The 54,002-nt window shown below is 65.1% G+C and carries 58 protein-coding genes and 1 tRNA gene (1 of these 59 running past the window's edge); 36 read left to right on the top strand and 23 right to left on the bottom strand.

Annotated features, from left to right (window positions below; genetic code table 11):
• From trpB to radC, 6 genes are all read right to left on the bottom strand, one after another.
• Window positions 1–1,024: the 5' portion of a tryptophan synthase subunit beta gene (trpB, locus tag D2V17_RS06945; protein WP_119592359.1), read on the bottom strand. Its footprint begins 194 nt before the window's first position; only the first 1,024 of its 1,218 coding nucleotides appear in the window; it begins with the start codon at window positions 1,022–1,024; its stop codon lies off the left edge, out of view.
• A gap of 55 nt (window positions 1,025–1,079) precedes the next feature.
• The gene (locus tag D2V17_RS06940) at window positions 1,080–1,733 is read right to left on the bottom strand and encodes a phosphoribosylanthranilate isomerase (RefSeq protein WP_119592358.1); all 654 of its coding nucleotides are present in this window, start codon (window positions 1,731–1,733) and stop codon (window positions 1,080–1,082) included.
• Between the two features lie 21 nt (window positions 1,734–1,754).
• Window positions 1,755–2,432 carry an orotidine-5'-phosphate decarboxylase gene (gene pyrF / locus D2V17_RS06935; RefSeq protein ID WP_119592357.1) on the bottom strand — a complete coding sequence of 226 codons (678 nt, stop codon included), beginning with the start codon at window positions 2,430–2,432 and terminating at the stop codon, window positions 1,755–1,757.
• Entirely contained in the window at window positions 2,429–2,830 is a 402-nt protein-coding gene (locus D2V17_RS06930) for a lipopolysaccharide assembly protein LapA domain-containing protein (RefSeq protein ID WP_119592356.1), read from the bottom strand. Before D2V17_RS06930 ends, pyrF begins: the two co-directional genes overlap by 4 nt.
• Before the next feature lie 61 nt (window positions 2,831–2,891).
• Complete coding sequence (gene purB / locus D2V17_RS06925) at window positions 2,892–4,205, bottom strand: adenylosuccinate lyase (RefSeq protein ID WP_119592355.1); 1,314 nt, start codon at window positions 4,203–4,205, stop codon at window positions 2,892–2,894.
• A gap of 86 nt (window positions 4,206–4,291) precedes the next feature.
• Window positions 4,292–4,999, bottom strand: coding sequence for a RadC family protein (gene radC, locus D2V17_RS06920; RefSeq protein WP_245978583.1), 708 nt, complete (start codon window positions 4,997–4,999; stop codon window positions 4,292–4,294).
• Between the two features lie 69 nt (window positions 5,000–5,068).
• Here radC and D2V17_RS06915 point away from each other — a divergent pair, with 69 nt between their 5' ends.
• From D2V17_RS06915 to D2V17_RS06875, 9 genes are all read left to right on the top strand, one after another.
• A complete protein-coding gene (locus tag D2V17_RS06915; RefSeq protein WP_119592353.1) occupies window positions 5,069–8,314 on the top strand; it encodes an intermembrane phospholipid transport protein YdbH family protein in 3,246 nt (1,081 codons plus the stop codon).
• A 92-nt stretch (window positions 8,315–8,406) separates the two neighbouring features.
• Window positions 8,407–8,574 (top strand): YnbE family lipoprotein, encoded by a 168-nt coding sequence (locus tag D2V17_RS06910; RefSeq protein WP_119592352.1) that lies wholly within the window; start codon window positions 8,407–8,409, stop codon window positions 8,572–8,574.
• Window positions 8,575–8,596: 22 nt separating this feature from the next.
• On the top strand, window positions 8,597–8,998 hold the full coding sequence (locus tag D2V17_RS06905) for a YdbL family probable chaperone protein (RefSeq protein ID WP_119592351.1): 402 nt from the start codon (window positions 8,597–8,599) through the stop codon (window positions 8,996–8,998).
• Window positions 8,999–9,157: 159 nt separating this feature from the next.
• Window positions 9,158–9,472 (top strand): AtpZ/AtpI family protein, encoded by a 315-nt coding sequence (locus D2V17_RS06900; RefSeq protein ID WP_119592350.1) that lies wholly within the window; start codon window positions 9,158–9,160, stop codon window positions 9,470–9,472.
• Window positions 9,473–9,524: 52 nt separating this feature from the next.
• On the top strand, window positions 9,525–10,316 hold the full coding sequence (locus D2V17_RS06895) for a F0F1 ATP synthase subunit A (protein WP_281270550.1): 792 nt from the start codon (window positions 9,525–9,527) through the stop codon (window positions 10,314–10,316).
• A 46-nt stretch (window positions 10,317–10,362) separates the two neighbouring features.
• Complete coding sequence (locus D2V17_RS06890; protein WP_119592349.1) at window positions 10,363–10,590, top strand: F0F1 ATP synthase subunit C; 228 nt, start codon at window positions 10,363–10,365, stop codon at window positions 10,588–10,590.
• 83 nt (window positions 10,591–10,673) lie between these two features.
• Window positions 10,674–11,168, top strand: a complete 495-nt coding sequence (locus D2V17_RS06885; RefSeq protein WP_119592348.1) for a F0F1 ATP synthase subunit B family protein — start codon at window positions 10,674–10,676, stop codon at window positions 11,166–11,168.
• Window positions 11,161–11,733 (top strand): F0F1 ATP synthase subunit B family protein, encoded by a 573-nt coding sequence (locus tag D2V17_RS06880; RefSeq protein ID WP_119592347.1) that lies wholly within the window; start codon window positions 11,161–11,163, stop codon window positions 11,731–11,733. Before D2V17_RS06885 ends, D2V17_RS06880 begins: the two co-directional genes overlap by 8 nt.
• 124 nt (window positions 11,734–11,857) lie before the next feature.
• Window positions 11,858–12,472 (top strand): NAD(P)-dependent oxidoreductase, encoded by a 615-nt coding sequence (locus D2V17_RS06875; RefSeq protein WP_119592346.1) that lies wholly within the window; start codon window positions 11,858–11,860, stop codon window positions 12,470–12,472.
• An 18-nt stretch (window positions 12,473–12,490) separates the two neighbouring features.
• Here D2V17_RS06875 and gloB read toward each other — a convergent pair whose 3' ends face one another.
• The 3 genes from gloB to rpsA form a co-directional block, all read right to left on the bottom strand.
• Window positions 12,491–13,249 (bottom strand): hydroxyacylglutathione hydrolase, encoded by a 759-nt coding sequence (gene gloB, locus D2V17_RS06870; RefSeq protein WP_119592345.1) that lies wholly within the window; start codon window positions 13,247–13,249, stop codon window positions 12,491–12,493.
• Window positions 13,246–13,653, bottom strand: a complete 408-nt coding sequence (locus tag D2V17_RS06865; protein ID WP_119592344.1) for a GFA family protein — start codon at window positions 13,651–13,653, stop codon at window positions 13,246–13,248. The genes gloB and D2V17_RS06865 overlap by 4 nt, the downstream gene beginning before the upstream one ends.
• Before the next feature lie 113 nt (window positions 13,654–13,766).
• Entirely contained in the window at window positions 13,767–15,470 is a 1,704-nt protein-coding gene (rpsA, locus tag D2V17_RS06860) for a 30S ribosomal protein S1 (protein WP_119592343.1), read from the bottom strand.
• 419 nt (window positions 15,471–15,889) lie between these two features.
• Between rpsA and D2V17_RS06855 the strand changes: the two genes are divergently transcribed.
• Window positions 15,890–16,408 carry an Mpo1 family 2-hydroxy fatty acid dioxygenase gene (locus tag D2V17_RS06855; protein WP_119592342.1) on the top strand — a complete coding sequence of 173 codons (519 nt, stop codon included), beginning with the start codon at window positions 15,890–15,892 and terminating at the stop codon, window positions 16,406–16,408.
• A gap of 152 nt (window positions 16,409–16,560) precedes the next feature.
• Here D2V17_RS06855 and D2V17_RS06850 read toward each other — a convergent pair whose 3' ends face one another.
• The 5 genes from D2V17_RS06850 to aroA all read right to left on the bottom strand — a co-directional run bounded on the left by D2V17_RS06850 (window position 16,561) and on the right by aroA (window position 20,182).
• A complete protein-coding gene (locus tag D2V17_RS06850) occupies window positions 16,561–17,391 on the bottom strand; it encodes a 23S rRNA (adenine(2030)-N(6))-methyltransferase RlmJ (RefSeq protein ID WP_119592341.1) in 831 nt (276 codons plus the stop codon).
• 90 nt (window positions 17,392–17,481) lie between these two features.
• Window positions 17,482–17,910, bottom strand: coding sequence for a nuclear transport factor 2 family protein (locus D2V17_RS06845; protein ID WP_191229111.1), 429 nt, complete (start codon window positions 17,908–17,910; stop codon window positions 17,482–17,484).
• A gap of 90 nt (window positions 17,911–18,000) precedes the next feature.
• Window positions 18,001–18,636, bottom strand: a complete 636-nt coding sequence (locus tag D2V17_RS06840) for a (d)CMP kinase (protein ID WP_119592340.1) — start codon at window positions 18,634–18,636, stop codon at window positions 18,001–18,003.
• Window positions 18,633–18,887, bottom strand: coding sequence for a CBU_0592 family membrane protein (locus tag D2V17_RS06835; RefSeq protein WP_119592339.1), 255 nt, complete (start codon window positions 18,885–18,887; stop codon window positions 18,633–18,635). The genes D2V17_RS06840 and D2V17_RS06835 overlap by 4 nt, the downstream gene beginning before the upstream one ends.
• On the bottom strand, window positions 18,884–20,182 hold the full coding sequence (aroA, locus tag D2V17_RS06830; protein WP_245978579.1) for a 3-phosphoshikimate 1-carboxyvinyltransferase: 1,299 nt from the start codon (window positions 20,180–20,182) through the stop codon (window positions 18,884–18,886). The genes D2V17_RS06835 and aroA overlap by 4 nt, the downstream gene beginning before the upstream one ends.
• Window positions 20,183–20,395: 213 nt before the next feature.
• On the opposite strand from aroA, the gene D2V17_RS06825 reads away from it, so the two are divergent.
• From D2V17_RS06825 to D2V17_RS06775, 11 genes are all read left to right on the top strand, one after another.
• Window positions 20,396–20,722, top strand: coding sequence for an FYDLN acid domain-containing protein (locus D2V17_RS06825; protein WP_119592337.1), 327 nt, complete (start codon window positions 20,396–20,398; stop codon window positions 20,720–20,722).
• Window positions 20,723–21,032: 310 nt separating this feature from the next.
• Window positions 21,033–21,108, top strand: a tRNA-Ala gene (locus D2V17_RS06820).
• A 188-nt stretch (window positions 21,109–21,296) separates the two neighbouring features.
• Window positions 21,297–22,757, top strand: a complete 1,461-nt coding sequence (gene ffh / locus D2V17_RS06815) for a signal recognition particle protein (protein WP_119592336.1) — start codon at window positions 21,297–21,299, stop codon at window positions 22,755–22,757.
• A 33-nt stretch (window positions 22,758–22,790) separates the two neighbouring features.
• A complete protein-coding gene (gene rpsP, locus D2V17_RS06810; RefSeq protein ID WP_119592335.1) occupies window positions 22,791–23,258 on the top strand; it encodes a 30S ribosomal protein S16 in 468 nt (155 codons plus the stop codon).
• Between the two features lie 121 nt (window positions 23,259–23,379).
• Window positions 23,380–23,892, top strand: coding sequence for a ribosome maturation factor RimM (gene rimM / locus D2V17_RS06805; protein ID WP_245978577.1), 513 nt, complete (start codon window positions 23,380–23,382; stop codon window positions 23,890–23,892).
• 1 nt (window position 23,893) lies between these two features.
• Window positions 23,894–24,199 carry a hypothetical protein gene (locus D2V17_RS06800; protein ID WP_119592333.1) on the top strand — a complete coding sequence of 102 codons (306 nt, stop codon included), beginning with the start codon at window positions 23,894–23,896 and terminating at the stop codon, window positions 24,197–24,199.
• A 5-nt stretch (window positions 24,200–24,204) separates the two neighbouring features.
• On the top strand, window positions 24,205–25,038 hold the full coding sequence (gene trmD / locus D2V17_RS06795) for a tRNA (guanosine(37)-N1)-methyltransferase TrmD (protein WP_119592332.1): 834 nt from the start codon (window positions 24,205–24,207) through the stop codon (window positions 25,036–25,038).
• Between the two features lie 4 nt (window positions 25,039–25,042).
• Window positions 25,043–25,414: a 50S ribosomal protein L19 gene (rplS, locus tag D2V17_RS06790; RefSeq protein ID WP_119592331.1), complete on the top strand. Its 372-nt coding sequence runs from the start codon at window positions 25,043–25,045 to the stop codon at window positions 25,412–25,414.
• Window positions 25,415–25,511: 97 nt separating this feature from the next.
• Window positions 25,512–26,732 carry an APC family permease gene (locus tag D2V17_RS06785; RefSeq protein ID WP_191229110.1) on the top strand — a complete coding sequence of 407 codons (1,221 nt, stop codon included), beginning with the start codon at window positions 25,512–25,514 and terminating at the stop codon, window positions 26,730–26,732.
• A 219-nt stretch (window positions 26,733–26,951) separates the two neighbouring features.
• Window positions 26,952–27,977, top strand: coding sequence for an aspartate-semialdehyde dehydrogenase (locus tag D2V17_RS06780; RefSeq protein ID WP_119592329.1), 1,026 nt, complete (start codon window positions 26,952–26,954; stop codon window positions 27,975–27,977).
• A 117-nt stretch (window positions 27,978–28,094) separates the two neighbouring features.
• A complete protein-coding gene (locus D2V17_RS06775) occupies window positions 28,095–28,838 on the top strand; it encodes a DUF4336 domain-containing protein (RefSeq protein ID WP_119592328.1) in 744 nt (247 codons plus the stop codon).
• Window positions 28,839–28,965: 127 nt separating this feature from the next.
• Here D2V17_RS06775 and D2V17_RS06770 read toward each other — a convergent pair whose 3' ends face one another.
• On the bottom strand, window positions 28,966–30,531 hold the full coding sequence (locus tag D2V17_RS06770) for an MDR family MFS transporter (RefSeq protein ID WP_119592327.1): 1,566 nt from the start codon (window positions 30,529–30,531) through the stop codon (window positions 28,966–28,968).
• A 1-nt stretch (window position 30,532) separates the two neighbouring features.
• Window positions 30,533–31,612: an HlyD family secretion protein gene (locus tag D2V17_RS06765; protein WP_245978575.1), complete on the bottom strand. Its 1,080-nt coding sequence runs from the start codon at window positions 31,610–31,612 to the stop codon at window positions 30,533–30,535.
• Between the two features lie 111 nt (window positions 31,613–31,723).
• On the opposite strand from D2V17_RS06765, the gene D2V17_RS06760 reads away from it, so the two are divergent.
• Window positions 31,724–32,482 carry an alpha/beta fold hydrolase gene (locus D2V17_RS06760; RefSeq protein WP_119592326.1) on the top strand — a complete coding sequence of 253 codons (759 nt, stop codon included), beginning with the start codon at window positions 31,724–31,726 and terminating at the stop codon, window positions 32,480–32,482.
• Between the two features lie 104 nt (window positions 32,483–32,586).
• On the top strand, window positions 32,587–32,724 hold the full coding sequence (locus D2V17_RS21265) for a hypothetical protein (protein WP_191229109.1): 138 nt from the start codon (window positions 32,587–32,589) through the stop codon (window positions 32,722–32,724).
• Window positions 32,725–32,813: 89 nt separating this feature from the next.
• Here the strand turns inward: D2V17_RS21265 and rplI are convergent, their stop codons facing one another.
• Genes rplI through rpsF form a run of 3 tightly spaced genes read right to left on the bottom strand, consistent with a single transcriptional unit; the run spans window position 32,814 to window position 34,028 of the window.
• Window positions 32,814–33,425, bottom strand: a complete 612-nt coding sequence (gene rplI, locus D2V17_RS06755; protein ID WP_119592325.1) for a 50S ribosomal protein L9 — start codon at window positions 33,423–33,425, stop codon at window positions 32,814–32,816.
• A 13-nt stretch (window positions 33,426–33,438) separates the two neighbouring features.
• Window positions 33,439–33,663, bottom strand: a complete 225-nt coding sequence (rpsR, locus tag D2V17_RS06750) for a 30S ribosomal protein S18 (protein ID WP_119592324.1) — start codon at window positions 33,661–33,663, stop codon at window positions 33,439–33,441.
• Window positions 33,663–34,028, bottom strand: coding sequence for a 30S ribosomal protein S6 (rpsF, locus tag D2V17_RS06745; RefSeq protein WP_119592323.1), 366 nt, complete (start codon window positions 34,026–34,028; stop codon window positions 33,663–33,665). Before rpsF ends, rpsR begins: the two co-directional genes overlap by 1 nt.
• A 235-nt stretch (window positions 34,029–34,263) precedes the next feature.
• Between rpsF and D2V17_RS06740 the strand changes: the two genes are divergently transcribed.
• Both D2V17_RS06740 and D2V17_RS06735 read left to right on the top strand, forming a co-directional pair.
• Complete coding sequence (locus D2V17_RS06740) at window positions 34,264–34,779, top strand: DUF3237 domain-containing protein (protein ID WP_119592322.1); 516 nt, start codon at window positions 34,264–34,266, stop codon at window positions 34,777–34,779.
• Window positions 34,780–34,858: 79 nt separating this feature from the next.
• A complete protein-coding gene (locus D2V17_RS06735; protein ID WP_119592321.1) occupies window positions 34,859–35,788 on the top strand; it encodes a DUF808 domain-containing protein in 930 nt (309 codons plus the stop codon).
• A 134-nt stretch (window positions 35,789–35,922) separates the two neighbouring features.
• On the opposite strand, the gene D2V17_RS06730 is transcribed toward D2V17_RS06735, so the two are convergent.
• The gene (locus D2V17_RS06730; protein WP_119592320.1) at window positions 35,923–37,338 is read right to left on the bottom strand and encodes a glutamate ligase domain-containing protein; all 1,416 of its coding nucleotides are present in this window, start codon (window positions 37,336–37,338) and stop codon (window positions 35,923–35,925) included.
• 88 nt (window positions 37,339–37,426) lie between these two features.
• On the opposite strand from D2V17_RS06730, the gene D2V17_RS06725 reads away from it, so the two are divergent.
• From D2V17_RS06725 to dnaN, 5 genes are all read left to right on the top strand, one after another.
• Window positions 37,427–38,254 (top strand): LD-carboxypeptidase, encoded by an 828-nt coding sequence (locus tag D2V17_RS06725; RefSeq protein WP_119592319.1) that lies wholly within the window; start codon window positions 37,427–37,429, stop codon window positions 38,252–38,254.
• A 29-nt stretch (window positions 38,255–38,283) separates the two neighbouring features.
• Window positions 38,284–39,216 (top strand): ACP S-malonyltransferase, encoded by a 933-nt coding sequence (gene fabD / locus D2V17_RS06720; RefSeq protein ID WP_119592318.1) that lies wholly within the window; start codon window positions 38,284–38,286, stop codon window positions 39,214–39,216.
• A 34-nt stretch (window positions 39,217–39,250) separates the two neighbouring features.
• Window positions 39,251–39,643, top strand: coding sequence for a GxxExxY protein (locus D2V17_RS06715; protein ID WP_119592317.1), 393 nt, complete (start codon window positions 39,251–39,253; stop codon window positions 39,641–39,643).
• 43 nt (window positions 39,644–39,686) lie between these two features.
• Entirely contained in the window at window positions 39,687–40,439 is a 753-nt protein-coding gene (fabG, locus tag D2V17_RS06710; protein WP_119592316.1) for a 3-oxoacyl-[acyl-carrier-protein] reductase, read from the top strand.
• Between the two features lie 143 nt (window positions 40,440–40,582).
• On the top strand, window positions 40,583–41,710 hold the full coding sequence (gene dnaN, locus D2V17_RS06705) for a DNA polymerase III subunit beta (protein WP_119592315.1): 1,128 nt from the start codon (window positions 40,583–40,585) through the stop codon (window positions 41,708–41,710).
• Between the two features lie 15 nt (window positions 41,711–41,725).
• Here dnaN and D2V17_RS06700 read toward each other — a convergent pair whose 3' ends face one another.
• Entirely contained in the window at window positions 41,726–43,057 is a 1,332-nt protein-coding gene (locus D2V17_RS06700) for an FAD-dependent oxidoreductase (RefSeq protein ID WP_119592314.1), read from the bottom strand.
• 250 nt (window positions 43,058–43,307) lie between these two features.
• On the opposite strand from D2V17_RS06700, the gene D2V17_RS06695 reads away from it, so the two are divergent.
• The 3 genes from D2V17_RS06695 to D2V17_RS06685 all read left to right on the top strand — a co-directional run bounded on the left by D2V17_RS06695 (window position 43,308) and on the right by D2V17_RS06685 (window position 49,274).
• On the top strand, window positions 43,308–46,013 hold the full coding sequence (locus tag D2V17_RS06695) for an EAL domain-containing protein (protein WP_245978573.1): 2,706 nt from the start codon (window positions 43,308–43,310) through the stop codon (window positions 46,011–46,013).
• Between the two features lie 66 nt (window positions 46,014–46,079).
• Complete coding sequence (gene lepA / locus D2V17_RS06690; protein WP_119592312.1) at window positions 46,080–47,897, top strand: translation elongation factor 4; 1,818 nt, start codon at window positions 46,080–46,082, stop codon at window positions 47,895–47,897.
• 426 nt (window positions 47,898–48,323) lie between these two features.
• Window positions 48,324–49,274 carry a family 16 glycosylhydrolase gene (locus tag D2V17_RS06685; RefSeq protein WP_119592311.1) on the top strand — a complete coding sequence of 317 codons (951 nt, stop codon included), beginning with the start codon at window positions 48,324–48,326 and terminating at the stop codon, window positions 49,272–49,274.
• Between the two features lie 22 nt (window positions 49,275–49,296).
• On the opposite strand, the gene D2V17_RS06680 is transcribed toward D2V17_RS06685, so the two are convergent.
• Complete coding sequence (locus D2V17_RS06680) at window positions 49,297–50,340, bottom strand: acyltransferase family protein (protein WP_119592310.1); 1,044 nt, start codon at window positions 50,338–50,340, stop codon at window positions 49,297–49,299.
• Between the two features lie 487 nt (window positions 50,341–50,827).
• On the opposite strand from D2V17_RS06680, the gene D2V17_RS06670 reads away from it, so the two are divergent.
• The 3 genes from D2V17_RS06670 to D2V17_RS06660 all read left to right on the top strand — a co-directional run bounded on the left by D2V17_RS06670 (window position 50,828) and on the right by D2V17_RS06660 (window position 52,792).
• On the top strand, window positions 50,828–51,187 hold the full coding sequence (locus tag D2V17_RS06670; RefSeq protein WP_119592308.1) for a hypothetical protein: 360 nt from the start codon (window positions 50,828–50,830) through the stop codon (window positions 51,185–51,187).
• A gap of 51 nt (window positions 51,188–51,238) precedes the next feature.
• Complete coding sequence (locus D2V17_RS06665; protein ID WP_119592307.1) at window positions 51,239–51,523, top strand: hypothetical protein; 285 nt, start codon at window positions 51,239–51,241, stop codon at window positions 51,521–51,523.
• A 162-nt stretch (window positions 51,524–51,685) separates the two neighbouring features.
• Complete coding sequence (locus D2V17_RS06660; protein WP_220474081.1) at window positions 51,686–52,792, top strand: glycosyltransferase; 1,107 nt, start codon at window positions 51,686–51,688, stop codon at window positions 52,790–52,792.
• Between the two features lie 8 nt (window positions 52,793–52,800).
• Here D2V17_RS06660 and D2V17_RS06655 read toward each other — a convergent pair.
• Window positions 52,801–54,002 (bottom strand): serine hydrolase (locus D2V17_RS06655; protein WP_147367271.1); only part of this gene is annotated, 1,202 nt, incomplete at its 5' end.

The raw sequence follows: 54,002 nt of genomic DNA, 5'->3' as shown, positions 1-54,002 counted from the left end.
CCTTGTCGGTGGCATAGGTGTAGTCGACGCGGCCCGATTCCTTGAGCCAGGCGTGCTCCGGCCCGATGCCCGGATAGTCGAGACCCGCCGAAATCGAGTGGCCCTCGGTGATCTGGCCGTCCTCGTCCTGCAGCAGATAGGTCTTGTTGCCGTGGAGAATGCCGGGGAAGCCGCCCGCCAGCGAGGCCGCATGTTCGTCGCCGTCGAGCCCGTGGCCCGCCGCTTCCACGCCGAGCATCTTCACATCGGGATCGTCGAGGAACGGATGGAACAGGCCAATCGCGTTCGAGCCGCCGCCGATCGCCGCCACCAGCAGATCGGGCAGGCGGCCGGTGCGGGCGAGCATCTGCGTGCGCGCCTCGCGGCCGATTACGGACTGAAAATCGCGCACTAGCTCGGGATAGGGGTGTGGGCCTGCCGCCGTGCCGATGATGTAGAAGGTGTCGTGCACGTTCGCGACCCAGTCGCGTAGGGCCTCGTTCATCGCATCCTTGAGCGTGCCGCGCCCCGAGGTAACCGGCACGACCTGCGCGCCGAGCAGCTTCATGCGGAACACATTGGGCTGCTGGCGGGCAACGTCGGTCGCGCCCATGAACACGGTGCAGGGCAGGCCGAACCGCGCGCAGACCGTGGCCGTGGCAACCCCGTGCTGGCCCGCGCCGGTCTCGGCGATGATGCGCGTCTTGCCCATGCGCATGGCGAGCAGGATCTGGCCGATGCAGTTGTTGATCTTGTGCGCGCCGGTGTGGTTCAGCTCGTCGCGCTTGAACCAGACCTGCGCGCCGCCCAGTTCCTCGGTCAGGCGCGGCGCGAAGTAGAGCGGGCTCGGGCGGCCGACATAGTGCTCCAGCAAGTCGTCGAACTGCGCCTTGAACTCGGGGTCCGCCTTGGCCTTGCGATATTCCTGCTCGAGGTCGAGAATCAGCGGCATCAGCGTTTCGGCCACGTAGCGTCCGCCGAACTGGCCGAAGTGCCCGCGCTCGTCGGGCTGGTTCATGTAGCTGTTGGGGGTATGTTCGCTCATGCCAGCGCGTTGGCAGAGCCTCCGCCCCTTGGCAAGATGGTGCTCGGCGCGAGGGTCAGCCGGGCAAGGCTGCCATGGCCGCGCGGGCGGCCTCGCAGAAGGCGGCGATTTTGTCGGTGTCTTTCACACCGCGCGCGCTTTCCACGCCCGAGGAGGCGTCGACGAGCGGCGCGCGGGTCTGGCGGATTGCCTCGGCGACATTGCCCGCATCGAGCCCGCCCGCAAGGCCCCATTCGGCCTCGTGGCGGAACTGCGCCAGCAGCCGCCAGTCGAGCGCGAGCCCGTTGCCGCCGGGCAGCGCGCCAGCGGGCGCATCGTAGAGCAGGCGGTGGGCAAAAGGCCTGTAGCGCTGCGCCTGTTCGAGGCTGGCCTGATCCTTCACGCCGATAGCTTTCCAGATTTCGAGGTCGGAATGCTCGCGCATAAGCTGGACCCACTCGGGCGTTTCCTGCCCGTGCAGTTGCAGCACATCGGGGCGGACCACCTGAACGATATCCGAGGTCTGCGCGGGCTCCATGTTCACGGTCAGCAGCACCGTCTTGACGTGCGCGGGCACCCGTTCGCGCAGATCGGCGGCGCGGCCGATGGAGACATGGCGCGGGCTCGGCTTGAAATGCACCAAGCCCACGTGCGTAGCCCCCGCCGCCACGGCGGCGTCGATGGCCTCGGGCGTGGAGAGTCCGCAGATCTTGATCAGAGGAGGTGCCATATCCGGCCCTGCTTAGGCGCGTTACAGCGTCGCTTCAATCTCGCGCGCGGCGGCCAGCGGGTCGGCGGCCTTGCTGATCGGACGTCCGATCACCAGCACGCTTGCTCCGTCGTCGCGGGCCTTGCGCGGGGTGACCGTACGCTTCTGGTCGCCCGTGGCGCTGCCTGCGGGGCGCAGGCCGGGGACCACGAAGAAGCCGTGCTTCCACTGCTTGTGGACCGCGCCCACTTCCTGCCCCGAGCAAACAATCCCATCCAGTCCGGCCGATTCGGCCAGTTCGGCCAAGCGCATCACATGATCGTGCGGGGTGCCCGCAACGCCGGTGCGCGCAAGGTCGCGCTCATCAAGGCTGGTGAGCATCGTTACCGCCACCACCTTGCAGTTCTCGCCGGCAGCGGCCTTGGCGTCCTCCATCATCGCCCGCCCGCCCGAAGCGTGGACGGTGACAATGGCGGGCTCGAGCACGTGGATCGACTGCATCGCTCCGGCGACGGTGTTGGGAATGTCGTGCAGCTTGAGGTCGAGGAAGATCGGCAGTCCGCTGGCCTGCACCATCTCCATCACTCCGTGGTGGCCATGGGCGTAGAAGAACTCCATGCCCAGCTTCACCCCACCGATATGGCCGCGGACTTTGCCGAGGAGGTCTTTCGCCGCATCGAGCTGCGGCACGTCGAGTGCAAGGTAGATCGGATTGCTCACGGGTTTTCCGGTTTGGTGGAGGGAGTGGTGGGCAGCGGCGACAGCGGGTCGGCCCCGATCGGGGGCGCTGCGGGTGCGATCTCTTCGGCCGGGGCGATCGGTGTCGCGTCAACGGCGCTGGCGGCAGCGGGTTCGGCCTGCATCGGGGTGGCCTGCGCCACGCGTGCGGCGTTCTCGAGGCTCTGGATGCGGCGGCGGGCCTGCCATTTCGACGCGCGCAGATAGAGCCACATCGGCACGAAGCCTATGAGGAACGAGATAATGACGATGGCCGGCACCTTGGTATCGACCAGAATGCCGGGCCAGATGCGGACGGTCACATCGGTCCAGTTGGCGACCGAGAAGGCCACCAGGGCGACGAGCAGCAAGGCCCAGGCGAATGTGCGCAATATCTGCATCGTACCTCCTCAATCGGCCCGCAAGGCTAGCCAAACCGCCGCCCCTTGGGAAGAGCGCCGATCAGCCGCCGAAAACACGGTCGAAAATCGTGTCGACATGCTTGAAGTGGTAGGCAAGGTCGAACTTCTCTTCGAGCTGTTCCTCGCTCAGCGCCGCGCTGACCTCGGGATCGGCCTTCAGCAGTTCGAGCAGCGAGAGCTGACCGTCCGATTCCCACACCTTCATCGCGTTGCGCTGCACGAGGCGATAGCTTTCGTCGCGGCTGAGGCCAGCCTGCGTCAGCGCCAGCAGCACCCGCTGCGAGTGGACGAGGCCGCCCATCCGGTCGAGGTTCTTCTGCATCCGTTCGGGGTAGACCAGCAGCTTGTCGATCACCCCGGTGAGGCGCGCGAGCGCGAAGTCCAGCGTGATGGTGGCGTCGGGGCCGATGAAGCGCTCGACCGACGAGTGCGAGATATCGCGCTCGTGCCACAGCGCGACGTTCTCCATCGCGGGCAGGGCATAGCTGCGGATCATGCGTGCCTGTCCGGTAAGGTTCTCGGTCAGCACCGGATTTCGCTTGTGCGGCATGGCCGACGAGCCCTTCTGGCCGGGTGAGAAATACTCCTCGGCCTCAAGCACCTCGGTGCGCTGGAGGTGCCGCACTTCGACCGCGATGCGCTCGATCGAGCTGGCGATCACGGCAAGCGTGGAGAAGTACATTGCGTGGCGATCGCGCGGGATGACCTGGGTCGAGACCGGCTCGATCTCCAGCCCCATCTGCTCGGCGACATAGACCTCGACGCTCGGATCGACATTGGCGAAGGTGCCGACCGCGCCCGAAATGGCGCAGGTGGCGATCTCGGCGCGAGCCGCGATCAGGCGAGCCTTGGCGCGCGAAAACTCGGCATAGGCTTCGGCGAGCTTGAGGCCGAAGGTCACCGGCTCGGCGTGGATGCCGTGGCTGCGGCCGATGGTGGGGGTATACTTGTGCTCCTGCGCCCGGCGCTCGATGGCGGCGAGCAGTTCGTCGAGGTCGGCCAGCAGGATGTCGCTGGCCCGCGCGAGCTGGACGTTGAGCGTGGAGTCGAGAACGTCGGAGCTGGTCATGCCCTGATGCATGAAGCGCGCCTCGGGGCCGACCTGTTCGGCCACCCAGTCGAGGAAGGCGATCACATCGTGCTTGAGGACGGCTTCCTTGGCGTCGATGGCGGCAACGTCGATCTTGGGGTTCGTGGCCCACCAGTCCCACAGCGCCTTGCCGGCACTTTCCGGCACCACGCCCAGCTCCCCCATCTTGACCGCGGCGTGGGCCTCGATCTCGAACCAGATGCGATAGCGCATCTCGGGCTCCCAGATCGCGGTCATGGCGGGGCGGGCGTAACGGGGGACCATGGGTGTGCTCCAGTATGGCGGGAAATTCTGTCGGCGCGGCTAGGGCGTAGGGCGCGCAATGACAAGAGGCCAGCGATACTGATTGTCTAAAGCAGTCCCTTCGCGCGCAGCGAAACATAGCCTTCGCGGCCCACGATCACGTGGTCGTGGACCAGCACGTTCACCAGCCGCCCGGCCTCGGCGATGCGGCGGGTGATGTCGATATCGGCCTTGCTCGGCTCGGGATTGCCCGAGGGGTGGTTGTGCACGAGAATCACCGCCGCCGCCCCGCGCGTGATCGCGGTGCCGACCACCTCGCGCGGGTGAATAGAGGCCTCGTTGATCGTGCCGTCGTGGACGTGCTGGTCGAGGATCAGCCGGTTGCGGGTATCGAGATAGAGCACGCGCACGCGCTCCACATTGAGGTGCGCCATATCGATGGCGAGGTAGTCGATCAGCGCCTGCCAGCTTCCCAGCACCGGCTTCTGCGAGACTTCGGAGCGCGCCATCCGCCGCGCTGCGACGCTGGCGATGCGGATCATGGCTGCGCTCGCCTCGCTCACGCCTTTGACTTCGCACAGGGCGGCGGGATCGGCATTCATCACGCCCGCGAGCGAGCCGAACTTGTCGAGCAGGGCCTTGGCCTGCGGCTTGGTATCGCCGCGCGCGAGGGCGCCGAACAGCAGGTATTCGAGCACCTCATAGTCGGCCAGCGCCTCCGGCCCGCCATTCAGCAGCCGCGCGCGCAGGCGGGCACGGTGGCCCGATCCGGCGTGGGCGGCGCGTTGGCTCTGGCTGTCGGGCCGGTCGGGCAAAGGCTTCCCCCTGATTTGCCTGCACCCTTCCATTGCCTTTGCGCGCATCCTCGCGCAAGTGTGCCCGCGATGGCGCAGGATGCCGATATCACCAATGCTCCGGCGCGACCGGGCCGCAAGTGGCTCACCCTTGGTAACGCGATCCGCGCGGTCGTGCTGCTGGGTGTGGGCGGCGCGGCCTGGGCATGGATAACGCGCGAGGACATCGCCTACGATATTATCGCCGACGAGCTGGAAAGCCGCGGGATCGAGGCCCAGTACAAGGTCGAGAAAATATCGGCTTACCGGCAGGTGCTGACCGATATCGTGATCGGCGACCCCGCGCGGCCCGACGTTACGATAGAGCGGGTGGAGATCATCACCCAGCCGCGCCTCGGTCTGCCCGGCTTGCAGGAGGTGCGACTGGTGCGTCCCCGCGTGTTCGGGCGAATCGCTGATGGGCGACTCAGCCTCGGATCGCTCGACAAACTCATCTACACCGGCAGTGACGAGCCCTTCGCGCTGCCCGATCTGGCCTTGAGCGTGGACGATGGCCGGGCGCTGATCGAGAGCGACTTTGGCCGGATCGGCGCGAAGTTGCAGGGCGCGGGGAACCTGGCTGGCGGCTTCACCGGCGAACTGGCGCTGGTCGCGCCGAACCTTGTGATGGCCGATTGTTCGGCGCAGGGCGCGAGCCTGTTCGGAACAGTGAACGTCGACAGCGGCAAGCCGCACTTCGCCGGGCCGCTGCGATTCGATAGGCTTGCTTGCGGCGAAACCGTGAACCTCGCCAAGGGCGGTGTGGAACTCGATGTGCTCGCCGCCAGCGATCTTGCCGTCGTCTCGGGGCGCGCTGCCATCGCCACCGGGGCGGGGCAGGCACCTGCCGCCACCGTCGCCGCGCTGAACGGCACCAGTTCATTTTCCTGGCGCGAAAGCCTGTTTACCGCCGACTATCGCCTTGCCGCGCGCGACCTCGTTACCAGCGAAGGCCGCTTCGCCCGGTTCGAAGCCGATGGCTTCGTGCGCGCCCGCGACAACTTTGCGCGGCTGGAGGGCGAGGGCACCGTCGAGGGCACCGGCCTGCAACCCGGCGCGCGGCCCGGCAAATTGCTCGCCGAGGCAGCGCGCAGCGCCGAGGGCACGCTGTTCGCCCCGCTGATCGAGCGGATCAATGGCGCGCTGGCGTCGGAACTGCGCGGCGCGCGTCTGCTGGCCGACTTTACCTTCCGCCAGAATGCCGAACGGCTGGCGCTGGTAGTCCCGCAGGCCGAACTGCGCGGGCGCTCGGACGATATCGTGCTTGGCCTGTCGCGCGCGCAGTTCGCGCTGGAGGGCGAGGGCCTGCCGCGCTTCGACGGCAACTTCCTCACCGGCGGGGCGGGGCTGCCGCGAATCAGCGGGCGGATGGAACAGGAGCCGGGCGAGCCGCTCTCGCTGCGGCTGTCGATGGCGGACTATGCGGCGGGCGATGCCAGCCTCGCGATCCCCGCACTGCGGATGACGCAGGCGCGCGATGGTACGATCAGCTTTGCCGGGCGCGCCTTTGCGTCTGGCGCGGTGCCCGGCGGATCGGTGCGCGGAGCCGAGGTGCCGCTTGACGGAACCTACAGCGCGGGCGGGAATCTTGCCCTGTGGCGCGGCTGTCAGACCTTCTCGGTCGAGGCGCTGGCGCTGGGCGACCTCGCCTTCGGGCGCGAGCGGATCGAGCTGTGTCCGCAAGGCCAGCAGCCGCTCCTGCGCTATGGCGCGCAAGGGGTGAGCTTCGCTGCCCGCACCGCGCCGCTCGATTTCCGCGCCCGGATGGGCGGTGCGCCGCTGCATCTCGCGACCGGAGCGCTCAGCGTGAGCTGGCCCGGCACGCTCAGCACCAGCGCCGCGCTGGTCGAACTGGGCGAGGGCGAGGACGTGGTGCGGCTCGCGCTCGGCCAGCTCGATGCGCGGCTGGAGCAGGACTATATCGGCGGCACCTTTGCCGAGGCTTCGCCGCATCTGCCCGCCGTTCCGCTCGACATCTCGCAGGGCGCGGGCACATGGCGCTACACCGATGGCGTGCTGGATCTCTCCGATGTTGCCTTCCGCATCGAGGACCGCGCCGCGCCCGACCGGTTCGAGCCGCTGACAGCCCAGAGCGCCGAGCTGTCGCTCAGAGACGGGGTGATTCGCGCCCGCGCGCTGCTGCGCGAACCCGACAGCAAGGTGGCCGTGACGCGCGTCGCCATCGCGCACGATCTGTCGAGCGGGGCCGGTCATGCCGATCTGGCGGTCGACGGCATCACCTTCGACAGCAAGTTCCAGCCGCAGGATCTTTCGCGCCTCGCGCTCGGCGTGGTGGCCAATGTTGCGGGCACGGTCACCGGCACCGGGCGGATCGACTGGAACGCCAGGGGCGTCACCAGCTCGGGCCGGTTCGCTTCCGAAAGTCTCGATCTCGCCGCCGCCTTCGGGCCGGTCAAACATGCGCGCGGCGAGATCGTCTTCACCGACCTGCTCGCGCTGACCACCGCGCCGAATCAGACCATCAGGGTCGGCGCGATCAACCCTGGCATCGAAATCTACGACGGCGAAGTAACCTATCAGCTGGTGAACGGCGAACGGCTCGAAATCGGCGGCGGGCAATGGCCGCTGCTGGGCGGAACGCTCACGCTGCGCCCGCTGACAATGAACATCGGCGAAAGCGAAAGTCGCACGTACACTGTTGTCATTGAGGGGCTGGAGGCGAGCCGCTTTATCGAGCGGATGGAGCTGAACAACCTTGCCGCCACGGGCAAGTTCGATGGCGTGATCCCGATCGTGTTCGACGAAGACGGCAACGGCTTTCTCGTGGGCGGCGTGCTCACGTCGCGCGAGCCGGGGGGCAATCTCGCCTATGTCGGCCAGTTGACTTACGAAGACCTGTCCTTCGTCGGCAATCTGGCCTTTCAAACGCTGCGTGATCTCAGGTTCAACGGCGCCGAGATCCTGCTCGACGGGCCGCTCGCGGGCGAACTGGTCACGCGGGTGCGGTTCGAGGGCATCCGGCAGGGCGAGGGTGCGCAGAACAACATCATCTCGCGCACCATTGCGCGCCTGCCGCTCGAACTGCGGCTCAATATCCGTGCGCCGTTTTACAAGCTGATCGCCAGCACCCGCTCGCTTTACGACCCGTCTTCGCTGCGCGATCCGCGCCGGCTGGGCCTGATCGGCGAGCGCGGCGAGGTGCTGCGCGACCAGATCGATCAGGACGCGGTCGACGAACTCGATGCCGAGGCCGAACGCGCGGCCGAAGAAGAACTCAGCCGCCAGCGCGGCGATGAACCCGCTATTCAGCCATCCGAAAGCGAGGATGCCCTATGAGGAATGTCAATTTGACCACGCCTGCACTTCGCGCGCATAAGCCCTCTGGAACGGGGAGCAACATGGGTACGAAGTCGGGCCGGGCGATAGTGATGGGGGCAGTGCTGCTTGGGCCGATCCTGCTGTCAGGATGCATCAAGCTCGAAGCCCCGACCGAGCCGATCGTGATCGAGCTCAACATCAATATCACCCAGGAAGTAATTTACCGGCTGGCGGAAGACGCTGGCAACACGCTGGATGAAAATGCCGACATCTTCTGATGCCGGCACGAGGGAAACGATGATGACAAAGAGCGCAAAGAACCGGATTTGGCTTGCCAGCGGCGCTGCCGCCCTGCTTGGCCTCGGCCTTGTGGCAGGCCCGGCGCTGGCTCAGCGCGACCCGGCCTATGCTGCGGCGCGTTCCTCCGGGCAGGTGGGCGAGAAGATGGATGGCTATCTCGGCGTGGTCGGCACGGGCAATGCCCAGCTGCGCGCGATGGTGGACGACATCAATATCCGCCGCCGCGCGGTCTATGCCGAACAGGCGCAGGCCAAGGGCGCCACGCTGGAGGAATATGCCTTCACCGCGGGCTGTCTCGCCATCTCGCGCACCGAGCCGGGCGAAATGTATGTCGCCTATTCGACCGGTCAGTGGACGGCCCGCACGGGCTCCTCGCCGGATCGCGATCCGCGCTGCCCGTAAGCTTGGCCGTAAGCCTGGCCGCAATTGGGGGACAAGGCCGCGAACATCCACGCTGCACTGCCGCAGCTGCGGTTGACTCGTTCGTAACCCCCGCCTAAGGGGCACACGCCTTCGGCGGACAGTATTGCAAGCAAGTGTCTTTCCCATGTAGGGAAAATCATGAGCGACAAGAAATCCGCCCGGGAATCAATCGGTGAAGATGCGCGGATCGACGCGCTCGAGAAGCGGCTTGCAGCCGCGCGCGAGCGGGAAGAACAGCGCAACAAGCCGGTCGTGCAGGGAGCAGGCGAGGGCGAGAAGCTCGGCAATCGCGTGCTGTCCTATTTGCTCGGCGGGATTCTCGGTGGTGCACTGGTGGGCTGGGCGATTGACCAGCTGGCCGGAACTGCGCCCTGGGGCCTGTTGGTGATGCTGTTCCTCGGAATAGTCGTCGGCTTCAGAAACATTATCCGGATAACCAGCAAGCGCCCCTGAAGCTTACGATTAGGGGCGTTTGTTGCAGCTAGTTAGAGGCGAGAAGAGAGACGTGGCCGCAGACACCGCCAAAGTCGATCCGATGCACCAGTTCGCTATCGAGCCGATCTTCGGCTCCGACTGGGCCATTGCAGGTCACAATATCGCCTTCACCAATTCCGCCTTGTGGATGCTGATCGCCGGCATCTGCCTGTGGATCTTCATGATCGGCGGGATGAAGCGCGAAGTTGTGCCCGGTCGCTGGCAGATGGCGGTCGAAACGATGACCGGTTTCATCGACGACCTGCTTGAGGCGAACATGGGCAAGGAAGGGCGCAAGTATGTGCCCTATGTCTTCACGCTGTTCATGTTCATCCTGTTCGCGAACCTGCTGGGCCTGATCCCGCTGCCGCTCGCGATGGCAGGCGTCCATGCCTTCACCTTCACCAGCCACTTCACCGTTACCGGTGTGCTCGCGATCATGACCTTCGCGATCGTGCTGACGGTCGGCTTCTGGAAGCACGGGCTGCACTTCTTCAGCCTGTTCGTTCCGCACGGCACGCCCACGCTGATGATTCCGCTGATCTTCGTGATCGAGCTGATCAGCTTCCTGTTCCGCCCCTTCAGCCTTGGCCTGCGCCTGTTCGTGGCCATGATGAGCGGGCACGTGCTGCTCGAAGTGCTCTCCAGCTTCGTGATCGACGCCGCCAATGCCGGCCCCGCCTATGGCGTGCTGATCGGCGGCCCCAGCTTCATCCTGATGATTGCCATCTGCGCGCTCGAACTGCTCGTCGCCGGCATCCAGGCTTACGTTTTCGCACTGCTCACGTCGCTCTACATCAACGACGCCGAGCACCTGCACTAAGTTCGCACGTTTTTCGTTTATCAAGTTCTAAAGGAAGGGTTTTATCATGGATGCAGAAGCTGCAAAGCTGTTGGGTGCCGGTCTCGCGGCGATTGGTGCCGGTATGGCTGCACTGGGCGTGGGCAACGTCTTTGCCTCGTTCCTCGAAAGCGCGCTGCGCAACCCCGGCGCGGCTGACGGCCAGCAGGGCCGCCTGTTCATCGGCTTCGCGGCTGCCGAACTTCTCGGCCTGCTGTCGTTCGTCGTTGCGATGATCCTGATCTTCGTCGCCTGATTTGGCTGGGCCGGGCGCGCCGCAAGGTGCTTCCGGCCTGACCGACCCAGCGCATCTCACCAGACCATACCCGGAATCCGTCCATGCCTCAGATAGCCCAGATGTCCGAGACCTTCGCCAGTCAGTTGTTCTGGCTGCTGCTGGTGTTTGGCATCCTGTTCTTCGTGATCGGCAAGGGCATGGTGCCCAAGGTGATGGACACGGTGGGCCTGCGCGACAAGCAGATCGCCGACGACCTCGCTGCAGCACAGGCTGCGCGCGATGCCGCCGATGCCGAGGAAGAAGCCTGGCGGACCCGCGAAAATGCCAACCGTGCCTCGGCACAGGCATTGGTGGGTGAGGCCAAGGCCAAGGCTCAGGCCAGCACCGAAGCCCGTTTGGCCGAAGTGCAGGTCGGGATCGATGCCCGCATGGCGCAAGCCGAAGCCCGCATTGCCGCCTCGCGCGATGCGGCGGCCGGTGAAATCGAAGCTGTGGCTGCCGATGCGGCCAAGGACATCGTTTCGCGTCTGGCGGGTGTAAATGTGGATCAGACTGCTGCCCTCGGGGCAGTGAAGAAAGCAATGGCCCATGGCTAATCCCGAAGCTCCCCAGGTCTTCGAGACCGAAAGTCCCGCCGTGTTCGAGGCCGAAGGTCACGGCGCTCATGTCGAGCATGCCGAACCGATGGCGCTGGGCCTTGCGCCGGGTGGCTGGGTCGGCCTTGCGATGCTGGTGTTCCTGATCGTGCTGATCTGGAAGGGCGTGCTCAAGACGATCGGTGGCGGGCTCGATGCCAAGATCGCCGCGATCAAGGCGAACCTCGACGAGGCCAAGCAATTGCGCGCCGAGGCGGAAGCTCTGCGTGCGGAGTATAGCGCGAAGATCGCCGGTGCCGAGAAGGACGCTGAGGCTATGCTCGAGGGCGCCCGGCAGGAAGCCGAAGCGATTGTCGCCAAGGCTGAGACCGACACGGCAGCTGCCATCGCCCGCCGCGAGCAGATGGCGACCGACAAGATCGCCGCTGCCGAACGTCAGGCGATTGCCGAACTGAAGGCACGCGCCGCCGATGCCTCGACCAGGGCTGCGGCAAGCCTCATCGCCGAGGGGCACGATGCGGCTGCCGACAAGGCGCTGGCTGACCAGGCGATCGCCGCGATCTGACCCGCGCAAGCTCTGTCGGACCAAGAAGACCCTCGCTTCGGCGGGGGTTTTTCTTTTGCGCTTTCCTTCATGGGGGCCGCACGGCTAGCAATGCTGCAAATTCGCTTATTCGGGAGAGAACACGATGAAGATTGCGGTACTGGGAGCCAGCGGCAAGGGCGGCTCGGAGATTGCCAAGGAAGCGGCCGCGCGTGGGCATGAGGTAATTGGCCTCTCGCGCCACCCTGAGGCCATTCCGGCAGCGGACGGGATCACCGCCAAGGAATGCGACGTTGAGAATACCGATGCCCTCGTGGAGGCCATCAAGGGCGTCGACGCGGTCATCAGCGCGCTCCATTTCAACGTTACCGCCGAGCATCTGCTGGCGGCAGTCAAGGCGGCGGGCGTTCCGCGCCTGCTGGTGATGGGCGGCGCGGCCAGCCTCAAGAACGCGGACGGCGTGCGGCTTTACGATTCGCCCGAGTTCCCCGAGAATATCAAGCCGTTCGTGATCGGCGGCATCCACTTCCTCGACGCGCTGCGCGAGGAGCAGGAGGTTGACTGGACGTTCTTCTCGCCCGCCATGCTGATCTTCGTCGGCGAGCGTCAGGGTCCCGGCAGCTTCCGGCTCGGCACCGAGGAACTGGTGGTCGACGCCAATGGCGAGAGCAAGATCAGCTATGCCGACTATGCCATCGCCATGGTCGACGAACTGGAAGCGCATAATCACAGCCGCTCGCGCTTCACCGTGGGATACTGAGCGGGCGGTTGTTCAATCTCAGAACGAGTCCTTCGCGGCCCTGATGGCGGCGAAGGTCTCGTCGGGGCTGTCGCCGCCCCAGTGGGCCTGCATGTCGGGATCGTCGGCGCGCAGGAAGGGGTTGGTCTCCAGCTCGCGACCAAGCGGGAAGGGCACGGTCGGCTCGCCTGCTGCGCGCTTCGCTTCGATCTCGCGGGCATAGTCCATCAGCGCATCGTTGCCGGGGTCGGCGTGGAGCGCGAAGGCCGCGTTCGCCTGCGTGTACTCGTGCGCGCAGCAGATGGTGGTCTCGGCGGGCAGGGCGCGCAGGCGTTCGAGGCTGGCCCAGAACTGCTCCGGAGTACCCTCGAACATCCGCCCGCAGCCGAGCGCAAACAGCGAATCGCCGACGAAGGCGAGCCCCGCTTCGGGCAGGTGGTAGGCGATGTGGCCCTTGGTATGGCCGCCCACGTCGATGACCTGCGCAGTGTTGCCGCCCAGCGTCGCGCTGTCACCGCCAGCCAGCACCACGTCGAGCGGGAACTTCGCCGACACCTCCTGCGGGCCGTAGATCGTGCAGCCAGTCGCGGCCTTGATCGCGGCGTTGCCGCCCGCGTGGTCGGGGTGCCAGTGGGTGTTCCAGATCTGCGTGATGCGCCAGCCTTTCGCCTCGGCCTCGCGCAGGTAGGTCTCGGCATCAGGCGTATCGATGCAGGTGGTCTCGCCGCTGGCGCTGTCATGCAGCAGATAGCCGTAGTTGTCGGACAGGCAGGGGAACTGGTGGAGTTCGAGTGTCATTTGCCGTCGGTTCCTCGTGCGAAGGTTGGAATGCCATCGGGCAGGCTGACCCAGGGATGGCGATGCTGTTCCCACACCGCGCGCACCGGAGCGGGGAAGGCGGGATCGGCAAAGGCGCCCACGGGCACACCGATCAACGCCGGGGCCTTTTCGAGCAACACATAGACGGTGCTGCCGCAATGCGGGCAGAAGCCGTTGGTGAGGGCAGTGCCGCTGTAAGAGCCGCGCCGGTATTCGCGCGCCTCGCCGCTCACGGTGACGGCCTCTTTGGCGAAGTAGGCGATAACGCCAAAGGGAGAGCCGCTGCGCCTTTGGCAGTCGTCACAATGGCACAGCACCGTGGTGGGCTGTGCGTCGTCAGTGACCGAGGCCTGAAGAACGCCGCATTGGCAGTGGGCTAGCATGGCCCCAGTCTAGGAGCCTTGCCCGATGTAGGAAAGGCCCGCCTGCCATACGGCAAGCGGGCCTTCCTGAATGTGCGATGAGAGGCCCGACCGCAAGGCCGGGCGCAACCCAATTAGTCCTGCTTCTTCAGCGCGGCGCCGAGGATGTCGCCCAGCGAGGCGCCCGAGTCGGCCGAACCGAACTGTGCCACAGCTTCCTTCTCTTCGGCGATCTGCAGCGCCTTGATCGAGAAGTTGGGCTTCTTCGAACGGTCGAAACCGGTGACCATGGCATCGACCTTCTGGCCGGCCTGGAAACGGTCGGGACGCTGCTCGTCGCGGTCGCGGCCGAGGTCCGAACGCTTGATGAAGCCGGTCGCGCCGTCTTCGCCAACCTGCACTTCGAGGCCGCCATCGCGCACTTCGAGCACGGTCACGGTCACGGTCTCGCCGCGACGCAGGTTCGAGCTGTCGCCCACACCTTCCGCCGAGGGAGCGCCCTTCTCGAGCTGCTTCATGCCGAGGCTGATGCGCTCCTTGTCGACGTCGACATCGAGCACCACGGCCTGGACCTCTTCACCCTTGCGGTGCAGCGCCAGCGCGTCTTCGCCCGAGATGCCCCAGGCGATGTCCGACATGTGAACCATGCCGTCCACGTCGCCGGGCAGGCCGATGAACAGGCCGAACTCGGTGGCGTTCTTGACTTCGCCGGTGACGGTCGAGCCAACCGGGTGCGATTCGGCGAACTCTTCCCACGGGTTGCGCTGGGCCTGCTTGAGGCCGAGCGAGATGCGACGCTTCTCGCTGTCGACTTCCAGCACCATGACGTCGACTTCCTGCGAGGTCGAGACGATCTTGCCGGGGTGGACGTTCTTCTTGGTCCAGCTCATTTCCGAAACGTGGACCAGGCCTTCGATGCCCGGCTCCAGCTCCACGAAGGCGCCGTATTCGGTGATGTTGGTGACCTGACCAGTGATCTTGGCACCGATCGGGTACTTGGCGCCAACGCCTTCCCACGGATCGCTTTCAAGCTGCTTCATGCCGAGGCTGATGCGCTGCGTGTCGGCGTTGATGCGGATGATCTGGACGGTCACGGTCTGGCCGATCTCGATCACCTCGCTCGGGTGGTTGACGCGCTTGTAGCTCATGTCGGTGACGTGGAGCAGGCCGTCGATGCCGCCCAGGTCCACGAAGGCGCCGTAGTCGGTGATGTTCTTGACCACACCGTCGACGACCTGGCCCTCGGCCAGCTTGTCGATCAGCTCGCTGCGCTGTTCGGCGCGGGTCTCTTCCAGCACGGCGCGACGCGAGACGACGATGTTGCCGCGGCGACGGTCCATCTTGAGGATCTGGAAGGGCTGGGTCATCTCCATCAGCGGGGTGACATCGCGCACCGGGCGGATGTCGACCTGCGAACCGGGCAGGAAGGCCACGGCGCCGTCGAGATCGACGGTGAAGCCGCCCTTCACACGGCCGAAGATGCGGCCATCGACGCGCTTGCCTTCGCCGAACTCGCTTTCCAGCTTGTCCCAGGCGGCTTCGCGGCGGGCGCGGTCGCGGCTGAGCATGGCTTCGCCGTCGGCGTTCTCGACGCGGTCAACGAAGACCTCGACTTCCGAGCCGACCGTCAGGCCGTGGTCGCCTTCGCCACGTTCGAATTCCTTGAGGGCGACGCGGCCTTCGCTCTTGAGGCCGACGTCGATGATGGCCATGCCATTTTCGATGTTGGTAACGGTGCCCTTGACGACGCGGCCTTCGAAGCCGCCCTCGGCGCCGCCGAGCTGTTCATCGAGCATTGCGGCGAAATCGTCGCGGGTAGGATTGGCGCTTGATGCCATAGTGGTCTCTATCCTGTTCACATTTGCTACCGGCCACCGGTTTTACCGGGGTCTTTACCCGTCTCCCGCACGATTACGGGGCCAAACGGGGCAAGAGGGCCGTTTCCGCACAGGCCGGTTGCCATGCACGGGTTCGTTCGAGCCAAAGCCTTTCGGAACGGACGCGCCCCTAGGCGAAACGGGTGCAAAAGGCAAGTGAATTGGGCCGGGTGAACTGGGGGCTGCGAACTCAAGCTGTTGGATTGAGGGCGGTGAATTGGGATAGGTGGGGCCACGGTGTTACAGGTGTGACAGTGTCCTGAGCGGAAAAACCTTGTCCGTTTGCGCCGGGGCTTCGGCTGATGGCAGGGAAGGGGGAGCAGGCGTATTGGCATGACGGGCGCTTCCTGCCACCGGCCCGGCCATGTAGGAAAGCGCCGATGACGAACCATGCTCCTTTGATCGAAGCCCTCGCGCGCTACCGCCGATACCACCGCGCCCGGCGCAATGTGGCAACCCATGCGCTGGGCATTCCCATGATCGTGCTGGCAGTCGAGATCCTGCTGTCGCGCCCGGTGTGGGAGCTGCCCGGTTTCACGCTGACCCCCTCGGTGATCGCCACGGCAGCGGCGGCACTCTATTATCTGAAGCTCGATAAGCTGCTGGGCGGAGCGCTGGCGCTGGTGCTGATCGGCATGGCGCGACTGGGGCTGGAGATCGCGCAAATGGATACCGCCGTGTGGCTAGGCAGCGGGATCGGGCTGTTTGTGCTGGGATGGGCGTTGCAGTTCCTCGGCCATCATTTCGAGGGCCGCAAACCGGCCTTCCTCGATGACCTGCGCTCGCTATTGATCGGGCCGCTGTTCGTGACTGCCGAGGCGGCCTTTGCGCTGGGCCTGTGCGGGGAGCTTAAGGCCGAGATCGAGCGCGAGAGCCAGAGCCTGATGTCATTACCCTGATCCAGCTTGCTCCCCTCCCCTTGGGGAGGGGCTGGGGGTGGGGGCTCGACGCTGGCTGGCGTGGAACCCCCACCCCAACCCTTCCCCACAGGGGAAGGGCCTTGCGCCTCGATGCCAGGTCACCCGGCTTCAGGCGGCCGTGCCAGCCCATTCTATTCGTTCAGCCAGTCAGCCGTAAGCGTGCCCCGGTGCCCCTCGGGCGCCAGCGCGGCGCGCAGGGCCTCCAGCATCGGCGGCAACGCCTGCGTGAAGGCATAGGGCGGGTTGACGATGAACAGGCCCGCGCCGTTGTAAATGCCGGGCTGATCCTCGTCGTACAGCCAGTGCTCGACCGACAGAAATTTCGAAGTGCCGAGCTTGCCGAGCTGCTCCTTCCACCGCGCGTGGACGGCGCGCTCCTTCAGCGGATACCAGATCACCGTCACGCCGTGCGCCCACTTGCGGTGCGCCGCGGCGAGGGTGGCGGTGATCCGCGCGCGCTCGTCGGTCTGCTCATAGGGCGGGTCGACCACCACCACGCCGCGCGGGGTGCGCGGCGGCACCAGCGCCAGCCACAGCTCATAGGCGTCGCGCTGATGCACGGCGGCGGGGGTGCCGCGCATGGCGGCGCGCAGGGCCTGCGCGTCCTCGGGGTGTTTTTCGTTGAGGACCAGCACGTCCTGCGGGCGCAGCAGCTGCGCCAGAACCTGCGGAGAGCCGGGGTAAAGGCGCGGCTCGTCCCCGCCGTTCACCGCGCTTACGGCGGCGCGATAGGCGTCCAGCAAAGGGTTTGTATCGGCACAGGCCCGCAGCACGCCTTGTGCCGCCTCGCCGGTGCGCTGGGCCTGATCGCCGAGCAGGTCATAAAGCCCGCAGCCGGCATGGGTGTCGATCAGGGTCAGCGCGCTCTGCTTGAGCTGCAAGGCCTGCACCAGCGCGATCAGCAGGCTGTGCTTCACGACATCGGCGCTGTTGCCGGCATGGAACGAGTGGCGGTAGTTCATGGCAATTCCCTATGCCGACGCTCTGCTTTCGTGTGGCCAGCTGCGACGCCGCTCGCGCGACCATTGCAGATTGCGGGCGACAGGCAAGGATCAGCGCAAGGCGCGGATCGTCGATTGGTCCGCGCTGGTGAAATCCGGGTCCACATAGACCCGCACCGCCTTGATCAGCTCGCCCTCGAACTCGAAGACGTTGCAAAACAGGCCCTGGGAAATGTCGCCGTCGGGAAAGGGCGTGCCGTCGGCCATTTCGCCCCACTCGCGGCCCTCGACGACGATCGTATCGCCGGCTTCGACAAAGGCCAGTGCGTCGATGTCATGCTCCAGCTTCCCGAGCATGGCCCCCATTCGCGCGCCGAACCTGCGCATCGCCTCTTTCCCGCGTGTCCGGCCGAACTTGGGGAACAGCAGCTCTACATCGTCGGTGTAGAGGTCCATGATGCGGCCGTCGCCTGCATCGACATAGCGGAAATACTGGCGGACGATCTCGCGCCGACGCGCGCTCAGGTTGGTTTCTGTCATCGCGCCCACCTATGGTCTGGCGAGCCGGGAGACAAGCACGCGCGGCGCGGTCATCGGCTCTTTGTGCAGCCCGCAGACGGGGCCGGAAGATCACGCGCAGGGGGTCTGCCCGGTCGCCTCATTGACGGCGGCAATCGCGGCGGCAATCGACTCGTCCTTGTTCATGGCGCTGGTGTCGATCACCACCGCCCCTTCCGCCGCGCGCAAGGGGGCATCCTCGCGGCTGCGATCGCGCATGTCGCGCCGGGCGATCTGCGCTTCGATCTCGTCGAGCGAAATGTCGATCTCGCGGCCCGTCATTTCGAGCCAGCGGCGCTTGGCCCGCGCGGTTACGCTGGCGGTGATGAACAGCTTTACCTCGGCCTCGGGCGCAATCACCGTGCCGATATCGCGCCCGTCGAGCACCGCGCCGCCGGGCTGGGTGGCAAAGGCGCGCTGGCGCTCGAACAGCGCCGCGCGCACGGCCGGGTGGACCGAGACGCGGCTTGCCAGCCCGCCGACTTCCTCGCTGCGCAGCTCGGGTTCGTCGAGCAGGTCATCGGGGAAGGTGGTGGCGGCCAGCGCGTCCTCGGGGTTGTCGGCCTCGCCGCCATTGAGCGAGACCTGATAGCCAACCGCGCGGTAGAGCAGCCCGGTATCGAGATGCGGCAGGCCAAAGTGCGCGGCGAGCGCCTTGGACACGGTGCCCTTGCCCGAGGCGGTCGGGCCATCGACGGCGATGATCATGCGCGTTTTCCCTTCCTGACGGCCTTGGTGAGGCCCCAGATCGCGATGGCCGCCCAGAACCCTTCGAGCACGAGGCTGGGCCAGTTGGTGTGCTTGACCAGCGATACCGTCAGCAACGCCGCCCCGGCCAGATTGGTGCCGTGGACCAGAAACGGGTTGGGCGCATTGCTCGCCGTCAAATAGAAATAGGCGGCGATGATGCAGGCAGTGCCGCCAAAGCCGACATAGGCATAGGCGTCGAGTGCACTCACGCGGCGGCCTCTTCCAGCAGCGCCCGGAAGGTCGGGAAGCTGGTGGCAATGGGGGCGGTGTCGTCGACCAGCACGCCCTTGCGCGAGGCCAGCCCTGCCACCGCCATGCTCATGGCGATGCGGTGGTCGAGGTGGGTCGTCACCGCCGCATCCTCAGCCGTGCCGGGGAGCGGCTCACCGCCGCTGCCGTGGATGGTGAGGCCGTCTTCCGCCTCCTCCACCTGCGCACCGGCCAGCGTCAGCGCTGTGGCCATGGCCGAGAGGCGGTCGCTTTCCTTCACGCGCAGCTCGTCGAGGCCGCTGGTGCGGGTGGTGCCCTTGGCCAGCGCCGCGGCGACGAACAGTACGGGGAACTCGTCGATCATGCTCGGGGCGACTGCCGGATCGACCTCGATGCCGGTGAGCGCCGAGTGGCGCACGCGCAGGTCGGCCACCGGTTCGCCGCCGACATTGCGCCGGTTCAGCTCCTCGATGGAGCCGCCCATCTGCCGCAGCACGCCGAGCAAAGCGGCGCGGGTGGGGTTGAGGCCGACATTCTCGATAACGAGGTCGCTGCCCTCGGTGAGCAGCGCGGCGACCACGAAGAAGGCGGCGGACGAGGGATCACCCGGCACCTCGATGGTCTGCGGCTGGAGCGTCGCCTCGCCGCGAATCTCGATCACGCGTTCGCCGTTCACTTCCTCGACGGTCAGCTCGGCGCCGAAGCCGCGCAGCATGCGCTCGGAATGGTCGCGGGTCATCACCGGTTCGATCACGCGGGTGATCCCGGCGGTGTTGAGCCCGGCCAGCAGCACCGCGCTCTTCACCTGCGCGCTGGCGACGGGCACGCGGTATTCGATCGGCACGGCAGGGCAGGCTCCCTGAAGCCGCAGGGGGAGGGTGCCTCCCGGCGAGGTCTCGAACTGCGCGCCCATCATCGAGAGCGGCTCGATCACGCGGCCCATCGGTCGCCTCGACAGGCTGGCATCGCCGGTGAACACGGCGGAGATGGCGTGGCTGGCGATCACGCCCATTAGCAGCCGGGTCGAGGTGCCCGAGTTGCCCATCTCGATGGCCACATCCGGTTGCAGCAGCGAGCCGACGCCGACGCCGTGGATAGACCAGGTCCCGCTGTCCTCACGGGTGATCTCGGCACCCATCGACCGCATGGCGACGGCGGTGGCGAGCACGTCCTCGCCTTCGAGCAGGCCGGTGACGCGGGTTTCGCCCACGGCCAGCGCGCCGAGCATCAGCGAGCGGTGGCTGATCGACTTGTCGCCCGGAACGCGGATCGCGCCGGTAAGCGGGCCTGACATGGTGAAGCGGTGCGGGCTGGGAGCGGCTGAGCTTGAAATGGTAATGATCCTGCACAAATTACGGCGAATTGCGCGCCGCTTTGACAGTGGCATGGCCCTATGGCAAGGCGCTGCGCCAATGATTCCCGAGCTGGTATTGCCAGCCAGGAACATGTCACCCGATTACCCCCGACCCGGCGTTACTCTATATCCGGGCGAGACAAGGACACTTTGATGGTCAAGCCAGAATGGGGCTCCAAGCGCACCTGCCCCAAGTGCGGTGAACGCTTCTACGATCTGGGCAAGGAAGACCCGGTCACCTGCATCGAATGCGGCAACGAATGGACGCCCGAGCCGGTGCTCAAGTCCAAGCAGCCGATTCCGTTCGAGGAAGAGAAGAAGGTCGAAGGCAAGGATGCCGACTCGGATCTGGGCGGCGACGATGACGATCTCGACGATATCGACGATGACGACGATTCGCCCGACAACGACGTCGACCTCGGCGGTGACGACGATCTCGGCGTCGACACCGGCGACGACGACAAGGAAGATGATAGCTGAGTTTTGCGCAGCCCCATCCGGGGCTGCGTCCTCGCTGCTGTTCCCTCCCCCCGGATCAAGTCCGGGGTGCGGGGCAGCTGCGGGCGGCCAGTCGGCCTCGCCTTCGCTTCGCTCGGAGTGTTGGGTTCGGCTGCTCCAATATGCTCGTCACCCCGGACTTGGTCCGGGGTCGGGCTTCTTCCCGGGGGAGTGAGGCAAACTTTTTCTCCGGGACGAAACAAAACGCAAAAAACCCTCTTGCGCAATCTTCGGCACCCTTCTAGAGGGCTGCCTCCCGGACGCACCCAGTGACCGGGACTTTGAATGGAACGGGGCCTTAGCTCAGCTGGGAGAGCGCAACACTGGCAGTGTTGAGGTCAGCGGTTCGATCCCGCTAGGCTCCACCATTCACCTTCCTTCCCCGGCTATGTCGATACCGGGTGGCCCGATTAAATCTCTGCGCGGCCCTGTATCGACATACCCGGACTAGTTTGGGTTCATAGGGGTTCGCCCCACGCTGGCCGACGAGGTTTCGTCCGCCGGCGTTTTTCGCGTTTGGCACCTGTCAGGCGCACAAGGTGGAGTTGTGACGCGCATGTTCGATACGCTGTCCGATCGGTTGAACGGTGTCTTTGATCGCCTGCGCGGGCGCGGGGCGCTGTCCGAACAGGACGTGCGCGATGCCATGCGCGAGGTCCGTGTGGCCCTGCTCGAAGCCGACGTGGCGCTGCCCGTCGCGCGCGACTTTATCGACAAGGTCACCCAGCGCGCGGTCGGTCAGGAAGTCCTCAAGTCGGTCACCCCCGGCCAGCAGGTCATCAAGATCGTCAACGACGAGCTGGTGGCGATGCTCGGTGGCGGCGACACCGAGCGCGGCGAGGCCGTTCCGCTCAACCTCGATGTGCGCCCGCCCGCCGTCATCATGATGGTCGGCCTGCAGGGCTCGGGCAAGACCACCAGCACCGCCAAGATCGCCCGCCTGATCAAGACGAAGATGGGCAAGAAGGCCCTGATGGCCTCGCTCGACGTCAACCGTCCGGCGGCGCAGGAACAGCTCAAGGTGCTCGGCGAGCAGGTCGAGGTGGCGACGCTGCCGATCATCGCCGGCCAGCAGCCGGTCGACATCGCCCGCCGCGCGCTCGAATCGGCGAAATTGCAGAACGTCGACGTGCTGCTGCTCGATACTGCGGGCCGCCTCCATGTCGACGAAGCGCTGATGGCCGAGATGAAGGCCGTCGCCTCGGTGGCGACGCCTGCCGAAGTGCTGCTGGTGGTCGATTCGCTCACCGGTCAGGACGCGGTCAACGTCGCGCAGTCGTTCTCCAGCGAAGTGCCGCTCACCGGCGTGGTGCTCACCCGCATGGACGGCGATGCGCGCGGCGGTGCGGCGCTGTCGATGCGCGCTGTCACCGGCAAGCCGATCAAGTTTGCCGGTACCGGCGAGAAGCTCGACCAGATCGAGCTGTTCCACCCCGCGCGCATGGCCGACCGCATCCTCGGCATGGGCGATGTGGTGTCGCTGGTCGAAAAGGCCGCCGAGACGATCAAGGCCGAAGAGGCCGAGGAACTCGCCAACCGCATGATGAAGGGCAAGTTCGACCTGAACGACCTTCGCATGCAGCTGAAGCAGATGCAGAACATGGGCGGCCTCGGCATGCTCGCGGGCATGATGCCGGGCATGAAGAAGGCCAAGGCCGCGATGCAGGCCTCGGGCGTCGACGACAAGGTGCTGGTCCATATGGACGCGATCATCGGCTCGATGACGCCGAAGGAGCGTGAGCGCCCCGAACTGCTTAACGCCAAGCGCAAGAAGCGCGTGGCGGCGGGCTCGGGCACCTCGGTGCAGGAGGTCAACAAGATCCTCAAGATGCACCAGGAAATGGGCCGCGCGATGAAGCAGATCCGGAAGATGGGCGGGCTCAAGGGCCTTGCGGCCATGTTCGGCGCCGGTGGCGGTGGAGCAGGCGGCGGCGGGCTGGGCGGATTGCTCGGCGGCGGAGGAGGCGGCGCTGGCGGCCTCCCGCCCGACATTGCGAATTTGATGAACAAGAAGTGATTTCAGAAATTTAATTCAGAAAGGTAATCTACAATGGCAATTGCAATCCGGCTCGCCCGTGGTGGCGCCAAGAAGCGTCCGTACTATCGCATCGTGGTGGCCGACAGCCGCCGTGCCCGTGACGGCAAGTTCCTCGAGCAGGTCGGCACCTACAACCCGCTGCTCGGCAAGGAAGACGAGAACCGCGTGCGTCTGATCGAGGACCGCATCCGTTACTGGCTCGGCGTTGGCGCCCAGCCGACCGACCGCGTGCACCGCTTCCTCGACAAGGCGGGCATCCTTGAGCGCGAAGCCAGGAACAACCCGAAGAAGGGTGAGCCGGGCGAAAACGCCAAGGAACGCGCTGAAGAGAAGGCCGCGAAGATCGCTGCCGCCGAGGAAGCCGCCAAGGCTGCCGAGGAAGAGGCCAAGGCCGCTGCTGCCGCTCCGGCTGAAGAGGCTCCGGCCGAGGAAGCTGCTGCTGAGGAAGCTCCGGCTGCCGAAGAAGCTTCGGAAGGCTGATTTCCGAAAACCGATCATCCTGAGCTTGTCGAAGGATTGCCTTTCCCTTCTCGCACTACGCGGAAAGTGAGGAACGGCCCTTCGACAGGCTCAGGGCGAGCGGATGTTGGAACCTAGACAAGTGCCCGAAAACCAGGCCCAGACCATCACCCTTGCCGCCATTGCCGGCGCGCACGGCGTAACGGGCGAGGTCCGCCTGAAACTGTTCGGCGAGGGGCTGCCCTCGCTCAAACAACACAAGTCCTTCAACGAAGGCGCACTCACGCTCGCCAAACTGCGCGACGACGGCAAGGGCGGGGCGATCGCCCGCTTTGCCGAAGTGACCAGCCGCACCGATGCCGAGAAACTGCGCGGCACCGTGCTGGCCGTGCCGCGCGAGGCCCTGCCGCCGCTGGCCGAGGGCGAATACTATCACGCCGACCTGATCGGCCTGCCCGCCGTCTCTGACACCGGCGAAGCACTGGGCCGCGTGATCGCGGTCGAGAATTTTGGCGCCAGCGACATCATCGAGATCGAGCGCCCCGCCGAAGAGGGCAAAAAGCCGCAGCGCTTTATGGTGCCGATGCTGCCCGAAGCGGTGCTTTCGTGGGATGCGACAGGCATGGTAATCTCCGCCGACTTTGCGGAGGATTGATATGCTAACCGGAATTCTGGCCCTGACCGTCTTCGTGGCGGCGCTGAGCGCGGCCTTTGCCTTTGCGCTCTCGCGGCACATGCGCGAGACGAGCGCGCTGCGCCGGGCGGCTCTGGCGGCCATGGGCGGGGCGATCCTGCCGATGCTGGTGCCGCTGCTGGGAGGCGCCGCGTTTGGCTTTGGCATGCTCACCGTGCTGCTGGTGGCCTATTTCGTGCTCTACATCTTCGTGGCTCTGCCCGTGGCCTTTCTGGTTTCGCGCAAGTTCGAAGCTCCGGCGCGGCCCCGGCCCGATATCTTCGAGTAAGCCGCATGACCTTCGCCGCCACCGTCCTCACGCTGTACCCGGACATGTTTCCCGGCCCGCTCGGGCTGTCGCTGGCCGGGCGCGCGCTGGAGCGCGGCGACTGGACCTGCCGCACGGTGCAGATCCGCGATTTTGCCGAGGACAAGCACCGCACCGTCGATGACACGCCCGCGGGCGGCGGGGCGGGCATGGTGCTGAAGGCCGATGTATTGGCGCGGGCGTTGGACTCAATTCATCCACCCAGATCCGCTCATGCTGAGCTTGTCGAAGCATCGCCCTTACTTTCTGGTTCAGCGCCAGGAGAGAAAGACAGCCCTTCGACAAGCTCAGGACAAACGGGGGCCATCCCCATCCTCGCCATGACGCCGCGCGGCAAACCGATCACGCAGGAGCGCATCCGCGCCATCGCGCAGGGCCCCGGTGTCACCATCCTGTGCGGCCGGTTCGAGGGTTTTGACGAGCGCCTGTTCGAGGCCCGTCCCGCCATCGAGGAGGTGAGCCTTGCCGACATCGTGCTGTCGGGCGGAGAAACTGCCGCCATCGCCATACTCGATGCTTGCATTCGCCTGCTTCCCGGCGTAATGGGCGCGCCTTCTAGCGGGGATGACGAGAGCTTCGAAAGCGGCCTTCTCGAATATCCGCAGTATACCCGACCTTATGAATGGGAAGGGCGCACGATCCCTGAAGTGCTGCGATCGGGGGATCATGCGAAGATCGAGGCATGGCGAAAGCACATGGCCGAAGAGACCACACGGCTACGCAGGCCGGACCTTTGGGAACGCCATGGGGGCGATCCGGGTCTGTCTGCCTCTGGTGCGCGGCGTGAACAGAAGGATTGAGACCATGGGTCTTATTCAGCAACTGGAAGCGGAACAGATTGCCGCTCTCACCGAGGGGAAAGAAATCCCCGCATTCCGCGCTGGTGACACTGTGCGTGTCGGCGTGAAGGTTGTCGAAGGCACGCGCAGCCGCGTGCAGAACTTCGAAGGCGTCGTGATCGCCCGTTCGAACCGTTCGATCAACTCGAATTTCACCGTCCGCAAGCTCAGCTTCGGCGAAGGCGTGGAGCGTGTGTTCCCGCTCTACAGCCCCAACATCGATTCGATTACCGTGGTCCGTCGCGGTATCGTGCGGCGGGCCAAACTCTACTATCTGCGCGGCCGTACCGGCAAGCGCGCCCGCATCGCCGAGCGTCGGGAGAATGTCGGCCAGTAAGGCCGTCCTTCCGAAAATCACCCAAGTTCGACGAAGGGGCGCCCTGGCAGGATCGGTCAGGGCGCCCCTTTTCGTTTTGCGTCTTTCAAGGTTTGTAATGTCGTCGACTTCCCCTCAGTCTGCGGGCTCACCTGCGCCCGTCCAGCGCCGTGCGCTGGGCGTGGGCGGGGCATGGGCCATGGCGGTCGGCGGGATGATAGGCGGCGGGATTTTCTCCACTCTCGGGGTGGTGATCTCGGTCGCGGGGCACTGGGCCTGGGTGAGCTTCCTGCTCGGCGGGATCGTCGCGCTCGCCTCGGGCCATTCCTATTCGGCGCTGACCCGCCAGATCGGCGAGCCCGGCGGTTCCTATGCCTATCTGCGCGCGCTGGGCTGGCGGCGCTCGGCGACGGCGGTCGCCTGGGTGCTGGTGGCGGGCTATACGCTTACCGTGGCGGTCTATGCGGTGACCTTCGGGTCCTATGCCGCCAATGCCTTCGGTGCGCCGCACTGGGTGGCCCTGGCCTGCGCGCTGGGAGCGATAGCGCTGCTGGCGGGGCTGAACCTGTGGGGCGCGAGCGAATCGACGATGTTCGAACTGATCGCGGTGAGCGGGAAGCTCGTGATTCTGCTCGGGCTGGCCTTTCTCGGGCTGTGGCACTGGGCCCCCGAAAAGCTGATGCTGGAAGCGGGGCAGCCGGTGGGGCTGGGCCATGCGGTGGTGGGCATGGGTGTGGTGTTCATGGCCTACGAAGGCTTCCAGCTCCTGAGCTACGACTACGACGAAATGCGGAACCCTGCGCGCACGATCCGCATTGCCATGCCGCTCGCCATCGCGATGACCACGGTGACCTATATCGTGGTGGCGCTGGGGGCGGGGATGCTGGCCGGGGCCGACCAGATCGTCGCGCACGAGGAAGTGGCGCTGGCCATTGCCGGGCGCGAGGCGCTGGGGCTGGCGGGTTTTATCGCAGTGTCGGTGGCGGCGACCTTCTCGGCGGGCTCGGCCATCAACGCCACGGTTTTCGCCACCGCGCGGCTGGCGGCGCAGGCCGCCGAGGATGGGGAGATGCCAGCGCTGTTTGGCCAGCGCGACGGGCACAACGTCCCGTGGGCGGGCACGGTGCTGATTTCGGCGGTGGCGGGCGTCTTCGTGCTGGTCGGCGGGATCGAGCAACTGGTCGAAGGGGCGAGCTTCGTTTTTCTGCTGATCTTCGCGCTGGTCAACTGGATCGCGATCCACCGGCAGGCGGGTAGCCGCGTCGTGGCGAGCGTTGGGCTGATCGGTGCGCTGGCAGGCGCGGTTATGCTGGTCGGCTATCTCACGGGGGTGGTTTAGAGCGGTATGACATAGCATCGATCCGCAAAGCCCTTCCCCTTGGGGAAGGGTTGGGATGGGGGTTCTGCGCCAAGCAGCGTCCAGCCCCCACCCCCAGCCCCTCCCCAAGGGGAGGGGAGCAAGCTGGATCAGGGTAATGTCGTCAGACTCTGGCCCCAGGCAACGAATTTTACAGGCCGCATCCGGCAAGGATCGGCCGACAATGAAGGGAATGGAAGAATGGGTTATCGTGTGGTTGTGGTCGGAGCGACGGGCAATGTCGGGCGTGAGATGCTCGCCATTCTTGCAGAGCGCGAGTTTCCGATCGACGAGATTGCCGCAGTTGCCTCTTCGCGCAGCCAGGGCACCGAGATCGAGTTCGGCGACACCGGCAAGATGCTCAAGTGCAAGAACCTCGAACACTTCGACTTCACCGGCTGGGATATCGCGCTGTTCGCGGCAGGCTCGGGCCCGACCAAGGAATATGCCCCCAAGGCCGCCGCAGCCGGCTGCGTGGTAATCGACAATTCGTCGCTGTTCCGCATGGACCCCGACGTGCCGCTGATCGTGCCCGAGGTGAACCCGGATGCGATCGAGGGCTACAAGAACAAGAACATCATCGCCAATCCCAACTGCTCGACCGCGCAGCTGGTGGTGGCGCTCAAGCCGCTGCACGATGCCGCCAAGATCAAGCGCGTGGTGGTGAGCACCTACCAGTCGGTTTCCGGCGCGGGCAAGGACGGCATGGACGAACTGTTCGAACAGAGCCGCGCAATCTTCGTCAACGATCCGGTCGAGCCGCGCAAGTTCACCAAGCAGATCGCCTTCAACGTCATCCCGCACATCGACGTGTTCATGGATGACGGCTCGACCAAGGAAGAGTGGAAGATGGTGGTCGAGACCAAGAAGATTCTCGATCCCAAGGTCAAGATGGCGGCGACCTGCGTGCGCGTGCCGGTGTTCGTCGGCCATTCGGAATCGATCAATATCGAGTTCGAGAACGAGATCAGCGCCAAGCAGGCCCAGAACATCCTGCGCGAGGCGCCGGGCGTGATGCTCGTCGACAAGCGCGAGGATGGCGGATACGTGACCCCGATCGAATGCGCGGGCGACTATGCGACCTTCGTCAGCCGCGTGCGCGAAGACCCGACCGTCGACAACGGCCTGCAGATCTGGTGCGTGTCGGACAACCTGCGCAAGGGCGCCGCGCTCAACGCGGTGCAGATCGCCGAGCTGCTCGGCCGCACCCAGCTCAAGAAGGGCTGATCCAGCTTACCGCCCGCCGCGCCGCTGGCTTTCCAGCATCGGCGCGGCGGGTGACTTGGTCTGGCAATCCTTCTGTGCAACAGGCACCGGCAACAATATGTCGCGAAGGAGAACCGGATGAGCACCGAGCACAAGGGCGCCTATGTCGAATATGCGCCGCTTAACGAGCCGAAACCGTTTGGCGAGAACGTGTGGATCGTCGACGGGCCGGAAATCCGCATGGACCTGGGGCCGTTCAAGGTGCCCTTTCCCACCCGCATGACCGTGGTCCGGCTCGCCGATGGCGGGCTGTGGCTGCACTCTCCCATCGCCCCTGACGAGGCGCTGTTCGCCGCTATCGAGAAGCTGGGCGAGGTGCGTTGGTTGGTGGCGCCCAACTCGATCCACTACTGGTTCATGGCCGACTGGATCGAACGCTATCCCGAGGCGCAGAGCCTTGCGGTCCCGGATCTCGACGTGAAGGCCAAGCGCCCGTTCCGGATCGACACCAAGCTCGAGGATGGCACGCGTTTCCCGTGGTCGGACGAGATCGACTGGCTGCTGGTCCCCGGCACCAGCTTCAGCGAGGCGGTGTTTTTCGTGAAGGCGGCGCAGGTGCTGGTGCTGGTCGACCTGATCGAGAACTTCGAGCCCGAGCGCGTGAACAACCCGCTCCAGCGCTGGGCGCTCAAGCTGGCCGGGGCGACCGGGAGCCTGCCGATTGACGCGCGCATGACCTTCCGCCCGAAGATGGACGAGGTGCGCGTGCAAGTGGCGAAGATGCTCGATTGGCCGGTAGTGCGCGTGACCATGGCCCACGGCAAGCCGATCACCGAGGACGTGCCCGCTGCGCTCGAACGCGCATTCCGCTGGGCGAGTTAGATACCCTGATCCAACTTGCTCCCCTCCCCTTGGGGAGGGGCTGGGGGTGGGGGTTCGACGCGGGCCCCCCATCCCAACCCTTCCCCACAGGGGAAGGGCTTTGCGAGGCAATGCTATGTCTCCCGCGCTAGGTGCCGTAGCGCCGCGACTTGCGCATCAGCAGCACCAGCGGCACGGCGGCGAGGCACAGCCAGCTCATCAGGCGGAAGTCGTTGAGGTAGGCGATCATGGCCGCCTGCCGTGTTACCTCGGCGTCGGCCACGGCCAGCGCGGTCTGGCCATATTGCTGGTATCTGTCGAGGCTGGAGAGATCGATTGCCGATGTCACCTCGCCCGTCACGTGGGCGGCCAGTTCGGCATGGTTGCGTTGTGTCTCGTTGGCGGCAAGCGTCATCACCACCGAAATGCCTACCGACGAGCCGACCGAGCGCGACAGGTTCAGCAGGCTGGAGCCGTCGGTGCGCAGTTCGGGGGGCAGGGTGGCAAAGGCGGTGGTGTTGAGCGGAATGAACACGAAGCCGATGCCGAGGCCCTGAATGAAGCCGGTGATCATGAAATCCCACCGCGCAATGTCGAGCGTCCAGGCCCCCATCTCGTGCAGCGACCAAAAGGTGATGAGGAACCCGAAGGCCACCTGCCAGCGCGCATCGACGCCCTTCTTCAGCAGCAGGCCCGACAGTTGCATCGTGATCAGCACCCCCACGCCGCGCGGCATCAGCACCAGCCCGGTGTCGATCACGTCATAGCCGAACAGGCCCTGCAACATCGGCGGCAGGATCGCGATGGTAGCAAACATGGCCACGCCGACGATGAACAGGAACACCGCTGCGATCACGAAGTTGATGTCGGCGAACAGGCGCCGGTCGAACAGCGGGCGCGGAGTGGTCGAGAGGTGGATCACCCCGATCCACGCGCCGGTCAGCATCAGGCCGATGTAGATGAAGGTCTCGACCGAGGCGAACCAGTCCACCGTATTGCCGCGGTCGAGCAGCAGCTGGAGCGAGGCCAGCGCCAGCGCCACCATGGCAAAGCCGAACAGGTCGAACCGGCGGTGGCGGATGGCCCGGCTCGGCAACTCGGCGAGCAGGATCACGATGCAGATGATCCCGAACGGCACATTGACGAAGAACACCCAGCGCCAGTTGGCGATCTCGGTCAGCCAGCCGCCGAGCACCGGGCCGATGATCGGCCCCACGATCACCCCCATGCCCCACAGCGCGATGATCTGCGGCTGCTTGCTGGGCCGCGTGGTGTCGAGCAGCGCGCTCTGGCTGAGCGGGGCGATAAAGGCCCCGCCGCAGCCCTGAATGGCGCGGAACAGCACCATCTGTTCGAGGTTCTGCGCAATTCCGCACAGCATCGAGGCGACCACGAAGATCACCACCGACATCAGGAACAGCCGCCGCGAGCCGATCCGGTCGGCCAGCCAGCCGGTGATCGGCAGGGCCACGGCGCTGGCGATGATGTAGCTGGTCAGCACCCAGCTGATGGTGTCGGGCGTCGCGCTGAGCGAGGCGCGCATATGCGGGATCGCGACATTGGCGATGGTCACGTCGAGCACCTGCAACAGCGAGGCGATCATCACCCCGACGATCAGCAGCAGGTGATTGCCGACCGGTAGCTGGGCAACGTCGGCGGGCGGGGAGGCGGGCGCGGGCGCCTTGCCAGTGCCGCGTCCGGCGACGCTGGCCATCCTACCGGGCCTCGTGGGCGGAGCCCGTGGCGGTAAACACCGTGACCTCGGTCGAGAGCCCGGCGATGAGCGGGCGCGGGCTCTTGTCGTCGACCGCGATCCGCACCGGCACGCGCTGCGTCACCTTGACCCAGTTGCCGCTGGCGTTCTGCGCCGGCAGCACCGAGAATTCGCTGCCCGTGCCCGCGCCGATCGAGGCCACGTGGCCCTTCAGCACCACACCGGGGAAGGCATCGAAGCGTAGTTCGGCGCGCTGGCCCACGGCCATGTCAGCAAGGTCGGTTTCCTTGAAGTTGGCCTCGACATAGGTGGTCTGCTCCTCGACCAGCGTGAGCACCGGCAGGTTGGGCAGCACTTGCTGGCCCACTTGCAGGCGGTCTGCCTCCGCCACGCGCCCTGCGGCAGGGGCATGGACCTCGGTGCGACGCAGGTTGAGCTGGGCGCTGGCGCGCTGGGCCTCGCCGGCGGCGATCTGCGGGTTCACGCCCGGAACCGCGCTGCCGTTGGCCAGCTTGGCCCGAGCCTCACGCTGACGGGCCTCGGCCTGCCGCAGCGATTCGCGTGCCTGTGTGACCGCGTGCTGCGCCGCGTCATAGTCGGCCTTGGTGGTGAAGCCGCGCTCCCACAGCTGGCGCTGGCGTTCGAAGCGGCTTTCGGCAAAGGCGATGTCCTCGCGGGCGGCGGAGATGTCCACCCCGGTGAGGTCGGTGTTGTTCTGCAAGCTGGTGACATTGGCCTGCGCCCCGGCAATCGCCGCATTGGCCTGCTGAATCTGCAACTGATAGGGTTCGGGATCGATGCGGAACAGCAGTTGCCCGGCTTCGACGGTGTCGCCTTCCTTGGCCATCACTGCGATGATGCGCCCGCCGACCTCGGAGCTGACCGCGACCATGTCCTGCTTCACATAGGCGTTGTCGGTGCTGATCTTGCCTTGCAGCCCCTGCCAGTAAATGAACCCGCCCACCATCAGCGCAATCGGCAGCGACACCATCAGCGCGATCCGGCCAAAACGACGCCTGGGGGGCTGCGGGTCTGTCTGGTTGGCCTCGGCTACGGGGGGCGGTTCGGGAAAGTCGGACATTACGGCAACAAATCCTGCACTGGTTGGCCCCGTCTAGGTCGGTGCATTGCACATAGCAACCTGCACCCGCCTGCCCTTGCGCAAACGCAAAGGGCCTGTCACCTCAGGGGAATGCACGAGCACCAGACCCAGATGATCACCAGTTTCGACGGCACCCCGCTGGCCATTCACCGCCTGGGCGAGGGCAGGCCGGTGCTGCTGCTGCACGGGCTGTTTTCCAGCGCCGAGATGAACTGGCTGCGCTTCGGGCACGCTGCGCTGCTCGCCGGGGCGGGCTTCGAATGCCTGATGCCCGACCTTCGCGCCCATGGCGAAAGCGGCGCGCCGCACGATCCCGAGGCCTATCCGCAAGGGGTGCTGACGCAGGATCTGGCGGCGGTGGTGAAGGCGCTTGGCCTCGATGACTACGACCTCGCCGGGTTCTCGCTGGGCGCGCGCACGGCGGCTGCGGCGGTAATCGACGGGCTTGCCCCAAGGCGGCTGGCGCTGTGCGGGATGGGGCTGGAGGGCCTTTCGGGCTGGCAGCGGCGCAGTGCCTTCTTCCTCGACGCTATCGACCGCTTCGATGAGGTCAAGCGCGGTGACGCGGCCTTTATGGCGGTTGCGTTCATGAAGCAGATGAAGGTCGACCGTGTGGCGGCCCGGCTGCTGCTTACGTCGGTCGACGATATTGCCGCTGGCGACCTTGCAAAAATCACGATGCCCACTGCTGTGATCTGCGGCGACAAGGATGGCGATAACGGGTCAAGCGAGAAGCTGGCCGAGGCGCTGCCCGACGCGCATCATGTGACCATTCCGGGTACCCACATGAGCAGTGTGACCGAGGCCGACCTCGGCATGGCGATCAGGGATTTTTTGGCCGAAAACTGAGCGGTTTGCCGACTGGCGCAATTTCCTCCCGGTTCGTCGCCGGGGCCGGAACCTGCATGCTCGCGCCGCCGTTTCTCCTGCAATAACCCAACAGGAGAGAGGCGATGGAATACGAGTTGATCGATCGTTCTCAGCACGAGCCCGCCGCGCATCAGAAGAAGCGCCAGAGGGCGATCTTCATCCCGGATGAGGAACGCGAAGTTGCGGAGAAGGATCAGGTTCCCGCGCAGATGAACGGATAGGACAGGCTCGCGGACATCAGGCCCAAAAAAAAAGGGCGTTGCCGAACCCGGCAACGCCCTTTTTTTTAATCGCTTGAAGCGCTGAAGCCTTAGGCTTCGCCCTCTTCGGCGGCTTCTTCGCCGACATCGGCGCTCGGCAGTTCGCCGAGTTCGCGATCGGGATCGAGGGCTTCGGTGAAGCCGTCGCTCTCGTCACGCACTTCCTCAGCCATCTGCGAGAGGATGTCGATGCCCTGGCTCTGCAGCTCGGCTTCGTCTTCCGAACGGGCGACATTCGCCTTCACGATGACCGAAACCTCGGGGTGCAGCGTGACGGTCACGTCGAACATGCCGATGGTCTTGATGGGCGCGCCCATGATGACCTGACGCTTGTCGATCTTGTGGCCCTTCTCGGTGAGCGCCATGGCGACGTCGCGAACGTTGACCGAACCATAGAGCTGGCCCGAGTTCGAGGCCGAGCGGATCAGCACGATCTCTTCGCCGTTGACGGTCTCGCCCTGCTTCTCGGCCACAACGCGCTTCTCGGCGTTCTCGGCTTCGAGACGCTCGCGGTTGGCTTCGAACACCTTCTTGTTCGCTTCGTTGGCGCGCAGCGCCTTCTTCTGCGGAAGGAGGAAGTTGCGGGCATAGCCGTCACGCACGGAGACGATGTCACCGATCTGGCCGAGCTTTTCGACGCGTTCGAGGAGAATGATATCCATGATCTTTTCTCCCTTACTTCACGATGTAGGGCAGCAGGCCCAGGTGACGGGCGCGCTTGATCGCCTTGGCCAGCTCACGCTGCTTCTTGGCGGAAACGGCGGTGATGCGCGAAGGCACGATCTTGCCACGCTCGGACATGAAGCCCTGCAGCAGGCGCACGTCCTTGTAGTCGATCTGCGGAGCGTCCTTGGCCGCGAACGGGCAGGACTTGCGGCGGCGGTAAAACGGGCGTGCCATCAGTCACGATCCTCCCGGCTTTCGCGGCGCTTCCGCTCGCGATCGTTCTTGCGCATCATGACCGAAGGGCCGTCCTCGTGGCTCTCAACCGCGATGGTGAGCCAGCGAATGACGTCTTCGTTGATGTTGTTCTGGCGCTCCAGCTCAGCCACGAGGTCGCCCGGACCTTCGATGTTGAGCATGACGAAGTGCGCCTTGCGGTTACGGTCGATCTTGTAAGCGAGGCTCTTGAGGCCCCAGGTCTCGGTCTTCACGACCTTGCCGCCCATCTTCTCCACGGTTTCCGTGGCACCGGCAGCAAGCGCATCAACCTGAGCCTGGCTCAGATCCTGACGCGCAAGAAACACGTGCTCGTAAAGAGCCATGCTTGCTTCCTTTCATGTTTCCGCCGATCGCTGACATCCCGCGCGAATCGCAGGGGCCCCTCCGGCTTTCTTCAAATCCCACCCACGCAGGAGTGGTTTCCACGAGGCCCGTCGGCCCCGCGGAAGCGGCGCTCTTAGCGGAACGGGTGGGGAATGCAAGCCATTGCAAATCGGCCTGCTTGCGGCATGACTGCCAGCATGGGGCGAGCGCGGCTCGCGGGCAAGGGGAGACGATATGGTATTTGCAGGAAAGCGGCTGTTGCTGGCTGCGCTGGCAGCGGGGGCCTCGGCAGCTCCGGCGGTTGCGCAGGATGCGCCCGAACCGGGGCTGGAGCTGCTCTATCGCTCGGTGGTGACACTCGGCCCGGCCATCGAGGTGGGCGAGACGGGGCGGGGCATGCGGCGCATCATCCCGATCACCGGCGGCACCTTCGAAGGCCCCGCGATCAGGGGCGAAATCCTGCCGATGGGCTGGGACTGGCAGCTTGACCGCGCCGATGGCTGTACCGAGATCATCGCCGACTATTTCCTGCGCACCGACGATGGCGTGGTGATCAACGTGGTTAATTCGGGCGCGCTGTGCAGGCCGGGCGAGGATGGCACACCGCCGCCCGTGCGCACCAGCCCGGTGTTTGAGGCTCCGCTCGGCAAGTACGCGTGGCTGAGCAAGGGCGGCTACATTGGGACGCTAGGTTTCGACCCCGCTGCGGCGGAGCCGGCGGTTGTGATCACGGTCTATCGCGCCAACTAGGCCGCGTGCTAGGGGAACCACTGGTCCGGCCTGACCATTGGCAGACGGACGGACCTGCCCCGACAATAGGAGTATCTCGATGCCCGGTGGCCTTGTCGCCCTGCTTGACGACGTTTCGATCATTGCGCGCACCGCTTCGGCCAGCGTCGACGATATTGCCGCTGCCGCCGGACGGGCGGGGTCGAAGACGGCGGGCGTGGTGATCGACGATGCCGCAGTGGCGCCGAGCTATGTCACCGGCCTGAGCCCCGCGCGCGAGCTGCCGATCATCTGGAACATCACCAAGGGCAGCCTGATCAACAAGCTGGCCATCCTCCTGCCCGGCGCGCTGCTGCTGAGCGAGTTCCTGCCGCAGGCGATCCTGTTCATCCTGATGCTGGGCGGGGCCTACCTCTCCTACGAGGGGGCCGAGAAGGTGCTCGAAAAGCTCGGCGGCGAGAAACACGGCCAGACGCTCGACGACGAGATCACGGACCCGGTCGCCTTCGAGAAGCAGCGCGTTTCGGGCGCGGTCCGCACCGACCTGATCCTCTCGGCCGAGATCATGGCGATCACGCTGAACGAGGTCGCCTCGGAGGACCTGCTTACGCGCGCCGGTGTGCTGGCGCTGGTGGGTATCGGGGTGACGCTGGGTGTTTATGGCGTGGTGGCGCTGATCGTGAAGATGGACGATGTCGGCCTGCATTTCGCGAAAGAGGCGGCGACGTCGGCGGGGCGCAAGTTCGGGCGGTTGCTGGTGCGGGCGATGCCGCGGCTGCTGGTGGCGCTGTCGGTGATCGGCACGGTGGCGATGCTGTGGGTCGGCGGCGGGATTATCCTGCACGGGCTGGCCGGGATCGGCGTGTCCGGGCCGGAGCACTGGGTCGAGGGCATTGAGCATGGCGTTTCGGCCATTGCCGGAGGGGCGCTCGGCTGGCTGAGCTTCGCGGCGCTGTCAGCGCTGCTGGCGCTGGTACTGGGAACGGTGCTGGTGTTCGTGCTGCACAAGGTATTGCGGCTGGGGCACTAAAGCGGGAAGACCCGCCTTGCTCCCCTCCCCTTGGGGAGGGGCTGGGGGTGGGGGTTCGGCGCTGGCGCGGAACCCCCATCCCAACCCTTCCCCAAGGGGAAGGGCTTTGCGAGTGAATGCGATGTTGTCCTGCTCTAACCTTCGATCCGCGCCAGCAGGTCTCTCGCGAACAAGGTCAGCGTATCGTCGCGTGCGCCCATGATCACGATGCGGTCGCCGGGGCGCGACAATTGCTGTAGCCGTGTGGCGCAATCCTCGCGGTCGGGCATATATTCGGCGCTCGCCCCCGCATCCTGCATCAGGGCGACAATCCGCTCGCTGCCTTCGGAGCGGTCGACCGTGCCGCCGAAATAGACCGGGTCGCACAGGATCGTGTGGTCCTCGGGGCCGAGTTCTTCGGCGAAGGTCTGCGCCAGTTCCGCCCCCATCTGGCGCAAGGGGCCGTAGCCATGCGGCTGGAAGAAGGCGAGCACGCGGCCCGGCTGGCTCTTCAGCGTCTTCAGCGTGGCGCGGCACTTCTCGGGGTTGTGGCCGAAGTCGTCGATCACGGTGATCCCGCTGGCCGTGGTGCCGATAATGTCGAACCGGCGCGCGAGCCCGGCGAAGTCGGCCAGCGCGGCCACCGCCTCGGCCACGGGAATGCCCGCCGCATTGGCCCCGGCAATCGCGGCGAGCGCGTTCGAGAGGTTGTGCTTGCCCGGCATCGCCAGCGTGAGGGCATGGTCGCTGCCATCGCGGCGGTCGATCACCGTGGCGCTCTGGCCCGTCGCGCTTTCGGTGATCGAGCCTTGGGCGATCCCCAATGCGGCGCAGCTGTTGTCGATACCGAAGGTGACCGGATCGTGCCCGCGCGCGACCAGCCGGAAGGCTTCGACATCGTCGGCATTGACCACCGCGCGGCCCGACACTTCGAGAAAATCACCAAACAAGGCACGCAGTTCGTCCATGCTCTTGTGATCGAGACTCACGTTAAGCAGCACGGCGACGCTCGGGCGGTAAAGCGTGATCGAGCCGTCGCTTTCGTCGACTTCGGAGACGAACACCTTGCCATCGCCCACCACGGCGCTGGCGAAGGGCTCTGCTTCGCTGACGAAGTTCTTCATCACCGCGCCGTTCATGATCGTGGGCGCGCGGCCCGTCGCGTGGAGAATCCAGCCGAGCATCGCCGTGGTGGTCGACTTGCCCGAGGTGCCGCCCACCGCCAGCGAGCATTCGGCCTCGTTGAACAGCGAGGAGAGCAGCTCCGCGCGCGTCATCCGCGTGGCTCCGACGGCCTTGGCGCGGGCGGCATCGGGCACCGTGTCCTCCACCGCTGCCGAGGCGACGAACACCTGCTCGCCCGAGGTCAGCCCGCTGCCGTCCTGCGGGAACAGGGCAAAGCCCCGGCTTTCGAGCCAGGCGAATTTCTCGGGCGTGCGGCCCTGTTCGCGGCTGCGGTCCGACCCGGCGACTTCGGCGCCGAGGCCCTTCACGATGGCGGCCAAGGGCAACATGCCCGAGCCACCGATGCCGCAGAAGAAGAACGGACGGGAGAGAAGCGATTGGGTCATGGCGGCCAGCGGTATGCGCGAATGGCGGCTAATTCAAATGCTGTCTTGAGGGGGTGACGGCCACGGCGCGGCGCATTAGGAAGAGCACATGACGCGCATCGCTCTGGTTTGCCCCGGCAAGCCCATCCAATCCGACCGTGCGGCAGCGGTGGTGGCGCTGGCTGAGGAGGAGTTTCCTGGCCTTACCTTGCGCTTCCACCCGCAGTGCTTTGCCGAGCACGGCCACTTCGCGGGCTACGATGCGCAGCGGCTGGCGGCTTTCCTCAACGTTGCGAACGACCCGGAGGTCGACGCGGTATGGTTCGCGATGGGCGGCTATGGCTCGAACCGGATCACGCCTGAGGCGCTGGCGGGGCTGGGCGAAGCCGCGCGGGCGAAGGTCTATCTCGGTTACTCGGACTGCGGCACCTTGATGGGCGCGCTTTACCGGCACGGGATCGGGCAGCAGGTCCACGGTCCATTGGCGGGCGACATTCGCCGCGAGGGCGGGGCCGAGGCGGTGCGGCGGGTGCTGCGCTATTTTTCCGGCGCGGCTGATGGTCTTGAAGGCGGGCTCGACGAACGGCCTGCCGTGGCCTTCAACCTGATGACGCTGGCGATGCTGGTGGGCACCGAGTTCATGCCCGACCTCACCGGCCATGTGGTCCTGCTCGAAGAAGTGTCGGAGCATATGTATGCGGTCGACCGCCTGTTCTTCCACGTCACGCAGCACCTCAAGGGTGTGGCCGGGATCAGGCTCGGGCGGGTGTCCGCCGTGCCCGAGAACGACCGTCCGTTCGGCTATGACGAGGAGCAGATCGCTCGCTTCTGGTGCGCCAGGAGCGGCATCGCCTACCTCGGGCGTGCCGACATCGGGCACGACGCTGCCAACAAGCTCGTGCCCTTCGGACTTGCCGCGCGCGCCCGCCGGGCATAAGCGCGCACCCCCAGCAAAGGAGCTATCCCATGATCGCATTCGTATTTCCGGGGCAGGGCAGCCAGAAGGTCGGCATGGGTGTCGATCTCGCTGCCGCCAGTTCCATCGCGCGCGAGACCTTCGAAGAGGTCGACGAGGCGCTGTCGCAGAAGCTGTCGGCGCTGATGGCGGCAGGGCCTGAGGACGAGCTGACGATGACCGCCAATGCGCAGCCTGCGATCATGGCCAATGCGCTGGCCATTGCGCGCGTGCTTGAGGCGGGCGGGGTGAGCCTGTCGGCCAAGGGTGAGGCCGTGGCGGGGCACTCGCTGGGCGAATATTCGGCGCTGGCCGCCGTGGGCGCGTTCAGCCTTGCCGATACGGCCCGTCTGCTGCGTATTCGCGGCGATGCGATGCAGGCCGCCGTGCCGGTCGGCTTGGGCGGTATGTGCGCGCTGCTCGGGGCGGACATCGAGAAGGCGACGGCGCTCGCCGAAGCTGCCGCGCAGGGTGACGTGTGCGAAGTGGCGAACGACAACGATCCGGGGCAGGTCGTGCTCTCGGGCCACCTTGCGGCGATTGACCGGGCGGTCGAACTGGCGAAGGAATATGGCTGCAAGCGCGCGATCAAGCTGCCGGTGTCGGCGCCGTTCCACTGCTCGCTGATGGGCCCGGCGGCGGAGAAGATGGCCGAGGCCCTGGCGGCGACCCCGCCGCAGGCGTTCCGCTTGCCGCTTTACGCCAACGTGACTGCTGCTCCCGTGACCGATGCGGGCGAGGAGCTGGATCTGCTGGTGCAGCAGATCACCGGCCGCGTGCGTTGGCGCGAGAGCGTCGGGGCGATGGCCGATGCGGGGATCACCCATTTCGTCGAGCTGGGCGGCAAGGTGCTGGGGCCGATGATCAAGAAGATCGCCCCCGATGCGCGTGTCACCAGTGTGGTGGGGATGGACGATATCGAGGCGCTCGCGAAGGAGATTTGAGGCGCTCGCAGAGGCGCAGAGGCGCGGAGGGGGTATGCGCGAGATTGATGAGTTGAGCGGAATGGTGGTTGACCACTGTATTCGCATTCATCGTGAGTTGGGACCGGGGCTGCTCGAATCGGTTTATGAGCTGGTTCTTACCGGATCGCTCGTTCGCGCAGGAGTGAAGGTCGACCGCCAGAAGGCGATCGACATCTGCTTTGAAGGCCAGACTTTCGTGAATGCTTTCAGGATCGATCTGCTTGTGGATGATCGTCTCGTGCTGGAGATCAAGTCCGTTGAGCGCCTCTCGAATTTGCACGCCAAGCAATTGCTGACATACCTACGCCTTACTCAACAGCCCGTAGGGCTGCTTCTCAATTTTTCCGGCGAGACCATGAAGGAAGGAATCCGCCGGGTCGTCAACAACCATCGCTCGCCAATGTGACCCTCTGCGCCTCTGCGAGCGAACAATGTACAGGACACAGCTAATGTTCTCACTCGAAGGAAAAACCGCCCTCATCACCGGCGCCAGCGGCGGGATCGGCTCGGCCATCGCCCGCTCGCTCGCGAAGCAAGGTGCCCGCCTCGCACTCTCGGGCTCGAACCCGGCCAAGCTGCGCGCCTTCCGCGAGGAACTGAACGCCGACTTCGGCCACGACCACGTCGAGATCACCTGCAACCTGTCCGACACGCAGCAGGTCGAGGAACTCATCCCCGCCGCCATCGACACGCTCGGCAAGCTCGACATCCTCGTCAACAACGCCGGGATCACCCGTGACAACCTCGCCATGCGGATGAAGGACGAGGAGTGGGACGATGTGATCGCGGTGAACCTCAGCTCGACCTTCCGCCTGATGCGCGCCGCCACCCGGCCGATGATGAAGGCCCGCCACGGCCGCATCATCAACATCACCAGCGTGGTCGGCGCCACCGGTAATCCGGGCCAAATGAACTATTGCGCCTCCAAGGCAGGCGTCGCGGGCATGAGCCGCAGCCTTGCCGCCGAACTCGCCAGCCGCAACATCACCGTCAACTGCGTGGCGCCGGGCTTCATCCGCTCGGCCATGACCGACGCGCTCGACGACAAGCAGAAGGACGCGATCAACGCCCGCATCCCGATGGGCCGGATGGGCGAGGGCGGCGATATCGGCGGTGCGGTGGCCTATCTCGCCAGCGACGAGGCGGGCTATGTCACCGGACAGGTGCTGCACGTGAACGGCGGAATGGCCATGATGGGGTGATTTCCCGCAGTTTTCCCCAAGGAATCGCCCCCTCTCGGGCGATTCCGGCAGGGAATCCTTGCCGCGCAAGCGACCCTTGCTAAGGATAGGCCTGTAGAATTGCCCGTGGGACGGGCTGCTTGAACGCAGAGGTTTGAAACGCGATGAAAGCCAAGATCGAACGGGCGACACTGCTGCGCTGCCTGTCGCACGTGCAATCGGTGGTGGAACGGCGCAACACGATTCCGATCCTCTCCAACGTGCTGATCGAGGCCGACGCGGGCGGGATGGTCAAGGTCATGGCGACCGATCTCGATCTGCAGGTGGTCGAATCGATGCGCGCCAATGCGGTGGAAACGCCCGGCGCGATCACCGTCTCGGCGCACTTGCTGTTCGACATTGCCCGCAAGCTGCCCGATGGCAGCGAGGTCAGCCTCGAAACGGCGGACAACCGCATGGTGGTGAAGGCCGGGCGCAGCCGCTTCCAGCTTCCGACCCTGCCGCGCGATGATTTCCCGGTGATCGTCGAGGGCGACCTGCCGACCAGCTTCAAGCTGCCCGCCAAGCTGCTGGCCGAGATGATCGACCGCACCCGCTTCGCGATCTCGACCGAGGAAACGCGCTACTACCTCAACGGCATCTTCCTGCACGTGGCGGATGAAGATGGCGGCGTGCTGAAGGCCGCGGCGACCGACGGCCACCGTCTCGCCCGCTTCACGATGGAGCGCCCTGCCGGGGCCGAGGGCATGCCCGACGTGATCGTGCCGCGCAAAGCCGTGGCCGAGCTGCGCAAGCTGCTGGAAGAGGCGATGGAAGGCGCGGTCGAGATCGACCTGTCGCCGAGCAAGATCCGCTTCACGCTTGGCGGTGAGGGCGGCGTGGTGCTGACCTCGAAGCTGATCGACGGCACTTTCCCCGACTACAACCGCGTGATCCCGACCGGGAACGACAAGCTGCTCAAGGTCGATCCCAAGGTGTTCTTCGCCGGTGTCGACCGCGTGGCGACCATCGCCACCGAGAAGACCCGTGCGGTGAAGATGGGGCTTGAGGCCGACAAGGTCGTGCTCACCGTCACCAGCCCCGACAACGGCAACGCCGCCGAAGAGGTCAGCGCCGAATACAGTTCCGACCCGCTCGAAATCGGCTTCAACGCGGCCTATCTCAAGGACGTGCTCGGCCAGATCGACAGCGACCTGGTCGAACTGCACTTCGCCGATGCGGGCGCGCCGACGCTGATCCGCAAGGACGAGAACAGCCCCGCGCTTTACGTGCTGATGCCGATGCGGGTCTGATCGCGATACGGGAGCCTATGGCTCCCGGTCGTCGCCCAGCGCCTGCATCATCGCCGCCAGATCGACGAATTTTTCGCGCGGGGCGCCTGCGCGGGCGGCCTGTTCCTCGGCCTGCTCGATCTTCTTCCAGTCGCGGAAAGTGACGAGGTCGAGCCCCTTGCTCCGTGCCAGCGCGTCGAACCCGGCGCGGCCCTGCTTGCCGCCGTTGCCGAGCGTGCCATCGGCGAGGTCTTCGCCGATCTTTTCGACGATGCCATAGCCGTCAGGCCGGTTGGTGCCGATGGTGCCCGTCGGCCCGCGCCGCGCCCAGCCCACGCAATAGATGCCGGGCAGCATCCGTCCCTCGTCGTTGGCGAAACGGCCCGCCCGTTCGTCGAACGGCAGGCCGGGGATCGGGCTGCTGCGATAGCCGATGCAGCTGACCACCAGATCGGCGGGCAGGCGCTCGATCTCGCCCGTGCCGACCGCGCGACCGCGCTCGATCACGGTGCGTTCGACCTCGATGGCCTCGACGTTGTCCGTGCCGATCAGCGCGTGCGGCTGGGCGAAGAAGGCGAACTCGATGGCGATGGGCTTGCCCTCGCGCGCTGTCTCTCCGGCGGCGGCAAACTGGCGCAGCAGCGTGACCGATTTCCGCAGGCCCGGTTCGAGCATGGCGTCGTCGCCCTCTGGCGGCAGGTCGGCCGGATCGACCACAGGCGCGGCGCGGGCCAGCTCGCCCAGCTCGCCCAGTTCCTTGGGGGTCATCATGATCTGGTGCGGCCCGCGCCGGCCAAGCAGCACGATGCGCTCAATCCCGGCGCTGGCCAGTTGGTCGAGCGCATGGTTGACGATATCGCTGTCGGCGAATTCCTCGCGCGTTTTCGAGAGAATCCGCGCCACATCGAGCGCGACATTGCCCATGCCGATGACCACGGCGGTGGAGCCGGTGAGGTCGGGTGCCAGCCTGGCGAATTCGGGATGGCCATTGTACCAGCCGACAAAGCGCGCGCTGCCGAACACGTTGCCAAGCTCCGCGCCGGGAATGCCCAGCTCGCGGTCGTGCGGCGCGCCGGTGGCGAAGACCAGCGCATCGTAAAGCCCGGCCAGTTCATCCACGCTGATGTCGCTGCCGATGGTGACATTGCCGACGAAGCGGACGTTCTCGCTTAACGCCACCTTCTCGTAGCGCCGCGAAACGCCCTTGATCGACTGATGATCGGGGGCCACTCCGCTGCGGATAAGGCCGTAGGGAACGGGGAGGCGGTCGAACACGTCAACCCGGATATCGTCCCCGAACGCCTTTTGCGCGGCTTCTGCCGTATAGTAGCCGGATGGGCCGGAGCCGATGATCGCCAGATGTCGCATGTGCTTCGCCTTCTCCCGGCCTTTTGTCCGGCAATACTAGCCCAATTGCCCGGCGTCGCCAATCGGGCGCGGGCAGGAGCAAGCCGACATTTCGTGTTTCTAGATAGTTTCCCGTATGTAGCTAAGAATTAACGCTTTCGCAAAGTGGGTCGGCGAAAGCAGGCGCATGACTTTTGCGCGCACAAGGGGTGATACCGAGACTGATTCGTCCCGGACCGATTCTGCTGCCCGAAGCGAGGCGCCAGAGGTTGTGCGGCCCGCGGCTTTTGCCGCGGCAAGACGTGGCGCTGCGCCGGTTGTTGCCGAGCCCGCCGAGACGTCCGACCTCGCGCCGGTTCCCGACTTGCCGCAGCCGACCAGCGACCGCCGCAAGGGCAATCGCCGGATGGCCCGAAAGACGCGCGCCTTCACCCCGCCGGAGCCGCAGCACCGGATGCACGGCTGGTTGCCGCGCCGCTGGCCCGCTCTGGCGCTGATCATGCTGATCGCTTTGTGCGGCGGCCAGATCCTGGCGACCAGCGTGCCCGACTTGCACGCGCTGCTGTTGATCGGTTCGGCGATGCTGGGGGTCTTGCCCCGCCGTGCGGCCCGGCAGATGGCCAGCCGCCGCCACGGCCGGGCCAAGCTTGCTGTCTGCGTCGTGTTCGTGGCGCTGCCGCCGTTCCTGTTTGCTCTCGGTATGGCGCACTGGACCATTCACGGCGGTCTGCCCGGCGATGCGATGATGGCCGCAGTGGCCGGGACCAGCCTTGTCGCCGGGGCCTATCTGCGCCGGCGGCCAGCGCTGATGTTCGCGGTGCATCTGGCCACCTGGACGGCGGTGACGATCAGCTTCAGCAGTATCGCCGGATGGGGTACGCTGGCGCTGGTGCTGCTGGTGTCGGCAAGGGTCAGTCAGGAACAGTGGGACGAGCAGCTGCGCGACCGGCAGGAGATGGAAGCGAACGAGCGCGCGCAAACCCGCGCCCGCGACATTCTGGCCGACTACGAAGAAACCGGGCAGGGCTGGTTCTGGGAAATCGACCGCCGCGCGCAGCTGACCTACGTATCGCCCCCTGTGGCCGAGGTGCTTGGCCTTGAGGTTGGCGCCTTGATTGGCCAGCCGCTGACCCGCCTGTTCGATATGGACCAGTCGGGCGAGGAGAGCGAGCGCAGCCTGCAATTCCACCTCTCGGCGCGCTCGTCCTTCAGCGAACTCGACATGCGCGCCGCGACCGACGAAGAGGTGCGCTGGTGGTCGGTCTCGGGCCGCCCGATCTATGACCAGTTCAACAACTATGTCGGCTTCCGGGGGTCGGGCACCGACCTCACCGAGCGTCGCCGCAGCCAGGAACATGCCAGCCGTCTGGCCCACTACGATTCGCTCACCGGGCTCGCCAACCGCTTCCAGATGTCGCAGAGCCTGGAGAAGATCCTCAGTTCGCCGCAGCTTCATCATCGCGACTGTGCGGTGATGCTGCTCGATCTCGACCGCTTCAAGCATGTGAACGACACGCTGGGCCATCCGGCGGGCGATGCGCTGCTGATGCAGGTCGCCCAGCGGCTGGAGCGGGCCGTGGGCAGCCACGGACAGGTCGGCCGGCTCGGTGGCGACGAGTTCGAGGTGATCATCCCGCGCTCGATGGCGCGCGATCACCTTGGTACGCTGGCGGCGGAAATCATCTATTCGCTCTCGCAGCCCTATTCGATCGAGGGGCAGCGCGTGGTGATTGGCGCATCGATCGGGATGGCCGTCTCGCCGGCCGACGGCAGCACCAGCGAGGCGCTGATCCGCAATGCCGATCTGGCGCTCTATGCCGCCAAGGATGGCGGGCGCGGGCGCTATCACTTCTATGCCGACGATCTCCATGCCGAAGCGGAAGAGCGCTCGCAGCTGGAGGAGGATCTGCGCGATGCGATCAGCAATGGCGAGCTGGAGCTTTATTATCAGCCGGTGGTGAGCGTTGCCTCCGAGACCATCACCGGGTTCGAGGCGCTGCTGCGCTGGCACCACAAGACCAGGGGCCCGATCAGCCCCACCAAGTTCATCCCCATTGCCGAAGATACCGGCTTGATCGTCCAGCTGGGCGAATGGGCCCTGCGCCAGGCCTGCAAGGACGTGGCGACATGGCCGGAAGATGTGCGCGTGGCGGTCAACGTTTCGCCGTTGCAGTTCGCCAACCCGCAGCTTCCCGCCATGGTGATGAAGGCCATTGCTTCGGCGGGGATCAGCCCCGAGCAGCTCGAACTCGAACTGACCGAGAGCGTGTTCCTGTCCGACAACGAGGGCACCGACGCGATGTTCGCCTCGCTCAAGCGGATTGGCGTGCGCATTGCACTCGACGACTTTGGCACCGGCTATTCTTCGCTCGGCTATCTGAAGAAGGCGCCGTTCGACAAGATCAAGATCGACCAGAGCTTCGTGCGCGGCGCGACCGAGCAGGGCAGTCGCAATGGCGCCATCATCGCCTCGATCACCAATCTTGCGCATGCCTTGGGTATGGACACCACCGCCGAGGGGGTGGAGACGATGGACGAGCTGGATCTGGTGCGCCTGCACGGATGCAGCCACGTGCAGGGCTTCATCTACGCCAAACCGATGAGCGCGAAGGACGCGACCGAGAGGCTTGCCAGCGGACTGCAGGCGGATGCGCACGGGCCCCGCTCGGCCCGTGCGCCGCGGCAGAAGGTACTGCGCAAGGTGGTGCTCGATCACGAAGGGCAGGTCTATAACGGCACGGTGCGCAACATTTCCTCGCGCGGGGCGATGATCGAGGGACTGAGGAACGTGCCGACCGGCACGACCTTCGTTCTGCGCCTCTCGCGCGAGCATACGATCAGTTGCACCACGCGCTGGTGCGAGGAGGACCGCATGGGTGTCCAGTTCGAGCGCGCGCTGGTGCGTGACAGTGCGGGCCGTCTTGTGGCGACGCAGGGTGCACCGCCTGTGCCGGTCGGGGCGAGTGCCACCGCGTGATATTGGATCACGACCTCGGCAAGATAGCCTGCTGACAGTCTTGCGCCGCGCGGCTAAGGGCGGGCGATGACCGAACTATCGAAGATCCGCAACTTCAGCATTATCGCCCACATCGACCACGGCAAGAGCACGCTGGCCGACCGGCTGATCCAGCATTGCGGCGGCCTGACCGAGCGCGAAATGTCCGAGCAGGTGCTCGACAACATGGACATCGAGCGCGAGCGCGGCATCACCATCAAGGCGCAGACCGTCCGCCTCGCCTACACCGCGAGGGACGGCGAGACCTATGAGCTGAACCTCATGGACACCCCCGGCCACGTCGACTTCGCCTATGAGGTCAGCCGCAGCCTTGCCGCCTGCGAGGGCGCGCTGCTGGTGGTCGATGCGGCGCAAGGCGTGGAAGCGCAGACGCTCGCCAACGTCTATCAATCCATCGAGCACGACCACGAGATCGTGCCCGTCATCAACAAGATCGACCTGCCCGCCGCCGAGCCGGAAAAGGTGCGCACCGAGATCGAGGACATCATCGGCATCGATGCGAGCGAGGCGGTGCTGGCGAGCGCCAAGTCGGGCATCGGTATCGAGGATATTCTCGAACAGGTCGTCGCCAAGATTCCGGCCCCCAGCGGCGACCGCGATGCGCCGTTGAAGGCGATGCTGGTCGACTCCTGGTACGACCCCTATCTCGGCGTGGTCATTCTGGTGCGCGTGATCGACGGGGTCCTGAAGAAGGGCCTGCAGGTCAAGTTCATGCAAGGCGGGACCGAGCATCTGGTCGACCGCGTCGGCTGCTTCACCCCCAAGCGCACCGACCTGCCCGAGATCGGGCCGGGCGAGATCGGCTTCATCACCGCGCAGATCAAGGAGGTCGAGCAGGCCCGCGTCGGTGACACGATCACCACGGTGAAGGGCGGGGCAACCGCGCCGCTCAAGGGCTACAAGGAAGTGCAGCCGGTGGTGTTCTGCGGGCTGTTCCCGGTCGACGCCGCCGACTTCGAGAAGCTGCGCGAGAGCATCGGCAAGCTGCGCCTCAACGACGCCAGCTTCTCCTACGAGATGGAAAGCTCGGCGGCCTTGGGCTTCGGCTTCCGCGCGGGCTTCCTCGGCCTGCTGCACCTCGAGATCATTCAGGAGCGCCTGAGCCGCGAATACGACCTCGACCTCATCACCACCGCGCCCTCGGTGGTCTATCGCGTCCACCTCGCACACACGAAGAACGAGGATGCGGCGGTGGTCGACATCCACAACCCCGCCGACTGGCCCGACGTGAACCGGATCGAGCAGGTGGAAGAGCCGTGGATCAAGGCGGTGATCTACACCCCCGACGAATATCTCGGCGCGATCCTGAAGCTGTGCCAGGACCGGCGCGGCATCCAGACCGAACTCACCTATGTCGGCGGCCGCGCGCAGGTGACCTACGAGTTGCCGCTGAACGAGGTGGTGTTCGATTTCTACGACCGCCTGAAGTCGATCAGCCGCGGCTATGCCAGCTTCGACTACGAGCAGATCGGCCTGCGCGAGGGCGATCTGGTGAAGATGAACATTATGGTCAATGCCGAGCCTGTCGACGCGCTATCGCTGATCGTGCACCGCTCGGTGGCCGAAGAGCGCGGCCGCGGGATGTGCGAGCGTTTGAAAGACCTGATCCCGCGCCACCTGTTCAAGATCCCGATTCAGGCGGCGATTGGCGGCAAGATCATCGCCCGCGAGACGATTGCCGCGCTGCGCAAGGACGTGACCGCCAAGTGTTATGGCGGCGACATTACCCGGAAGAAGAAGCTGCTGGAGAAGCAGAAGAAGGGTAAGGCGCGGATGCGCGAGTATGGGAATGTGAGCATTCCGCAGGAGGCGTTCATTGCGGCGTTGCGGATGGGGGAGGAGTAGCTCTTCAACCCGCTCACCCTGAGCTTGTCGAAGGGTTATTGCGGCGCTGCGGATGGGGGAGGAGTAGCGTCACGCGACGCCGACCCTCATCTTCGCGGAAGGACACAACCTACACGAGGTCTGCGCTATGGCGGGTCTGTGGACCGAGCAGAAGGGGGCGCATTTGCGCTCCACCGCAGCCATTTGGCGGTTTGTCCGATTTTCTTCGGGGGCGGACTTCGTTCGCCCATAGCGATTTGCTATCATCCGCGGAAACGTGATCATAACGCCGAGCGTTAACGGACTTGAGGACGTTCGCCATGGATGGCTTTGCATAAAACGGCAAGGGCCGCCGCAAAGTTGGCTTCAACGCGTTCGCCGTGCTTCTGAACCATAGATGGGGTTCTCAAGTTATATATTCAGAAAATTGGCTTCCGGAATGTCGATATGTTGAAATATGTGACTAAAGTTGGGCCTCTTTTTACAGGCTGCTCTGTGTTCGCCGTGGTGATGGTCGCGGGGTTAGGTACAGAACTGCCGGCTGCGGTTAAGTCGATCTGTATAAATGCGGACATTGCGATGACTAGCCTCGATTGCAACACTGGTAATGCGATAGATCAGAGTCTTAACGGGTCGGACAACGGTGGCTACTATTCGGAGTCAGGCGCCAAGGGCCGCAACAGCGGCGATCGGAACACGACAAATTCGGGTGCTGATCGCGCTCGGCAAACTGGCGATCTTCCGCCGATCGACATCTCAACCATGACGCTATTTGACTATTCGCAACCTTGGCATGCATCGAACTGGGATCATGGGTTTAGCGATATTCCCTGGAAGTTCGACCATGTCACCGCAAACGGCAGCGACATCGTTCTCAAGCTGGATCAAACCGGAGCGCCGGAACTCAAGGGCGTTGGTCAAGAGGGGCATTACCGAGGCGTTTGGGAAGCCGATGTCACTTTGCCGGACATGCGCGAAGGGTTCGTGGCAGCGCCACTCTGGCTTTATACCAAAAACAATGACGGCAAGGCGGGGGAGATCGACTTCGAATTCACGCGTCTTGGCTTGCAGTTGACGCTTCATTCGGAACACACCGGCGCGCACAAGCAGCACAGCGTGACAGTGATGGCAGGGCAGGACTGGTCGGGCAAGCGATACAAGCTCGGTATCCGCGCGGATATCCAGGCAGGCTATATCGAGATGTATGTTAACGGCGAAAAGGTTCACACCTTCCGTCGTTCCGACAGCCCTGAGGCCTTTCCGACCGAGCCGATGATCCCGCTCATGTCAATGTGGACCGCCAAATCAGGTTTGGGATGGGCTGAAGGCTGGCTCGGTAAATGGGATGGAGGAATCCAGACCATGACAGTGCACGGGTATGCCTATTCACCGTTCTGACCTGATTACGTCAGGTGTCCCATCAGGTGGGAGGCGTTGATGCGCTTATCTGCGATCGATGGATAATCGTTCTCTTGAGGTAGCGAACGACGGGCAGTTCGATCAGCAGGTGGACCGCGACTCCAGCCGCTAACGCCACGGCAAATCCGGTCGCTACGATCGCGATTGTGGCGCTGACCGAGGTGAGCGGCGGAACTAGCTTGCTGATTCCTTGCAGGACGAACGGGTGCGACAAGTAGATCGCATAACTTGATGCCCCCAGAAGTTGCACCTTGCTGTTCGTGGCGACGATCCCGGATCGCTCTAGCGACAGGGCGCTAACGAGAATTATGACGCTGGGCACGCCGGCAAGGATCCACCGCGGCCCCGACGGCCAGGCGAACATGTATGCTACCAGCCATGCGATCGCGGCTACAAGGATCCATTGCGCCCCTTTTATCGTTAAGCTTGGCTGGCGGTTTGCCAAGTAACCGATCCACATTCCAAATACGAACTCCAGAACAATCGGTTGACCTAAGAAGTGAACTGGAACGGATACGGGATTGGTAAGGGAAATAACGACGACTAGGGTAGTGATGAGCGTCGAGGAGGCGATAATGCTCTGTTTTACCTTGCTGAATAAGGCGAGGAAGACGGCAAAAATTGTATAAAAGAACATTTCATAATTTAATGACCATCCGACAAATAGTATCGGAAATATGGATCCATCTTGTCGTTCGTAAGGGATAAAGAAAAGTGACTTCAAGAGGTTGGCGAAATTCGCCTGTGTGGATCCCAACAGATTGGGAGAGAAGAGCGCAATGCTGAAAACACCCAGCGTGAGAATCCAGTAAATTGGTACGATTCGGACCAATCTGCTCTTAAAAAATTCGGTCGCGCTCGGATTGGTCTTGATCGTACTGTGGACGATCACAAAGCCGCTTAGAACGAAAAAGAGGTCCACGCCAACGTTGCCAAATGCCAGCATACTCTGCGAGATGCCGACGGAAGCGACAAGGTCTTCTATATGCACAAATAGGACGAGGAATACGGCGAATGCGCGCAATGCCTGAAAGTTATAGATCATTCAATTTACTCTCAAACATTTGGGCAGGTCTAAACCAAAATTCTGATTGGCAAGCAACAGCGTGACCAAAAAACCCGAGCGCTTGAGGCAAGGTGTTCCAGTTTGGTGCAATTGTTCCTGGCCTGCTTTTCTTGATTCTATGATATTGATATCAATAGAGAGTTTGCTTTGATGGCCTGAATGGCAGTCCATTTGCGATCTCCCCGATCAGCACAGGAATTGGGGCATGCGTGTTTCGTCCTTCGCGGCCTTTCGCGCCTTCCCCACGCTCGCGTGGCCGTCTCGAGTGCGTGGTGGAGGCCCCGCGCGCGTCCCTCGGCAAAGCACTCGCGCGCGCGGTTGCGTTCCATGAACATCAGCGGCCGGTCGTTATAGATACGCCGCGTGCCGACCATCTTTCGTCTTCGACTGTCTGCCAAGGCAGGCGCTCAGGCCAGGCGAGGAATGGCGCGGGCCGAGACTTGTCCATTCCGCCGCAACGACCTACTTGCCGCCTGTGACCCTGACCAAGCTTCGTCCTTACCTGTTCCGCCTTGGATTGATCGCGCTGCTCGCGGCCATCCTCGGGCAGGCGACGCCGACAGCGCCGTTCCCGGTCCATCCGGGCAGGGGCTCGGCCTTCGATGCGAAGACGGTCGATGTGGTGGTGCTCTCCCACAAGAGCGATACCGCCCGCCAGACGCTGGTCGCCGAGCCGCGCTGGCCGCTGGAGCCGCTCGTCGTCTCCGAAACCGTCACCCCGCCGCAGGTCCGCCCCTCCGGTTGGCCCCCCCGGCAGACGGGTCCGCCGCCGCTCGCTCCCTGGCGCGTGGTCCCGCCGCTGCGAGCCCCTCCTGCCTTCACCTGATCTGACGCCCGCCGTCCGGCGGACCTTCTCATTTCTATCAGGTGACATACCATGCACGATAATCGGGCAGCCTCTGCCGACCCCTCCGCGCGCTTCGACGCTATCGAGAAGCTGTTGAATCTCTATCCCGATGTCAGCGACGAACAGCTCGCTGATATGAAACTGTGGTTCAAGAGGCAGGCCAGCGCTTTCGAAGTCGCCAGCCTCGCGAGCAAGAACCCCGCCGCCTACGAGAAATTCCGGAACGATCATGTCGACAAGTTCGGCAAGTTCGATCTGGCGCTGATCGCTCTGGCGACCCTCGCCGTGGTGGGCGGGGCGATCTACCTGGTGTAAGCCGGGCGGGCCTGTCCTCTGGCAGGACAGGCCCCACGCCCGAGGTGAAGACCCTTGCCTCGGCCCGGCACCGGTCATAGGGGCCTGCATCACCCGCAGCGGGGTGGACGAACGAGGTTTCAGGCTTTGACGGCAGCACAGCAGACGATTGCACACGAACGGTTGGGCCGTCCGGTCCTGTCGGTCATTTCGCCGAGCTACAACGAACGCGACAACATGCGCGCCTTCACCGATGCGCTGGCAAGCGCGCTCAAGGGCATCGAGTGGGAGTTGATCGTCGTCGACGATGACAGCCCCGACGGCACCTATGAGGAGGTGCTGAAGATCGGCGCGATCAATCCGCGCGTGCGCTGTATCCGCCGGGTCGGGCGCAAGGGCCTGTCGTCGGCAGTGGTCGAGGGCATTCTGGCTAGCTCCGCGCCGGTGGTGGCGGTGATCGACGCCGATATGCAGCACGACGAAACGGTGCTCCCGCAGATGCTGGCGAAGATCGACGGCGGGGCCGATCTGGTGGTCGGCACGCGTTATGCCGCTGGCGGCTCCACCGGCACCTGGGGCGAGGGCCGCTTGCGGATGAGCGAACTGGCCACGAAAATGAGCCAGCTGCTGATCGGCAATGCCACCAGCGATCCGATGAGCGGCTTCTTCATGGCCCGGCGCGATCTGGTGAACAACCATGTCTACGACCTGTCGCAGCAGGGGTATAAGATCCTGCTCGATCTGATCGCTTCGGCACCGCCCGCCACGCGGATCGAGGAAGTGCCTTACACCTTCCGCGAACGCACCGAGGGCGAAAGCAAGCTCACCCTCATGGTGCTGGCCGAGTTCCTGTTCCTGCTGATCGAGAAGCTGACCAAGGGGCTGATTCCGCCGCGTTTTGTGCTGTTTGCGATTGTCGGCTTTCTGGGACTGGCGGTGCATCTGTCGGTGCTGAACCTGATGGGCACGTTCCAGCCGACCTTCATCATCGCCCAGACCGTGGCGACCTTCGTGGCCATGGTGTTCAACTTCGTGCTCAACAACCAGTTCACCTTCCGCGACAAGCGGCTGACGGGCATGCGCATGATCGTGGGGCTGGTGGTGTTCATTCTGGTCTGCTCGGTCGGCGCGATCGCGAACCTCTCGGTGGCGAACTTCGCGCAGCAGGAGTTCGGCAACTGGAACGTGGCGGGTGTGCTTGGCGCGCTGATGGGCTCGGTGTTCAACTTCGGCGTGTCGTCCACGCTGGTGTGGAACCGGCGCAAGAAGAAGCCGCGCGTTTCGGCCTAAGCGCGCTTCTAGTCGATCCGTTCGAACGGCACTTCCGCGCCGTTCTGGTAGAGCGTGACGCCGGTGATGGTGTCGCCTTCGCCGGTGAACACCAGCCGTGCGTCGACCACCTTCCAGAAGAACGCGCGCGGCCCCTCGGCAAAGATCGGGAACGCCGGTTGCGAAGTCAGCTGGGCGAACAGCTGACCGTCCTCAAGTGTGATGGCCAGCCGGGCGTTGTTGGCCATGCGATAGGTTCCCACCAGCGGCGCGAGCTGTTCGGGGCTTAGCCTTACCTCCTCCCGTTCGGGCACCGGCGCGGGGGCGGCAGGGGTGGCGGCTTCGGCAGCGACCGGCGATCCGATCAGCGCGTGGAAAGCAAGGTCGGCGGCAGAGGGCTCGGCGGCGGAGTTGGTGAGGCCGATCACCGCACGCCGCGTTCCCGGCTGCACGGCCAGATGGCTGCGATAGCCGCCGGTGCCGCCGCTGTGGTTGAGCACTTCGCCGCCCGGTGCGGGCAGGATCATCCACCCGAGCGCGGTCTGGTTGTCGGTGCCAACCTGATCGGTCCGGTCCGAGAGTGTCAGCGCCATGGCCTCGGCAATCGGCGAGGCCGGGTCCATCGCCGCTTCGGCGAAGGTGAGCATATCGCTGGCGGTCGAGCGCAGCGCTCCGGCACCGGCCAGCACCGACAGGTTCCACGGCCTGGTCACGCGCAGATATTCGTCGTGCGGCACGGCAAGGCGGGCCTGCATCGCGGGATCGAGCGCGATGGCGGTATCCTTCATGCCGAGCGGATCGAGAATGCGCTCTCTCACGAGGCTTGCATAGTCGGTCCCCGCCGCGCGGGCGAGGACGTAGCCAAGCAGGCCGACGCCGAGGTTCGAGTATTCGTAATGCGCGCCGACCGCGCGGGGCAGCTGGTACTTGCCGAGGAAGTCCAGCAGCATCTGTTCGGTGTAGTCGGCATAGGGATCGGCGGGATCGCCGAAGGGCATGTTGTCGGGCAAGCGCGGCAGGCCCGAGGTTTGCAGCGACAGGTGGCGCAGCGTGATCTGCTGGCCCTCGCCGTCGCGCGGCATAGGCGCGCCTGCGGGGAGATAGCGTTCCACCGGATCGTCGAGCGCGACTTCGCCCTTCAGCGCCATGTCGGCGAGCAGCAGCGCGGTGAAGACCTTGGTGATTGAGCCGATCTCGAACTCGGTATCGCCGTCGAACCGGGGCCCGCCCT

The organism is Aurantiacibacter xanthus, from assembly GCF_003584015.1.
In the GTDB taxonomy this organism is placed as follows: domain Bacteria; phylum Pseudomonadota; class Alphaproteobacteria; order Sphingomonadales; family Sphingomonadaceae; genus Alteraurantiacibacter; species Alteraurantiacibacter xanthus.
This window is presented reverse-complemented; position numbering and strand designations above follow the sequence as displayed.

What these genes read in the sequence shown, in the direction of transcription:
- D2V17_RS06765 (WP_245978575.1), bottom strand. Translation starts at nt 31,612, where the DNA reads ATGTCCGACTTTCCCGAACCGCCCCCCGTAGCCGAGGCCAACCAGACA.
- D2V17_RS06740 (WP_119592322.1), top strand. Translation starts at nt 34,264, where the DNA reads ATGGTATTTGCAGGAAAGCGGCTGTTGCTGGCTGCGCTGGCAGCGGGG.
- ffh (WP_119592336.1), top strand. Translation starts at nt 21,297, where the DNA reads ATGTTCGATACGCTGTCCGATCGGTTGAACGGTGTCTTTGATCGCCTG.
- D2V17_RS06905 (WP_119592351.1), top strand. Translation starts at nt 8,597, where the DNA reads ATGACAAAGAGCGCAAAGAACCGGATTTGGCTTGCCAGCGGCGCTGCC.
- D2V17_RS06730 (WP_119592320.1), bottom strand. Translation starts at nt 37,338, where the DNA reads ATGACCCAATCGCTTCTCTCCCGTCCGTTCTTCTTCTGCGGCATCGGT.
- D2V17_RS06900 (WP_119592350.1), top strand. Translation starts at nt 9,158, where the DNA reads ATGAGCGACAAGAAATCCGCCCGGGAATCAATCGGTGAAGATGCGCGG.
- D2V17_RS06725 (WP_119592319.1), top strand. Translation starts at nt 37,427, where the DNA reads ATGACGCGCATCGCTCTGGTTTGCCCCGGCAAGCCCATCCAATCCGAC.
- D2V17_RS06770 (WP_119592327.1), bottom strand. Translation starts at nt 30,531, where the DNA reads ATGGCCAGCGTCGCCGGACGCGGCACTGGCAAGGCGCCCGCGCCCGCC.
- lepA (WP_119592312.1), top strand. Translation starts at nt 46,080, where the DNA reads ATGACCGAACTATCGAAGATCCGCAACTTCAGCATTATCGCCCACATC.
- D2V17_RS06825 (WP_119592337.1), top strand. Translation starts at nt 20,396, where the DNA reads ATGGTCAAGCCAGAATGGGGCTCCAAGCGCACCTGCCCCAAGTGCGGT.
- D2V17_RS06930 (WP_119592356.1), bottom strand. Translation starts at nt 2,830, where the DNA reads ATGCAGATATTGCGCACATTCGCCTGGGCCTTGCTGCTCGTCGCCCTG.
- purB (WP_119592355.1), bottom strand. Translation starts at nt 4,205, where the DNA reads ATGGTCCCCCGTTACGCCCGCCCCGCCATGACCGCGATCTGGGAGCCC.
- D2V17_RS06875 (WP_119592346.1), top strand. Translation starts at nt 11,858, where the DNA reads ATGAAGATTGCGGTACTGGGAGCCAGCGGCAAGGGCGGCTCGGAGATT.
- D2V17_RS06715 (WP_119592317.1), top strand. Translation starts at nt 39,251, where the DNA reads ATGCGCGAGATTGATGAGTTGAGCGGAATGGTGGTTGACCACTGTATT.
- D2V17_RS06845 (WP_191229111.1), bottom strand. Translation starts at nt 17,910, where the DNA reads ATGACAGAAACCAACCTGAGCGCGCGTCGGCGCGAGATCGTCCGCCAG.
- D2V17_RS06760 (WP_119592326.1), top strand. Translation starts at nt 31,724, where the DNA reads ATGCACGAGCACCAGACCCAGATGATCACCAGTTTCGACGGCACCCCG.
- D2V17_RS21265 (WP_191229109.1), top strand. Translation starts at nt 32,587, where the DNA reads ATGGAATACGAGTTGATCGATCGTTCTCAGCACGAGCCCGCCGCGCAT.
- D2V17_RS06840 (WP_119592340.1), bottom strand. Translation starts at nt 18,636, where the DNA reads ATGATCATCGCCGTCGATGGCCCGACCGCCTCGGGCAAGGGCACCGTG.
- D2V17_RS06850 (WP_119592341.1), bottom strand. Translation starts at nt 17,391, where the DNA reads ATGAACTACCGCCACTCGTTCCATGCCGGCAACAGCGCCGATGTCGTG.
- gloB (WP_119592345.1), bottom strand. Translation starts at nt 13,249, where the DNA reads ATGACACTCGAACTCCACCAGTTCCCCTGCCTGTCCGACAACTACGGC.
- D2V17_RS06800 (WP_119592333.1), top strand. Translation starts at nt 23,894, where the DNA reads ATGCTAACCGGAATTCTGGCCCTGACCGTCTTCGTGGCGGCGCTGAGC.
- trmD (WP_119592332.1), top strand. Translation starts at nt 24,205, where the DNA reads ATGACCTTCGCCGCCACCGTCCTCACGCTGTACCCGGACATGTTTCCC.
- D2V17_RS06700 (WP_119592314.1), bottom strand. Translation starts at nt 43,057, where the DNA reads ATGCGACATCTGGCGATCATCGGCTCCGGCCCATCCGGCTACTATACG.
- D2V17_RS06890 (WP_119592349.1), top strand. Translation starts at nt 10,363, where the DNA reads ATGGATGCAGAAGCTGCAAAGCTGTTGGGTGCCGGTCTCGCGGCGATT.
- D2V17_RS06880 (WP_119592347.1), top strand. Translation starts at nt 11,161, where the DNA reads ATGGCTAATCCCGAAGCTCCCCAGGTCTTCGAGACCGAAAGTCCCGCC.
- rpsP (WP_119592335.1), top strand. Translation starts at nt 22,791, where the DNA reads ATGGCAATTGCAATCCGGCTCGCCCGTGGTGGCGCCAAGAAGCGTCCG.
- rpsA (WP_119592343.1), bottom strand. Translation starts at nt 15,470, where the DNA reads ATGGCATCAAGCGCCAATCCTACCCGCGACGATTTCGCCGCAATGCTC.
- D2V17_RS06915 (WP_119592353.1), top strand. Translation starts at nt 5,069, where the DNA reads ATGGCGCAGGATGCCGATATCACCAATGCTCCGGCGCGACCGGGCCGC.
- D2V17_RS06910 (WP_119592352.1), top strand. Translation starts at nt 8,407, where the DNA reads ATGGGGGCAGTGCTGCTTGGGCCGATCCTGCTGTCAGGATGCATCAAG.
- D2V17_RS06735 (WP_119592321.1), top strand. Translation starts at nt 34,859, where the DNA reads ATGCCCGGTGGCCTTGTCGCCCTGCTTGACGACGTTTCGATCATTGCG.
- rpsF (WP_119592323.1), bottom strand. Translation starts at nt 34,028, where the DNA reads ATGGCTCTTTACGAGCACGTGTTTCTTGCGCGTCAGGATCTGAGCCAG.
- D2V17_RS06940 (WP_119592358.1), bottom strand. Translation starts at nt 1,733, where the DNA reads ATGGCACCTCCTCTGATCAAGATCTGCGGACTCTCCACGCCCGAGGCC.
- D2V17_RS06665 (WP_119592307.1), top strand. Translation starts at nt 51,239, where the DNA reads ATGCACGATAATCGGGCAGCCTCTGCCGACCCCTCCGCGCGCTTCGAC.
- D2V17_RS06780 (WP_119592329.1), top strand. Translation starts at nt 26,952, where the DNA reads ATGGGTTATCGTGTGGTTGTGGTCGGAGCGACGGGCAATGTCGGGCGT.
- rplS (WP_119592331.1), top strand. Translation starts at nt 25,043, where the DNA reads ATGGGTCTTATTCAGCAACTGGAAGCGGAACAGATTGCCGCTCTCACC.
- dnaN (WP_119592315.1), top strand. Translation starts at nt 40,583, where the DNA reads ATGAAAGCCAAGATCGAACGGGCGACACTGCTGCGCTGCCTGTCGCAC.
- D2V17_RS06885 (WP_119592348.1), top strand. Translation starts at nt 10,674, where the DNA reads ATGCCTCAGATAGCCCAGATGTCCGAGACCTTCGCCAGTCAGTTGTTC.
- D2V17_RS06855 (WP_119592342.1), top strand. Translation starts at nt 15,890, where the DNA reads ATGACGAACCATGCTCCTTTGATCGAAGCCCTCGCGCGCTACCGCCGA.
- D2V17_RS06685 (WP_119592311.1), top strand. Translation starts at nt 48,324, where the DNA reads ATGTTGAAATATGTGACTAAAGTTGGGCCTCTTTTTACAGGCTGCTCT.
- rplI (WP_119592325.1), bottom strand. Translation starts at nt 33,425, where the DNA reads ATGGATATCATTCTCCTCGAACGCGTCGAAAAGCTCGGCCAGATCGGT.
- D2V17_RS06775 (WP_119592328.1), top strand. Translation starts at nt 28,095, where the DNA reads ATGAGCACCGAGCACAAGGGCGCCTATGTCGAATATGCGCCGCTTAAC.
- fabD (WP_119592318.1), top strand. Translation starts at nt 38,284, where the DNA reads ATGATCGCATTCGTATTTCCGGGGCAGGGCAGCCAGAAGGTCGGCATG.
- D2V17_RS06865 (WP_119592344.1), bottom strand. Translation starts at nt 13,653, where the DNA reads ATGCTAGCCCACTGCCAATGCGGCGTTCTTCAGGCCTCGGTCACTGAC.
- D2V17_RS06680 (WP_119592310.1), bottom strand. Translation starts at nt 50,340, where the DNA reads ATGATCTATAACTTTCAGGCATTGCGCGCATTCGCCGTATTCCTCGTC.
- rpsR (WP_119592324.1), bottom strand. Translation starts at nt 33,663, where the DNA reads ATGGCACGCCCGTTTTACCGCCGCCGCAAGTCCTGCCCGTTCGCGGCC.
- D2V17_RS06785 (WP_191229110.1), top strand. Translation starts at nt 25,512, where the DNA reads ATGTCGTCGACTTCCCCTCAGTCTGCGGGCTCACCTGCGCCCGTCCAG.
- aroA (WP_245978579.1), bottom strand. Translation starts at nt 20,182, where the DNA reads ATGTCAGGCCCGCTTACCGGCGCGATCCGCGTTCCGGGCGACAAGTCG.
- fabG (WP_119592316.1), top strand. Translation starts at nt 39,687, where the DNA reads ATGTTCTCACTCGAAGGAAAAACCGCCCTCATCACCGGCGCCAGCGGC.